A 57671-nucleotide genomic window follows, 5' to 3' on the forward strand; every position below is an offset into this window, starting at 1 on the left:
CTGAGCCGGATAGCTGGTCATAGCGTACCAAACGGACTATCTGCTCTTCGGAATGCGTTCGTTGCGAGAAGTCGTAATAACTAAGACGGAAAGGGTCTTTGATCGCCGCAAAAATCTTGCTGGCAACTTGCGCGTAGTCGGACGCTTCTTGTCCCGGATAGGCTTCATTGAGGTGCCCAACCAGACATAGCTCCGCTTCTTTACGCGTCATACCTGGCTGGCGCTCGCGGTCAGCATAATAAAGCATGGCGTCAAAGAGATACATAATTGCCGCCAGTGCATCAAGCTCGAAGCCATCAAACGGATTGCGCTGTAGGGCGCTGTATATTGAATCCAGCGTCCGCACTACCAGCAACGCGTGAGATTGAATCGTCAGCTCGCGGCGTGCCATAGATTCATTACGAGCCTGCTCCAAAAAACCTAGTGACATAACATTCTCCCTCTGAGACGGAAGTCACTATAGTACTCCCTGCACAATTAGACAAAGAAACTTTGCTTAATTTTCTTTGATAACAATGTTATTTGTTTTGATGCCATTCGCCTTCTATACTTAATCCGTATATCAAACCGCAATTGATTAACCTGCAAATAAGAATAAAACTGATATGTACTACTCAATGTTTCTTGATAAACACAAATCCCCCCTCAGCCACGCACAATGGTTGCGCTTGCGCTATATTGAGCGCCAGCTACTGTGGGAACGAAAAGTCACTTCGCGCATGATTGCTGAAGAGTTTGGCGTCTCGGCGCAACAAGCTCGTACTGATGTAAGAACCTATATGGAGGTCGCTCCAGGCAATGCTATTGAGAAGGGGGCCGGCCGAAAAGGGTATTTCCCCAGTACGACGTTTTCGCCTGTTTTGCTGGGAGACAACGATCTGGTCTGGCGTGCGACGGTAGAATTTCAACCGCCGCAAGCGGCCCACGCGCAGGAAATCCCACTCATCCATCGCGCAGTGCATAGCCACACGCTGGCAATTTTTTTGTCAGCAATCGAACAGAAGGGGCAAGTAAAAGTGACTTATGCGTCAATGGAAAACCCGGAAGGCATATCCCGTACACTAAGCCCTACGGTAATTATCACCGTTAACGGGCGCCAGCATGTGCGAGCCTATGACTGGGGTAGTTCGGCGTTTAAGGACTTTGTTTTGGCGCGATTTCTGGACTCGCCGGAACTGATTATTCCCGCCGCCCCCCCTCCGCGCAAAGATACCGCATGGGAGGTCGTAATCCCCGTGCGTTTTATAGCCAATCCAACACTAAACAAAGCGCAACAAGAGGTAATTAAGCGGGACTACATACTTGAACCATCTGAATTCAGCATTCGTGCACCAATGATTTTTTATTTATGCCCTGAAAACAATCTGCCTAAAACAGATGATGAATATGCACAAGCTACTGACGCCAGCAGCCACGGCCCCTTTGTCTATCCTGTTCTAGCTGTGCACGCCCAAACAGGTGAGCCTATTCATAAGTACCGCCATGCAGGTGAGAGATAGATATTCTGTTTACTAATAATTTATAGCCATTCACTGTGACTGTTCCTGTATCAGAGATATGATGCAGGAATATAAAAACCTGCCACCTATAAATTATGATTTTTAATTTCTGATTCAGTTGAATCCCCCATCCGTTCCATACGTGAAAATTTTTTTGATTTTCAAGCCCTAAACCCATTTCAGTATAGAGTTTTAAATTTACTGAAGTTCAGTATGTAAACATCCCGCATAATCGTACCATTCACATTTAGAGCTCATCCGGCATAATCAATCTGCCAACGAAGGAGATCGCTATGCGTAAAGCCCGTTTTACTGAGCATCAGATCATCGCTGTGATTAAGTCGGTTGAAGCTGGACGAACCGTTAAAGATGTCTGCCGGCAGGCCGGTATCTCTGAAGCCACCTACTATAACTGGAAGTCCAGATACGGCGGCATGGGGGCTTCTGATATTAAAAAGATCAAGGATCTTGAGGACGAGAATCGGCGTCTCAAACAGATGTTTGCCGACCTGAGCCTTGAGAACCGGGCGCTGAAAGACGTTATCGAAAAAAAGCTTTAAAACCAGCCTTTAAGCGTGAGCTGGTCACCCATCTGATAACGACATTTGGACTCAGTATCCGTCAGGCCTGCCGGAGTCTTAACCTGAGCAGAACGGTTTACCATTACCGTCCGGATACCACGCGTGACGAACCCGTTATTGTCGCGTTGCAGGCAGTGGCAGAGCGATACCCACGATACGGTTTTCCGAAACTTTTTCAGGTTTTGCGGCGGCAGGGATACCCGTGGAATCACAAAAGGATCCACCGTATTTACTGTCTGCTGAAACTGAATTTTCGCCGTAAGGGCAAACAGCGCTTGCCGGTGCGTAATCCCTCGCCACTGGCAACACCGGCAGCGCTGAACCAGAGCTGGTCTGTCGACTTTATGCATGATGCCCTGATCTGTGGCCGTCGTTTTCGCACGTTCAATGTCGTTGATGACTTTAACCGTGAGGCGTTGTCGATTGAAATCGATCTGAATCTGCCAGCTCAGCGAGTGGTCCGTGTACTCGACAGGATTGCGACAAATCGCGGGTATCCGGTCATGCTGCGCATGGATAATGGCCCGGAATTTATCTCTCTGACACTGGCTGAATGGGCAGAGAAACATGCAGTAAAACTGGAATTTATCCAGCCAGGTAAGCCGACGCAGAACGCTTTCATTGAGCGCTTTAACCGGACATACCGTACAGAAATACTCGATTTTTATCTGTTCAGAACGCTGAATGAAGTGCGGGAAATCACGGAGAAATGGTTGTCAGAATATAACTGTGAACGCCCGCATGAATCACTGAACAATATGACACCGGAGGAATACCGACAGCACCATTATTTGGCCGGGATCTCAAAAAATGCATGGAACTAAAACGGGTCTATTTACAGTCTCGACCTGTCTGGCGTTGAGCTTCATTTGGGGGCACATTTCTAATCGAAGTTAAGATGCCCCCAATTATGCCCCCAATGGCATCCGGATTTCAACGGACAACCTCGGACGACTCAGGACGTAAAAATCACTGCAATCATTGATTTTTAAGGGATAATTGGACTTTCTCGGATGGTCTTGGAAGTACTAATGGTGCCGAAGGCCGGACTCGAACCGGCACGTATTTCTACGGTTGATTTTGAATCAACTGCGTCTACCGATTTCGCCACTCCGGCACGGAAGGGATGCGGAAAACGTTGTGGATTATACCTGTCATGCGCCACCATGCAAGCACCAGCGTGTGCCTGACTCGCTAAGTGTTGAAAATTTCAGCATTCCCTTTCTCACCTGTAACCATCGTCACAGTTTGCCCCCTTATTAATCCCCCCTTCTGCGAAGCGTCCCGTTTCCCCATGCTCTACACTTCCAGTTCAACACCACACTGAGGGAAACACGATGTCGATGATAAAAAGCTACGCCGCAAAAGCGGCGGGCAGCGAACTCGAACTCTATGAATATGATGCGGGCGAGCTTAAGCCGGAAGATGTCGAAGTCCAGGTCGATTACTGCGGTATCTGCCATTCCGATTTGTCGATGATCGACAACGAATGGGGGTTCTCTCAGTATCCACTGGTTGCCGGGCATGAGGTGATTGGTCGCGTGGCGGCGCTCGGCAGCGCGGCGCAAGATAAAGGTCTGAAGGTTGGTCAGCGAGTCGGCATTGGCTGGACGGCGCGCAGCTGCGGGCATTGCGACGCCTGTATCAGCGGCAATCAGATTAACTGCCTGGAAGGTTCCGTTCCCACTATTCTCAATCGCGGTGGCTTTGCCGAGAAGCTGCGGGCCGACTGGCAATGGGTGATCCCGCTGCCGGAAAGCATCGATCTGGCGGCGGCGGGTCCCTTGCTGTGCGGCGGTATCACGGTGTTCAAACCGCTGCTGATGCACCATATCACCGCCACCAGCCGCGTTGGGGTGATCGGCATCGGCGGCCTGGGGCATATCGCCATTAAGCTGTTACATGCGATGGGTTGCGAAGTGACCGCGTTCAGCTCCAATCCGGCGAAAGAGCAGGAAGTGCTGGCGATGGGGGCGGATAAGGTGGTTAACAGCCGCGATCCGGATGCACTAAAAGCGCTGGCGGGCCAGTTCGATCTCATTATTAACACGGTTAACGTCGATCTCGACTGGCAGCCTTATTTTGAAGCACTGGCCTACGGCGGTAACTTCCATACCGTCGGCGCGGTGCTGAAGCCGCTGCCGGTGCCAGCGTTCACCTTAATTGCCGGCGATCGCAGCATCTCCGGTTCGGCAACCGGTACGCCGTTCGAACTGCGCAAGCTGATGAAGTTTGCCGGGCGCAGCAAGGTGTCGCCCACCACCGAACTGTACCCGATGTCGCGAATTAACGACGCTATCCAGCACGTGCGTGACGGCAAAGCCCGCTACCGCGTGGTGCTGAAAGCCGACTTCTGATGCAAGGCTCAGTCCCGCAAGGGGCTGAGCTTATTGCCCGTTACGAAACGCGAGCACCGCCTGGCGGCACTGTTCCGTCACATGCTCGATGTCATGGTTCACGTCGATGCGGGCAATATCACGTTCGTCCTCCTGCGGGCACTCCAGCGCGTCGAACTGGCTTTTGAGTAATCCCACCGGCATAAAGTGCCCTGCCCGACGCTGCATGCGCGCCAGAATGGTCTCGTAATCGCCGTCCAGCCACAAAAAATGCACATTCGGACTGCCCTGCCGCAATATATCGCGATACTGTTTTTTTAATGACGAGCAGACAATAAACCCGGTCTCATTCTTTTTATATAAACTGTATGAAGCGTCATTTAATCGCGCTAACCACGGTAGTCGGTCTTCATCGGTTAATGGAATACCTTCAGACATTTTATCAATATTTTTGGCCGGATGGAGATCGTCACCATCAATGAATTTGGCCGATAATACTGCAGCAATTTTGCTGCCAATTAAAGATTTACCGCTACCCGAAACGCCCATCAAAATATAACTTTCCCCGGCCATTGAAAAAACTCCAGATTCATATTCCATGGCGCGATACTACGCCTTCCACATTGCAGAATTCACCTTTTTTCGGCGTGGCTGAGCAGATTTACAAGGCGCATCACGTTATGCGTAACATTGTAGTGTAACAATTTTCCAGCGTGATCTTTATCACAAATAATAACAATCAAAACCGTTTAAATGCTGCCGAGGTTACTACCTGACCAGTGAGGCATTTATGCAAGTTAAAACCCAATCCTGCGTTGTCGCGGGTAAGAAAACTGTTGCCATTACCGACCAAAATATTGAATGGAATAATAAAGGAACGCTGGTGCAAATTACCCGCGGCGGAATTTGTGGTTCCGACTTACATTATTATCAGGAAGGAAAAGTCGGTAATTTTACCGTTAAAGCACCGATGATTTTAGGCCATGAAGTTATTGGTAAAGTGGTGCACAGCGACTCAAAAGAATTACATGAAGGTCAGTCGGTGGCTATTAATCCGTCGAAGCCCTGTGGCCACTGTAAATACTGTCTGCAGCACGAAGAAAACCAGTGCACGGAAATGCACTTTTTTGGCAGCGCCATGTATTTTCCCCACGTTGACGGCGGCTTTAGCCGATTTAAAACCGTCGATACCGCGCAGTGCATCCCCTACCCCCAGCACGCCGATGAAAAAGTCATGGCCTTTGCCGAACCGCTGGCAGTCGCAATACACGCCGCGCATGAAGCAGGAGACCTGCAGGGCAAACGCGTGTTTATCTCCGGCGTGGGGCCTATCGGCTGCCTGATCGTCAGCGCAGTGAAAACGCTCGGCGCAGCAGAAATTGTCTGTGCTGATATCAGCCCGCGCTCGCTGTCGCTTGCCCAGCAGATGGGTGCTGACACGCTGATCAACCCGCAGCAGGACTCGCTCGATGAGTGGAAAAAAGAAAAAGGCTACTTCGACGTCAGCTTCGAAGTCTCCGGTCATCCGTCCTCAATCACCACCTGCCTGGAGGTCACCCGCGCGAAAGGCGTGATGGTGCAGGTCGGCATGGGCGGTGCGGTACCGGACTTCCCGATGATGATGCTGATCGGCAAAGAGATCGCGCTCAAAGGCTCGTTCCGCTTTACCACCGAGTTCAACACCGCGGTGTCGTGGCTGGCGAATAACGTTATCGATCCACTGCCGTTACTCAGCGCTGAATATCCGTTTACCGAGCTTGAACAGGCGCTGATCTTTGCCGGGGATAAAACCCAGGCGGCGAAAGTCCAGCTCGTTTTTGCTGAAACAAAATAAGGAAGAGCATAATGAACGATCTTTTTTCACTGGATGGCAAAAATATTCTGATCACCGGTTCGGCCCAGGGTATTGGTTATTTACTGGCGACCGGGCTGGGTAAATATGGCGCGCAGATTATCGTCAATGATATTACGCCGGAGCGCGCGGAGGCCGCCGTCGCCAAACTGCAACAGGAAGGGATCCGCGCCGTTGCCGCGCCCTTCAATGTTACGCAGAAACAGGACATTGATGCCGCCATCGACCATATCGAAAAAGACATTGGCCCAATCGATGTGCTGGTGAATAACGCCGGTATTCAGCGCCGCCATCCGTTTACCGAGTTCCCGGAGCAGGACTGGAACGATGTGATTGCCGTTAACCAGACGGCGGTGTTCCTGGTCTCGCAGGCAGTAACGCGTCGGATGGTGGAACGTCAGGCCGGGAAGGTCATCAACATCTGCTCCATGCAGAGCGAACTGGGCCGCGACACCATCACGCCGTATGCCGCCTCGAAAGGCGCGGTGAAAATGCTCACCCGCGGTATGTGCGTTGAGCTGGCGCGCCACAATATCCAGGTCAACGGTATCGCACCGGGCTACTTCAAAACCGAGATGACCAAAGCGCTGGTCGAGGATGAAGCCTTCACCGCCTGGCTGTGCAAACGTACGCCAGCCGCGCGCTGGGGCGATCCGCAGGAGCTGATTGGCGCAGCGGTCTTCCTCTCTTCCAAAGCATCCGATTTTGTTAACGGGCACCTGTTGTTTGTCGATGGCGGCATGCTGGTCGCCGTCTGATGCAACACAACGCAACATCACGCAGCGCCCAGGCGCTGCATTTTTGGCCACCCCTAAATAATTCGAGTTGCGGGACGGCGGCAAGTGAATGAACCCGATGAGCTTACTTGAGTAAGTGATTCGGGTGAGTGAGCGCAGCCAACACACCTGCAACTTGAAGTATGACGGGGATATAAGAGAAACGATTATGCCATTAATAATAATTGCGGCAGGCGTCGCGCTGCTCCTGGTCCTGATGATTGGTTTTAAAGTTAACGGCTTTATTGCTCTGGTCCTGGTTGCGGCGGTCGTCGGTTTTGCCGAAGGGATGGATGCCCAGGCCGTTTTGCACTCAATACAAAATGGGATCGGCGGGACGCTCGGCGGTCTGGCGATGATCCTTGGCTTCGGCGCAATGCTCGGTAAGCTGATTTCCGATACCGGCGCGGCTCAGCGCATCGCCACCACGTTAATTGGCACGTTTGGTAAGAAACGCGTGCAGTGGGCGCTGGTGATCACCGGACTGGTGGTAGGTCTGGCGATGTTTTTCGAAGTCGGCTTTGTTCTGCTGCTGCCGCTGGTGTTTACGGTGGTGGCCTCTTCCGGCCTGCCGCTGCTGTATGTTGGCGTCCCGATGGTAGCTGCGCTGTCCGTGACCCACTGTTTTCTGCCGCCGCATCCGGGGCCGACCGCGATTGCCACCATTTTCGAGGCTAATCTCGGCACCACCCTGCTGTACGGCTTTATTATTACTATCCCGACGGTGATTGTTGCCGGGCCGCTGTTTTCTAAGCTGCTGACCCGCTTTGAGAAAGCGCCGCCGGAAGGGTTATTCAACCCGCATCTGTTCACCGAAGAAGAGATGCCGTCGTTCTGGAACAGTATCTTTGCCGCAGTAATCCCGGTCATACTGATGGCGGTCGCCGCAGTGTGCGAAATCACGCTGCCGAAAACCAACAGCGTACGGGTGTTCTTTGAGTTTATCGGTAACCCTGCGGTCGCGTTGTTTATCGCTATCGTGCTCGCTATTTTTACCCTTGGTCGGCGTAACGGACGTACGATCGAGCAAATTATGGATATCATTGGCGACTCTATCGGTGCGATTGCGATGATTGTGTTTATCATCGCCGGGGGCGGCGCGTTTAAGCAGGTTCTGGTCGACAGCGGCGTGGGGCAATATATCTCGCACCTGATGACCGGCACGTCGCTTTCTCCGCTGCTGATGTGCTGGACGGTCGCCGCCTTGCTGCGTATCGCGCTCGGTTCAGCCACCGTGGCGGCGATCACCACCGCAGGCGTGGTGCTGCCGATTATCAACGTCACTCATGCCGACCCGGCGCTGATGGTGCTGGCTACCGGCGCGGGCAGCGTGATTGCCTCCCACGTTAACGATCCGGGATTCTGGCTGTTTAAAGGCTATTTTAATCTCAGCGTCGGGGAAACGTTGCGTACCTGGACGGTAATGGAGACGCTGATTTCCATTATGGGGCTGCTGGGGGTTCTGGCGCTGAACGCCATTCTGCATTAAGACGGTCATCACCGGGGAGCACAGATCCGCGCTCCCCGGCACTGGAGAGAAAATGAGGAACCACAGAATTTCTTTGCAAGACATCGCCACGCTGGCGGGCGTGACCAAAATGACGGTGAGCCGCTACATTCGCTCGCCAAAAAAGGTCGCAAAAGAAACCGGCGAACGCATCGCGCAGATTATGGAGGAGATTAATTACATCCCCAACCGCGCGCCCGCGATGCTGCTGAATGCGCAAAGCTATACGCTTGGTGTGCTGATCCCCTCGTTTCAAAACCAGCTGTTCGCTGACATTCTGGCCGGCATTGAGTCGGTCACCTCGGACCATAACTATCAGACGCTGATCGCCAACTACAATTACGACCGGGAATCCGAGGAAGAGTCGGTGATCAATCTGCTGTCATACAATATCGACGGCATTATCCTGTCCGAAAAATATCACACCCTGCGCACGGTGAAGTTTTTGCGTTCAGCCAACATTCCGGTGGTGGAGCTGATGGATATTCAGGGCGATCGTCTGGACATGGAAGTAGGCTTCGATAACCGTCAGGCGGCGTTTGATATGGTCAGCACCATGCTGGATAAACGCCAGCGGCGCAAAATCCTCTATCTCGGTTCGAAAGACGACGTCCGCGATGAACAGCGCTATCGCGGCTATTGCGATGCCATGACGCGCAGGGGTCTGGCGCCGCTGCGCGTCAATCCGCGTTCTATTTCGTCCATCCATCTCGGCACCCAGATGATGCGGGACGCGCTCGCCGCGCATCCGGATTTAGACGGCGTTTTTTGCACCAACGACGATATTGCGATGGGCGCGCTGCTGCTGTGCCGCGAGCGCGATCTGGCCGTTCCGGAACAGATCTCGATTGCCGGTTTCCACGGGCTGGAAATGGGCAGGCAGATGATCCCAAGCCTCGCCAGCGTGATCACCCCGCGTTTTGACATTGGCCGCATGGCAGCGCAGATGTTGCTGAGCAAAATCAAGAACAACGACCATAACCACAACACCGTGGATTTGGGGTACCAGATTTATCACGGCAATACGCTTTAAGTCATTTTCTCCGGCCATCGCATACTCTCTTTGATGGACATTGCCTATACTCCAGGCAAGATAAATGGAGGAAATCTCAATGAGCACACCCCTGCTAATTGCCCGCACGCCGGACACCGAACTGTTTTTACTGCCAGGCATGGCCAACCGTCACGGACTGATTACCGGCGCGACCGGGACCGGTAAAACCGTCACGCTACAAAAGCTGGCCGAATCGCTGTCTGAAATTGGCGTACCGGTATTTATGGCCGATGTGAAAGGCGACTTAACCGGCGTGGCCGAGGAAGGGCAGGCCTCTGAAAAGCTGCTCGCCCGCCTGAAAAATATCGGCATTACCGACTGGCAACCGCATGCTAATCCGGTCACGGTGTGGGATATCTTCGGCGAAAAAGGTCACCCCGTGCGGGCCACGGTATCTGACCTCGGCCCGCTGCTGCTGGCCCGTTTGCTGAACCTCAACGACGTACAGTCCGGCGTGCTGGATATTATCTTCCGCATTGCTGATGACCAGGGTCTGCTGCTGCTCGATTTCAAAGACCTGCGAGCCATTACCCAGTACATCGGCGATAACGCCAAATCCTTCCAGAATCAATATGGCAATATCAGCAGCGCCTCGGTCGGGGCAATTCAGCGTGGACTGCTGTCGCTGGAGCAACAGGGGGCGGCGCACTTCTTTGGCGAACCGATGCTGGACATCAAAGACTGGATGCGAACTGACGCCAGCGGCAAAGGGATGATCAACATCCTCAGCGCAGAGAAGCTCTACCAGATGCCCAAACTGTACGCCGCCAGCCTGCTGTGGATGCTCTCCGAACTGTACGAACAGTTGCCGGAAGCAGGCGATCTGGAGAAGCCAAAACTGGTGTTCTTCTTCGATGAAGCTCACCTGCTGTTCAACGACGCCCCGCAGGTGCTGCTGGATAAAATCGAACAGGTGATCCGCCTGATCCGCTCGAAAGGGGTCGGCGTGTGGTTCGTCTCGCAAAACCCGTCAGATATTCCAGACAACGTGCTCGGTCAGTTGGGGAACCGCGTGCAGCACGCCCTGCGCGCGTTTACACCGAAGGATCAGAAAGCGGTGAAAACCGCCGCGCAAACCATGCGCGCCAACCCGGCATTTGATACCGAAAAAGCCATTCAGGAACTGGGAACCGGCGAGGCGCTGGTGTCGTTTCTGGACGCTAAAGGCAGCCCGTCTGTGGTTGAACGAGCAATGGTGATTGCGCCGTGCTCGCGGATGGGACCGGTGATGGATGACGAGCGTAACGGGCTGATTAATCACTCCTCGCTGTACGGTAAATATGAAGAACAGGTCGACCGCGAGTCCGCCTATGAGCGTTTACAGCAAGGCGTGCAGGCCAGCACCGAGCAGCAAAATACACCTCCCGCCAACGGTAAAGCGATCGATGTGGACGGCGGTATTCTCGGTGGATTGAAGGATATTCTGTTTGGCAGCACCGGACCGCGCGGCGGCAAGCGCGATGGCGTGGTACAAAGCGTGGCGAAAAGCGCGGCGCGACAGGTCACCAATCAGATAATCCGCGGCATGTTGGGGAGTTTGATGGGCGGGAGAAAACGCTAGCAGGAAGGCGCCCCTCCCGCACAGCGGGAGGGGCGAATATCAGGACTTACGCAGCATCAGCCACAGGCTTATCAGGAAGAAGCTGGCGCTTGGCAGCAACGCGCCGATAATCGGCGGAATGCCGTACACCAGCGTCAGCGGGCCAAAGATTTGGTCCAGCACATAGAACACAAAGCCGAAGCTAATCCCTGTCACCACGCGCACGCCCATCGGGACGCTACGCAGCGGACCAAAGATAAACGACAGCGCCATCAGCATCATTACCGCCACAGACAGCGGCTGGAAGACTTTGCTCCACATATTGAGCTGGTAGCGTCCGGCGTCCTGGCCGCTCGACTTCAGGTACTTCACGTAGTTATGCAGACCACTAATCGAGAGCGCATCAGGATCCAACGCCACGACGCCGAGCTTGTCGGGTGTAAGGTTGGTTTTCCAGGTACCGCTCACCGTCTGCGAGCCGGTGATTTGCTTCGGATCGGTCAGGTTGGATTCATCCACCTGCGACAAACGCCAGACCTTCTGCTCCGGGTCAAACGTCGCACTTGCGGCATAGCGGACGGACTGCAAACGGCGCTTGTCGTTAAAGGAGTAGATGCTAATTCCGCCTAACTCGGCGTCACCTTTCACCCGCTCAATGTAGACAAAGCTGTCGCCATCTTTCGCCCACAAACCTTGCTGGGTAGAGAGCAGCGAGCCGCCGTACATCTGCTGCGCACGGTAGTTACGCGCCATCTGTTCGCCCTGCGGCGCCACCCATTCGCCGATGGCCATCGTCAGCAGCACCAGCGGAATCGCGGTTTTCATCACCGACAACGCCACCTGCATACGGGTAAAGCCAGAAGCCTGCATGACCACCAGTTCACTGCGCTGCGCCAGCATGCCCAGCCCCAGCAAAGCACCCAGCAGCGCCGCCATCGGGAAGAAGATCTGGATATCTTTCGGCGCGCTGAGCAGGGTATACAGCCCGGCGCCCATCGCATCGTAGCTCCCCTGCCCGGCTTTTTTCAGCTGGTCGACAAACTTGATGATCCCGGAGAGCGACACCAGCATGAACAACGTCATCATGATGGTGGTGAAAATGGTTTTACCGATATAGCGGTCAAGTACACCAAAAGGCTGCATTATACCGCTCCTTTACGCATAAAACGGGCACGTAAGCGGCGCATCGGCACCGTATCCCAGAGGTTAAGCACAATCGCCAGCGCCAGATACGCCAGGTTAACCGTCCACATCCAGAACACCGGATCCAGCTTACCTTTGCCGCCGTTCGACTTCAGCGATGTCTGAACCAGGAAGAACAGCAAATAAAGCAGCATTGCTGGCAGCATGGACAGTACGCGACCCTGACGCGGGTTAACCACGCTCAGCGGTACAACCATCAGCGCCATCATAAATACGGTGAATACTAACGTGATACGCCAGGTCAGCTCCGCACGGGCGCGATCGGTGTCGGTCGTCCATAGCGTACGCATGGTCATCTGGTCGGTATCGTTTGGATCCAGCGCCACGGCCTGATGACCGATAATCGCCTGATAATTCTGGAAGTCGGTAATGCGGAAATCGCGCAGCAGCGCGGTCCCTTCAAAACGCGTCCCCTGGTTCAGCGTCACGACCTGAGAGCCATCGCGCAATTGGGTAAGATGACCGGAGTCCGCTACCACCACCGAAGGCCGGGCGTTACCTTTCGGGCGGATTTGCGCGAGGAACACATCGTTGAAGTTACTGCCGTCAACGCTTTCGATGAACAGCACCGAGCCGCCGTTAGTCGCCTGCTGGAATTGCCCCTGAGCAAGCGCCGCCATACCGGGGTTCGCTTTCGCCTCCGCCAGGACTTCGTCCTGATGTCTGGAGGACCACGGTCCGGCCCACATCACGTTGACCGCCGCAATAATACTGGTAAACAGCGCCAGCACCATCGCCGCTTTTACTAAGACAGCCTTGCTCAGCCCGCAGGCGTGCATGACCGTAATTTCACTTTCGGTATACAGTTTGCCCAGCGTCATCAGCAGCCCGAGGAACAGGCTTAATGGCAAGATAAGTTGCGCCATTTCTGGCACGCCCAGCCCCAGCAGCGAGAGCACCAGATTCGCCGGGATATCACCGTCAACCGCCGCACCAAGGATCCTGACTAACTTTTGACAAAAGAAGATCAAAAGCAGGATGAATAGGATCGCAAGTTGGCTTTTGAGCGTTTCCCGAACCAGATATCTTATGATTATCACTTTAAATACGCCCGTAAAAACCCGTCTTTTGCCGGAATTTAGCTTGTTTCATGGCTTAAACGTCATTTATTCTCTTGAGTCGTCGAAATCGTCGCTAAGATCATTATACTCAACGGATCCACCTCTCAGAAATTGTTCTGACGTGCCAATGCCGTAATAACGTTAAGATTAACACGAAGTCACCGCAACAGCGGGTATGAGTTACGAAAGCTTGCAATTCTATCCGTAGCCACCGCCGTTGTCTTTAAGATTCAGGAGCGTAGTGCATGGAGTTCAGTGTAAAAAGCGGTAGCCCGGAGAAACAGCGGAGTGCGTGCATCGTCGTGGGTGTCTTTGAACCACGCCGTCTCTCTCCGATTGCAGAGCAGCTCGACAAGATCAGCGACGGGTACATCAGCGCACTGCTGCGTCGTGGCGAACTGGAAGGCAAACCAGGTCAAACCCTGTTGCTGCACCATGTTCCTAACGTTCTGTCTGAGCGAATTCTCCTCATTGGTTGTGGCAAAGAGCGCGAGCTTGATGAGCGCCAGTACAAGCAGGTCATTCAGAAAACCATCAATACGCTGAATGATACTGGCTCAATGGAAGCCGTCTGCTTCCTGACTGAGCTGCACGTCAAAGGGCGCAATAACTACTGGAAAGTGCGTCAGGCCGTTGAGACAGCACAGGAAACGCTGTACAGCTTTGATCAATTGAAGACCAACAAAAGCGAGCCGCGTCGTCCGCTGCGTAAAATGGTCTTCAACGTACCGACCCGCCGGGAACTGACCAGCGGTGAGCGTGCGATCCAGCACGGTCTGGCGATCGCCGCCGGCATTAAAGCAGCAAAAGATCTCGGCAACATGCCGCCGAACATCTGTAACGCCGCCTACCTCGCCTCTCAGGCGCGCCAGCTGGCAGACAGCTACAGCAAAAATGTTGTAACCCGCGTGATCGGCGAGCAGCAGATGAAAGAGCTGGGCATGCACTCTTATCTGGCCGTCGGTCACGGCTCGCAGAATGAGTCGCTGATGTCGGTCATCGAGTACAAAGGCAATCCGTCCGAAGACGCACGTCCGATCGTGCTGGTCGGTAAAGGGTTAACCTTTGACTCTGGCGGTATCTCCATCAAACCAGCCGAAGGCATGGATGAGATGAAATACGACATGTGCGGCGCGGCAGCGGTATATGGCGTGATGCGCATGGTGGCCGAGCTTCAGCTGCCAATCAATGTCGTCGGCGTGCTGGCAGGCTGCGAAAACATGCCGGGTGGCCGTGCGTATCGTCCAGGCGACGTGCTGACCACCATGTCTGGTCAGACCGTTGAAGTTCTCAATACCGATGCCGAAGGCCGTCTGGTCCTGTGCGACGTATTAACCTACGTCGAGCGCTTTGAGCCAGAAGCGGTGATTGACGTCGCAACCCTGACCGGCGCGTGCGTGATTGCGCTGGGCCATCACATCACCGGACTGATGTCGAACCACAACCCGCTGGCGCATGAGCTGATCGGTGCGTCCGAACAGGCTGGCGACCGCGCGTGGCGTTTACCGCTGGGTGATGAATACCAGGAGCAGCTAGAGTCCAACTTTGCGGATATGGCGAACATCGGCGGACGTCCTGGCGGCGCCATTACCGCGGGCTGCTTCCTGTCACGCTTTACCCGTAAGTACAACTGGGCGCACCTCGATATCGCCGGTACCGCATGGCGTTCAGGGAAAGCCAAAGGCGCAACCGGTCGTCCGGTGGCGCTGCTGTCGCAGTTCCTGCTCAACCGTGCCGGTTTTAACGGCGAAGAGTAAGGCGGTAAGCACAAGCAATAAGACCCGTAGGCCGGATAAGCGCAACGCCATCCGGCCTACGGTTGTGCATCATGGCAACGCATTTAAATTCACCAGAAGAAGCCCCATATATGAGAAACGCAACTTTCTATCTTCTGGACAATGACACGCAACACGATGGCTTAAGCGCCGTCGAGCAGTTGGTGTGTGAAATTGCCGCAGAACGTTGGCGTACTGGCAAGCGCGTGCTGATCGCCTGCGAAAACGAAAAGCAGGCTCTTCGACTGGATGAAGCCCTGTGGGCAAGACCGGCAGAAAGCTTTGTTCCGCATAATCTGGCAGGTGAAGGCCCCAGAGGCGGCGCACCGGTAGAAATTGCCTGGCCGGAGAAACGCAACAGCAGCCCGCGCGACCTGCTTATCAGTTTGCGCGTTGGCTTTGCAGATTTTGCCACCGCTTTCACAGAAGTGATAGACTTCGTCCCTTACGAAGATTCTTTGAAACAATCGGCACGCGATCGCTACAAAGCTTACCGCGTGGCTGGTTTTAACCTGAATACGGCAACCTGGAAATAATGGAAAAGACATACAACCCACAAGATATCGAACAGCCGCTTTACGAGCACTGGGAAAAGCAGGGCTATTTCAAACCTAACGGCGATGAAAGCAAAGAGTCCTTCTGCATCATGATCCCGCCGCCGAACGTCACCGGCAGTTTGCATATGGGTCATGCTTTCCAGCAAACCATCATGGATACCATGATCCGCTACCAGCGCATGCAGGGTAAAAACACTCTGTGGCAGGCAGGTACCGATCACGCGGGTATCGCAACCCAGATGGTGGTTGAGCGTAAGATTGCCGCTGAAGAAGGTAAAACCCGCCACGACTACGGTCGCGAAGCGTTTATCGACAAAATCTGGCAGTGGAAAGCGGAATCCGGCGGCACCATCACCCGCCAGATGCGCCGTCTCGGCAACTCCGTTGACTGGGAGCGCGAGCGCTTCACTATGGACGAAGGTCTTTCCAATGCCGTGAAAGAAGTCTTCGTTCGCCTGTACAAAGAAGACCTGATTTACCGTGGCAAGCGCCTGGTGAACTGGGACCCGAAACTGCGCACCGCGATTTCCGACCTGGAAGTGGAAAACCGCGAGTCGAAAGGCTCAATGTGGCACATCCGCTATCCGCTGGCCGACGGCGCGAAAACCGCTGATGGTAAAGATTACCTGGTCGTCGCCACCACCCGTCCGGAAACCGTACTGGGCGATACCGGCGTGGCCGTCAACCCGGAAGATCCGCGTTATAAAGATCTGATTGGCAAGTTTGTTGTTCTGCCGCTGGTTAACCGCCGCATTCCCATCGTCGGCGATGAACACGCTGATATGGAAAAAGGCACCGGCTGCGTGAAGATCACCCCGGCGCACGACTTTAACGACTACGAAGTCGGGAAACGTCACGGCCTGCCGATGATCAATATTCTGACCTTTGACGGCGACATCCGTGAAACCGCGGAAGTGTACGACACCAAAGGCGAAGAGTCTGACGTTTATTCCAATGAAATCCCGGCTGAGTTCCAGAAGCTGGAGCGCTTTGCCGCGCGTAAAGCGGTGGTTGCCGCTGTTGATGCGCTGGGCCTGCTGGAAGAAATTAAACCGCACGACCTGACCGTACCTTACGGCGACCGTGGCGGCGTGGTTATTGAACCGATGCTGACCGACCAGTGGTACGTCCGTGCCGACGTGCTGGCGAAACCGGCGGTTGAAGCGGTTGAAAACGGCGACATTCAGTTCGTACCGAAGCAGTACGAAAACATGTACTTCTCCTGGATGCGCGATATTCAGGACTGGTGTATTTCCCGTCAGCTGTGGTGGGGTCACCGTATCCCGGCATGGTATGACAACGACGGCAACGTCTACGTTGGCCGTACCGAAGACGAAGTGCGTCAGGAAAACAACCTCGGTGCCGACATTCAGCTTCGCCAGGACGAAGACGTACTCGATACCTGGTTCTCCTCCGCACTGTGGACCTTCTCTACCCTGGGCTGGCCGGAAAACACCGACGCGCTGCGTCAGTTCCACCCAACCAGCGTGATGGTTTCCGGTTTCGACATCATCTTCTTCTGGATTGCCCGCATGATCATGATGACCATGCACTTCATCAAAGATGAAAACGGCAAGCCGCAAGTGCCGTTTAAGACCGTCTACATGACCGGTCTGATCCGCGACGACGAAGGCCAGAAGATGTCCAAATCCAAGGGCAACGTCATTGACCCGCTGGATATGGTCGACGGAATCTCCCTGGCAGAACTGCTGGAGAAACGTACCGGCAACATGATGCAGCCGCAACTGGCCGAGAAGATTGCCAAGCGTACCGAGAAGCAGTTCCCGGACGGCATCGAGCCGCACGGCACCGACGCACTGCGCTTCACCCTGGCGGCGCTGGCCTCTACCGGTCGCGACATCAACTGGGATATGAAGCGTCTGGAAGGTTACCGTAACTTCTGTAACAAGCTGTGGAACGCCAGCCGCTTCGTGCTGATGAACACCGAAGACCAGGATTGCGGCTTCAACGGCGGCGAAATGACCCTGTCGCTGGCGGATCGCTGGATCCTTGCTGAATTCAACCAGACCATCAAAGCGTACCGCGAAGCGCTGGACAACTTCCGCTTCGACATCGCCGCGGGCATTCTGTACGAATTCACCTGGAACCAGTTCTGCGACTGGTATCTGGAGCTGACCAAGCCGGTAATGAACGGCGGTTCCGAGTCTGAACTGCGCGGCACCCGCAATACGCTGGTCACCGTTCTGGAAGGTCTGCTGCGCCTGGCGCATCCGATCATCCCGTTCATCACCGAGACCATCTGGCAGCGCGTGAAGGTGATTTCCGGTATTACCGCCGACACCATCATGCTGCAGCCGTTCCCGGAATATAACGCCGCACAGGTTGATGTAGCCGCGCTGGCTGATACCGAATGGCTGAAGCAGGCGATCGTTGCCGTACGTAACATCCGTGCGGAAATGAACATCGCCCCAGGTAAACCGCTCGAACTGTTGCTGCGCGGTTGCAGCGCTGATGCGATGCGCCGTGTGAACGATAACCGCAGCTTCCTGCTGACCCTGGCGCGTCTGGAAAGCATCACCGTACTGCCAGCCGATGACAAAGGTCCGGTCTCCGTGACCAAAATCATCGACGGCGCCGAGCTGCTGATCCCGATGGCTGGCCTCATCAATAAAGAAGATGAGCTGGCGCGTCTGGCGAAAGAAGTGGCGAAAATCGAAGGTGAGATTGCCCGTATCGAAGGCAAACTTTCCAACGAAGGTTTCGTTGCTCGCGCACCGGAAGCAGTTATCGCCAAAGAGCGTGAGAAGCTGGACGGTTATGCGGAAGCGAAAGCGAAACTGATTGAGCAGCAGGCGGTCATCGCCGCGCTGTAAAGCTGTTTATCGGATAAGCGTATCGCATCCAACACCGCAGACGATAAAAGCCTCTGACGCATATGCTCAGAGGCTTTTTGTTGAATTATCCTCGCTTGCGCTTCCCCTTACCGCAGTGGTATTAACTGCATATGTCTCACTTTTATGTCATGAGTTCGCTATGAGTGCCATTACCTCCGTCGCGGCGACGCTGCGCCGAATCACCGCAGCAGATAATGCCGCTATCGCTGCGGTGATCCGCAATGTTTCCGCTGAATACGGGCTTACTGCCGATAAGGGCTATACCGTTGCCGACCCTAATCTGGATGAACTATTCCAGGTTTACAGCCAGCCGGGCGCGGCCTACTGGGTGGTTGAGCAAAACGGTGAAGTCGTGGGCGGCGGCGGCGTTGCGCCGTTAGGATGTAGCGAACCGGACATTTGCGAACTGCAAAAGATGTACTTCCTGTCGAGCGCACGCGGTCAGGGGCTGGCGAAAAAGCTGGCGCTGATGGCCCTCGAACATGCCCGTGAACAGGGTTTCAAACAGTGCTATCTGGAGACCACGGCGTTTCTGACCGAGGCAATCCGCCTGTATGAACATTTAGGGTTTGAGCATATCAGCGAAGCGCTGGGCTGTACCGGGCACGTGGATTGCGAAGTGCGGATGTTAAAACCCCTCTGACTTCAGCCGGAGGGGCAATGGTTGTGTTACTGCATTTCGGCGGAGAGCATCAGCCGAATGACGCCAGCCGCGCGAGCGGTTGGCAGCGTCAGCACCTGTGACCATAAATCCTGCACCATTTCACAAGCGACTTTCTCTTTGCCCACACCTTTACTCGGATCAGCCATAATCTGGATATCCGGTCCAAAGCGCTGTACCAATCCCGGGCCGATGGATTGCAGATCCTGAAGCGCCAGCTGTTTCTCTTGCGCCGTAACCGTATGTTTGTTCGGGCCATAAGCCGCGTGCATCATACTCATGTCGCTGGCCATACGACGATTCATCAGCTCCCGCGGAATAATACGCACCGGGTTAATCCCGCCTTTCACCGCCGGGAACAGAAAGCGAAAACACTCGTCATCGCCCACTTTTGCCACCGCAGCAATCTGCTCGAGGTTAATTTTCATATACTCAATCACATTGGCATCGGGTGCCTGCTGCAAACGCGCCATCTGTACCTGCAGGATTTGCGGCTGAATAGCGTCGATAATCTGTTGCTCGCTTTTCCCAGCTTCTTTCAGTTGCGTTGCCTGGTTGAGGATATTCTGCCATAACGCGGGTTCCTGCTCTTTAAGTACCTGATAAACAGGCATTGCCAGCATCGCATTTTCAAATTTCTGCGCGTCCGTCAGCCCATAATCAGGGCTTTCGTGCGGGATCAGGTAGTGCACATCAAACAGATTCCACGCGACAATCGCTACCACAAAAACCACCGCGCCGGAGATCTTTCCCAGCCAGCCTTTTTTGCGAAACATGCCAACGACGATAGCAATCACCGCCCCGATATAACCCGCCAACAATACGTGTGCCCAGTTCATTAACCATCCTTATGCAAAACAGTCTCTGTTGCGGGGATATATTTCCCCTTCGTGTGTTTTGATTATTACGGCAGCAGCGAGCGATTTCCAGCCACCAGATTTTGCTAATGGAAACAGGAAAGGTAAAACCGCGCGACGATTAGCGCCGCGCGTCAGAGAAGAGAGTCAGGCTGGCACGCCGCTGTGGAAGCGGAATTCATCGTCGGGAGAAGTAATCAATGCGGCTTCTACTTCGCCAAAGAACCGCACCCGACTACTGATATCGTCGGCAGAAACCTGCTGTGCCAGAGCCAGATAGTCCTGATAGTGCCGCGCCTCGGATCGCAGCAGAGAAAGATAAAATGCCTGTAAATCGTCATCCAAATACGGCGCCAGCGCGGCGAACCGTTCACAAGAACGCGCCTCAATGTAAGCCCCGCAAATCAGTTTGTCGATTAGCGTTAATGGCTCGTGGGTTCGCACCTCTTTGAGCATGCCTTTGGCATAACGGCTGGCGGTAATTTTGACATAGGGAATGTTGCGGCTCATCATCGCCTCACGCACCTGCCAGAAGTGGTGCAGCTCTTCTTTGATCAGCAAAACCATGCTGTCGATCAGCTTGCGCCCCCACGGGTCGTCAGTTTGCGGCATTACGCTTTTGCTTATCTGTTTATTCAGCGCGATAAAATCCGGTTCATCCCCTTCTCTGAAAGCATACGCTTCATAGGGTTTCAGCCAGTCCAGTAGCGCCTGCGATCCCTGTTTATCTGCAACATACTTACGCACCAGCAGCATGGCCGTTTGCGCCGCTTTTAGCTCGCAGACGAGATGATCCGTCAGTAACAGAGGGAGATTCGCCGGGGCTCGCGCTTTATCAAGCCAGGCCTGGGGCGTTTTACAGTGCAGGAAGTTGTGGATCGGGGAGAGTATTTGCAGGTAATCCATACGTTATCCTTGGCCTACGGCAGCAGACGCTACCGTAGGTCAGCAGATGACTTAGTGACGCACGCCGTCATCATCTTCGTCGACGAGGTCTTCATCGTCGCCGTCTTCACCTTCTTCGCCGTTCGGGTCTTCAAAATAGGTGCCCCAACCGTCGTATTCCACATCAAATTTTTCAGCCAGGTTCATCAGTTGCTCAACCTGAGCGTCGATCAACTCGGCATTCAGAGCACATTCGCTCAGGATGTCACAGCAAATAACCGTGTCGCCCTCTTCCACCTCCAGCTCTTCCGGCTCGGTCACTTCATAACCCAGCTTGAAGGCTTCTACTGCCGCTTTTTCCAGGGTTTCAAAGTCGTCCGCGGAAAGGTGATGCTCGATGGTGTACAGCGCGTCTGGATCGCTGCCATCTTCGAGTAACTCTTCAATAATCAAGCGCGTTTCTTCACGCTGTTCTTCCAGTAGTTCCGGGTTTGCCATGGCTCATTCCTCATAATGTCCTGCCGATACTCTTATTGTCACATACCGCTGTCATTGCCTCCACCTTTCCAGGAAAGATTTGTTAAACAAGGTTGCAAATGAATAAACATCCATATAAATTGAATTTTAATTCAATAAATGGCCTAAGCCATGTGAGGGAACTATGTCTGCGTTTTATCAGAAACATTTTTTGAAACTGCTTGATTTCACCTCTGCTGAACTCACGTCACTGCTCCAGCTCGCCGCGCAGCTCAAGACGGATAAGAAAAACGGTACCGAGGTCGCTAAACTCACCGGTAAAAACATCGCGCTCATCTTCGAAAAAGACTCAACCCGCACCCGTTGCTCTTTCGAAGTTGCCGCATACGATCAGGGCGCGCGCGTGACGTATCTCGGGCCGAGCGGCAGCCAGATTGGTCATAAAGAGTCGATCAAAGACACCGCCCGCGTACTCGGTCGTATGTACGACGGTATTCAGTATCGGGGCCACGGTCAGGAAATTGTCGAGACGCTGGCGGAATATGCCGGAGTTCCGGTTTGGAACGGATTAACCAACGAATTTCACCCCACCCAGTTGCTGGCGGATTTACTCACGATGCAGGAACACCTGCCGGGTAAAGCGTTTAATGAGATGGTGCTGGTCTACACCGGCGATGCCCGCAACAATATGGGCAATTCCATGCTGGAAGCCGCTGCGTTAACCGGACTGGATCTGCGTCTGGTCGCGCCCCAGGCCTGCTGGCCGGAGGAAAGCCTCGTTGCGGAGTGCAAAGCGCTGGCACAGAAAAACGGCGGCAATATAACGCTAACCGAAGATGTCGCCACGGGCGTGAAAGGCGCGGACTTCATCTATACCGACGTCTGGGTATCGATGGGCGAAGCGAAAGAGAAATGGGCCGAACGTATTGCACAACTGCGTAAGTACCAGGTTAATAGCGCGATGATGGCGTTGACCGGCAATCCACAGGTGAAATTCCTGCACTGCCTGCCTGCGTTCCATGACGATCAAACCACGCTTGGCAAACAAATGGCGCAGGAATATGGTCTGCACGGCGGCATGGAAGTGACCGACGAGGTGTTTGAGTCACCCGCCAGTATCGTATTTGATCAGGCGGAAAACCGAATGCACACCATCAAAGCGGTGATGGTCGCGACGCTTTCCAAATCATAGCATTGCGTGATTGAATTGCCGGATGGCGATGCTGACGCACCCTATCCGGCCTACCATCGTACTTCCGTAGGCCGGGTAAGTCGCACCCGGCAAACTGGTTTATGCTACCCGCATTTTCACCACGGCTTTGCGTACCAGCGCAGGAGCGCCGACCGCGCACAGCGGTTTATGCACTTCGCCCGGATAAAAGACGACGAAGTCACCTTCGTTCAGCACCACCGTTTTCTCCTGTTCGCCTTCCGGCAGGAAGGCGATATCTTTATCCGCCAACCAGTCAGTTTCCGGTGCGCCCGCAGGCTGCGTGCTGAAAGTCATGCCTTCCTGACCTTTGAGCAGGATCTGAATATCCAGATAGCGAGCGTGATATTCGGCGCGGCGCTGCGCAAACGGCTCCGTCATATCTTCAGCAATCAGATAGAACAGACGTTCGCCGTCGATGTCGTGCTTACCCTTCTCCGTCGCATCCGTCACGTGCGCTTTAATGTGCTCAATCGCCTGACGCAGCTCTTCCGGCAGCCAGGCATCCAGGTTGTGAATATTGCCGACAATCATTTCAAACCCCTTAATTAAAACATCGTTTCATTTTAGTTGTTATACGAAAAAACGGTCTGCCATACCACTGCTATTTGCCGATATTTTGCGTCAACGCATGTTTATCGCTGATGATGTTAAATAATTGCTAATAGCCAGCAACAGGTTATGCATAAACTCTGCATAACTTTCGTCTCATACTTTTCAAGTCAGTCACTAACTCACTGTTATAGAAAGCTTTGTTATAAAAACCAGCAATCGATCACAGTTTACGTCTCCTTCGTTATCTTTCTTCATCGTCATATTTATTTTGAAATAAACCTTACAGCACAAATAATAAAATAATAGATTCGCATAAAAATTCATTAAATATAGAAAAACATATAAAAATCAAAGCACTATTTAATTTATTAAATATTTAGATATGTACATAAAATTAACACAGCTAAATAACAAGACATATTCCTGCGTAGTAATTCAATTATTCATGTTTTTATTTTTTAAATTCTCAGAGCCATCTCATAAATTAAACAACAAATGCCAAACATCGACCCGACTGTGAAATGAATCACGTTTCTATATCAGATAAGATCTAAATATAGATTCTGAAATCAGCTGAAAAATCATGACTGCAATAAACATTATTTGCAGGCACCTCCTCTTTATTTTTTAAAATCGTATTAAAGGAATAATGATGGAAAAGCATTATGTCGGGTCTGAAATCGGTCAATTACGTAGCGTAATGCTACATCGCCCTAACCTCAGCCTAAAAAGGCTGACGCCGTCAAATTGCCAGGAACTGCTTTTTGATGATGTTCTTTCGGTAGAACGTGCAGGAGAAGAGCATGACATTTTCGCCAACACGTTACGTCAACAGGGAATTGAGGTTCTGTTACTCACTGATTTATTGACACAAACTCTGGATATCCCCGATGCCAAAATCTGGCTACTGGATACACAAATTTCTGATTATCGGCTTGGCCCCGCTTTCGCCACGGATATTCGCGCCTGGCTTGCAGATATGCAGCACCGGGAGCTCGCCCGACATTTAAGCGGTGGGCTGACATACGGAGAAATTCCTGCCTCAATCAAAAATATGGTGGTCGATACTCACGATATTAATGACTTTATTATGAAGCCATTACCAAACCACTTATTTACCCGCGACACCTCATGCTGGATATATAACGGCGTATCCATTAATCCGATGGCAAAAACTGCACGTCAACGAGAAACTAATAACTTGCGGGCGATTTACCGTTGGCATCCACAATTTGCCGATGGTGATTTTATTAAATATTTCGGCGATGAAAATATTAATTACGACCACGCCACATTAGAAGGTGGAGATGTACTGGTCATTGGTCGCGGCGCAGTTCTCATCGGTATGTCGGAACGTACCACGCCGCAGGGCATTGAGTTCCTTGCCCAGTCGCTATTTAAGCATCGCCAGGCAGAACGCGTCATCGCAGTCGAACTGCCGAAACATCGCTCCTGTATGCACCTCGATACCGTCATGACCCACATCGATATCGATACCTTCTCCGTCTACCCGGAAGTGGTGCGCCCGGATGTCCAGTGCTGGACCCTGACACCAGACGGGCGCGGCGGCCTGAAACGCACCCAGGAAAGTACGCTGGTACATGCCCTCGAAAAAGCTCTTGGCCTCGACCAGATCAATCTGATCACCACCGGTGGCGACGCCTTCGAAGCTGAACGCGAACAGTGGAATGACGCGAACAATGTTCTGACGCTGCGCCCCGGGGTCGTGGTGGGCTACGAACGCAACATCTGGACCAACGAAAAATACGACAAAGCTGGCATCACTGTTTTACCCATTCCTGGCGACGAACTGGGACGTGGGCGCGGCGGTGCGCGCTGCATGAGTTGTCCGCTGGAACGCGACGGTATTTAAGGAGACGTTATGGAAAACAAACCTACCCTGGTTGTGGCGCTGGGCGGCAATGCGCTACTCAAACGCGGCGAACCGCTGGAAGCCGACATCCAACGCAAGAATATTGAGCTGGCGGCAAGAACTCTCGCTCAACTCACGCAGCAGTGGCGCGTAATTCTGGTACACGGCAATGGCCCGCAGGTTGGACTTTTGGCGTTACAAAACAGTGCTTATGCCAACGTCACCCCCTATCCGCTCGATATTCTCGGCGCAGAAAGTCAGGGAATGATTGGCTATATGCTGCAACAGGCCCTGAAAAACCAGCTCCCACAGCGTGAAATTAGTGTCCTGCTGACTCAGGTTGAAGTCGATGCCCACGATCCGGCCTTCAGCAATCCCACCAAATATATCGGGCCGATTTATGACGAACCCCAGGCCCACGCGTTACAGGCGGAAAAAGGCTGGGTTTTCAAAGCCGATGGTAAAGCGTTCCGCCGTGTTGTGCCCTCTCCACAACCCAAACGAATCGTGGAAAGTGACGCCATTCGCACACTGATCGCCCGCGATCATCTGGTTATCTGCAACGGCGGTGGCGGCGTACCGGTGGTGGAAAAAGCCGATGGCTACCACGGTATTGAAGCGGTGATCGACAAAGATCTCTCCGCCGCCCTGCTCGCCAAACAAATCCACGCCGATGCGCTGCTGATCCTGACCGATGCCGATGCGGTGTATCTCGATTGGGGCAAACCTACCCAGCGCCCGCTGGCCCAGGTTACGCCGGAAAGGCTCAGCGAAATGCAATTCGACGCCGGTTCAATGGGCCCCAAAGTCACCGCCTGCGCGGAATTTGTCTCTCACTGTCACGGGATTGCTGGCATCGGCTCGTTGGCTGACGGTTCGGCCATTCTCGCTGGTGACAAAGGCACGCTAATTCGGCGCGAAGCCACTGATGTTAACGCTTAAGGCTTTTTTTGCTGGGTAAAGCGAAGCCTTATCCAGCCTACATAAGGATATTTTCATGACTGTTAACCTGAAAAATCGCAATTTTCTCAAATTGCTGGACTACACCCCAACGGAAATCCAGTACCTGATCGATCTGGCTATCGAGTTAAAAACGGCGAAAAAAGCCGGGCGCGAAAGGCAAACGCTGGTCGGTAAAAATATCGCGCTAATCTTCGAAAAAACGTCAACTCGCACCCGCTGCGCCTTTGAAGTCGGCGCTTTCGATCAGGGCGCACAGGTGACCTACCTTGGCCCAAGCGGCTCGCAGATTGGTCATAAAGAGTCGATGAAAGATACCGCCCGCGTGTTAGGTCGCATGTATGACGGTATTGAATACCGCGGCTACGGCCAGGAGATCGTGGAAGAACTGGGGCAGTTCGCTGGTGTGCCGGTCTGGAACGGGCTGACGAATGAATTCCACCCTACGCAGATCCTCGCGGATCTGATGACCATGCTGGAACACGCCCCGGGTAAAACCTTACCCGAACTGAGCTTCGCTTACCTCGGTGACGCCCGCAATAACATGGGCAATTCGCTGATGGTCGGCGCGGCGAAAATGGGGATGGATATTCGTCTGGTCGCACCGAAATCCTTCTGGCCGGACGAGGCGCTGGTTGCCGAATGCCGTGAAATCGCCAGCGTGACGGGCGCGCGCATTACGCTCACAGAGGATGTTGAGGAAGGCGTTTACGACGTGAACTTTCTCTACACCGATGTCTGGGTTTCGATGGGAGAACCCAAAGAGGCGTGGGCAGAACGCGTCAGCCTGATGACGCCTTATCAAATTAACCAGCAGGTCATCGATGCGACCGGCAATCCCAATGTGAAATTCATGCACTGCCTGCCCGCCTTCCATAACGAGCACACCAAAGTGGGCCGTGAAATCGAAGCGGCTTACGGCCTGAAAGGGCTTGAAGTCACGGAGGAGGTATTTGAGTCAGCGCATTCCATCGTCTTCGACGAAGCAGAAAACCGGATGCATACCATTAAAGCGGTCATGGTAGCGACACTCGGCGACTAACCCCAGCGGGCATGTGTCGCCTGGCGGCATATGCCCAAGCTATCCGGAGAACATCATGGGCAAATTCAAATTTCCCAGCGCGTATACCATCCTGTTTATTCTTATTGCGCTCGTCGCCGTTATGACCTGGATTGTCCCTGCCGGGAAATACCAGATGGCGATGAATGCTACCCTGGGCAAAGAAGTGCCGGTTGCCGGTACCTATGCCCCAACAGAGGCGCATCCACAAGGTTTAACGGCTGTACTGCTGGCTCCGATTGACGGGCTTTATAACCACGAAACCTACACCGCAGGCGCGATTGATGTGGCGTTGTTTGTCCTGATTATTGGCGGGTTTCTCGGCGTGGTAAACAAAACGGGCGCCATCGACGCCGGCATCGAACGCGTGACGGTCAGGCTGAACGGCAAAGAAGAGTGGATGATCCCCATCCTGATGGGACTTTTCGCCGCCGGAGGCACGATTTACGGCATGGCGGAAGAATCACTTCCTTTCTACACCTTATTGGTTCCGGTCATGATGGCTGCGCGCTTTGATCCACTGGTTGCTGCTGCAACCGTTTTGCTTGGCGCAGGCATCGGCACCCTCGGTTCAACAATCAACCCTTTCGCAACGGTTATTGCCGCTAACGCCGCCGGGATCCCCTTCACCCAGGGAATGCTGATGCGCATTCTGCTGCTGGTCGTCGGCTATGTTATCTGTGTGGTATGGGTCATGCGCTATGCACGGAAAGTTCGCAGCCATCCTGAGCTTTCCATCGTGGCCGATAAAATGGAGGAAAACCGTGCCCATTTTCTCGGTAGTCGCGCCAATACCAATCTTGAATTCACGGCTACGCGTAAGTGGATCCTGCTGATATTCGCCGCCGCCTTTGCAGTGATGATTTATGGCGTCGCGGTGCTCGGCTGGTGGATGGCGGAAATATCTGGGGTTTTTCTGGCATCTGCGATTATCGTCGGCGTGATTGCCCGCATGAGTGAAGAAGCATTCACCAGTACCTTCATTGACGGGGCACGGGATCTGCTCGGCGTGGCGCTGATTATCGGCATTGCGCGCGGTATCGTCGTGGTGATGGACAACGGCATGATCACCCACACCATTTTGCACAGCGCCGAAAATTTAGTCTCCGGTCTGTCCACCACCATTTTCATCAATGTGACTTACTGGCTGGAAGTCTTGCTCTCCTTCCTGGTCCCTTCCTCGTCTGGCCTGGCGGTGCTCACGATGCCCATTATGGCCCCGCTGGCTGACTTCGCCCATGTGCAAAGGGATCTGGTCGTCACCGCGTATCAATCCGCTTCCGGCATTGTGAATCTGATTACCCCCACCTCAGCGGTTGTAATGGGTGGATTGGCCATCGCTCGTGTTCCTTATGTGCGCTACCTGAAATGGGTCGCACCACTGCTGCTAATTCTGACGGTGCTGAACATGGTTGTTCTGAGTATCGGCGCGATGCTGTAGTCCTGTTGGCCGTCGGATCCCGACGGCTTTTTTGAGCGCGCTCTCGTTTTTCTGCACAACCGCCCGTTTGAGCCGTTATTGATACTGCAAATGTGGTGAATTTCGCCATCGCATTGATACAAATGATAAATTTAGGGTGTTTTTATGAAGGAATTCGATGATTACTCGACCAAAGAGCAGAAACAGTTGGCGATTTGTCAGCGCCTGATTAGCGAAAAAAGCTACCTGTCTCAGGAAGCGCTTCGCCGCGATCTACAACACCATGGTTTCACCGGGATTAGCCAGTCAACGGTATCTCGTCTGCTGAAACTACTCGGTGCTATAAAAATAAGAAATACAAAAGGGCAAAAAATTTATTCTGTAAATCCGCAATCACGACCCGCGCCTGATGCTGCCCGATCGATTGCTGAAATGGTGGTCAGCGTGGAACACAATAGCGAGTTTATCCTCATCCACACGGCGGCTGGCTATGGTCGCGCCGTAGCCAGAATCCTCGATTATCACGCGTTGCCAGAAATTCTCGGCGTCATTGCCGGTAGCAGTATTGTCTGGGTCGCGCCGCGGGTGGTACAGCGAACGGGCCTGGTCCACAAGCAGATTAATTATCTATTCAAAATGAATTAAAATTCATAAGAACCGTTTGCGATGAATAAATAGTGCATTTTTCGCTTGATCCCATAACGGAGCTGAGTATAATCGCGGACAATTTGCCGGGAGGATGTATGGTTCAGTGTGTACGACATTTTGTCTTACCGCGTCTGAAAAAGGACGCTGGCCTGCCGTTTTTCTTTCCGTTGATCACCCATTCCGAGCCCCTCAATTGAGGGGCTTTTTTTTTGCCCAGGCGTCAGGAGATAAACATGGCTAACCCGCTCTATCAAAAACACATCATTTCCATAAACGACCTCAGCCGCGATGACCTTAATCTGGTCCTCGCGACGGCGGCGAAATTAAAAGCTAACCCGCAGCCAGAGCTGTTAAAACATAAGGTCATCGCCAGCTGCTTCTTTGAAGCGTCAACCCGCACCCGTTTATCTTTTGAAACCTCCATGCACCGTCTGGGCGCCAGCGTGGTGGGTTTCTCTGACAGCAGCAACACGTCGCTTGGCAAAAAAGGCGAAACTCTGGCCGACACCATTTCCGTCATTAGCACCTATGTCGACGCCATCGTGATGCGTCATCCGCAGGAAGGTGCCGCGCGTCTGGCAACAGAGTTCTCCGGTAACGTGCCGGTACTGAACGCCGGCGACGGTTCCAACCAGCATCCCACCCAAACGCTGCTGGATCTGTTTACCATTCAGGAAACGCAGGGTCGCCTGGACAATCTGCAAATCGCCATGGTGGGTGACCTGAAATATGGCCGCACCGTCCACTCCCTGACCCAGGCGCTGGCAAAGTTCGAAGGTAACCGCTTCTACTTCATCGCCCCGGACGCGCTGGCCATGCCGCAATACATTCTGGATATGCTGAATGAAAAAGGTATCGCCTGGAGCCTGCATGGCACTATCGAAGAGGTAATGGCGGAGGTCGATATCCTCTACATGACCCGCGTACAAAAAGAGCGTCTGGACCCGTCCGAATACGCCAATGTGAAAGCACAGTTTGTTCTGCGTGCCAGCGATCTGAACGGTGCCAGAGCGAACATGAAGGTGCTGCATCCGCTGCCGCGCATCGATGAAATCACCACCGACGTCGACAAGACGCCGCACGCCTGGTATTTCCAGCAGGCTGGCAACGGCATCTTCGCCCGCCAGGCGTTACTGGCACTGGTACTGAATAGCGAACTGGCACTGTAAGGGAGAAAAAGAGATGACACACGATAACAAACTGCAGGTTGAAGCCATCAAACGTGGCACCGTAATTGACCACATTCCCGCACAGGTTGGTTTTAAGCTGCTGACGTTGTTCAAACTGACTGAAACCGACCAGCGTATCACCATCGGGCTGAACCTGCCGTCTGGCGAGATGGGCCGTAAAGACCTGATTAAAATCGAAAATACGTTCCTGACCGACGAGCAGGTAAACCAGCTCTCCCTGTACGCTCCGCAGGCAACGGTAAACCGCATTGACGATTATGACGTGGTGGGTAAATCACGTCCGAGCTTGCCTGAACGTATCGATAACGTGCTGGTTTGCCCGAACAGCAACTGCATCAGCCATGCTGAACCAGTATCGTCCAGTTTTTCAGTGAAAAAGCGCGCTGACGACATCGCACTCAAATGCAAATACTGTGAAAAAGAGTTTTCGCATTATGTGGTGCTGGCCAACTAATTGGTGTTGGTAATGATTTCCCGGCTCCCTATAATGGCCGGGAACATTCTATTACCGCTGTAATTCAGGAGAAATCATGAGCAAGACTATCGCGACGGAAAATGCACCAGCAGCAATCGGCCCATACGTTCAGGGCGTTGACCTGGGTAGCATGGTAATCACTTCCGGTCAGATCCCGGTCGATCCGAAAACCGGTGCCGTATCGGAAGACGTGTCCGCTCAGGCACGTCAGTCGCTGGAAAACGTGCAAGCTATCGTTGAAGCAGCAGGCCTGAAAGTGGGCGACATCGTAAAAACTACCGTCTTCGTTAAAGACCTGAACGATTTCGCAACCGTAAACGCGACCTACGAAGCGTTCTTCACCGAGCACAACGCCACTTTCCCGGCGCGTTCTTGCGTGGAAGTTGCCCGTCTGCCGAAAGACGTGAAAATCGAGATTGAAGCGATCGCCGTTCGTCGCTAAGTCTTTTTGTGCCGGATGGCGGCTTCGCCTTGTCCGGCCTACGCAAGCATAGTTTGCAGGCCCGGTAAGCGCGAGCGCCACCGGGCATTTATCACATCACACCAAACAGTCTCGGCAGGAACAGCGAAATCGCCGGAATGTACGTGACGATCATCAGCACCAGGAACAGCACGAAGTAGAACGGCAGCATCGCCTTCACCACCTGCTCAATTTTCTGCTTACTCACCGCACTGGCCACAAACAGCACCGACCCTACCGGTGGCGTTATCAGGCCGATCCCTAAATTCACCAGCATGATCATCCCAAAATGGACCGGATCAATGCCGAGCGCGTTGGTTACCGGTAGCAAAACCGGCGTCAAAATCAGGATCAGCGGCGCCATATCCATCAGCGTACCGATCAGCAACAGCATGATGTTAATGCACATCAGGATGACGTATTTGTTGTCCGAGATGCTGGTGAAAGCTTCGGTGATACGCATCGGCAACTGCATATAGGTCATGACGGCACCGAACGCGGCGGCAAAACCTATCAGGATCATGACGATAGTGACCGTTTTCACCGTACGGAACATCAGCTTCGGCAGTTCAGACCATTTATAGTCACGATAGATAAACATGGTGACAAAGAAGGCCCACAGACAGGCAATCGCCGCAGATTCCGTCGCGGTAAAGATACCTGACAAGATACCGCCCATGATGATCACAACGGTCATTAAGCCCCACAGCGTATCGACGAATATCTTCAGCGCCTGGCGAAACGGTACGCGCTCCCCTTTTGGATAACCGCGTTTGTGCGCAAAAGCGACGCACATCACCATCAGGCTGAAGCTTAACAGCAGGCCCGGTAGGATCCCGGCGATGAACAGCGCGGCAATCGACACCGTCCCGCCCGTTGCCAGCGAGTAGATAACCGAGTTATGGCTCGGCGGCGTGAGGATCGCCTGCACCGAGCCGCTGGCAGTGACCGCTGCAGCAAAGTCGCGCGGATAACCTTTTTTATCCATCTCCGGGATCATTACCGAACCGATAGACGCGGTATCGGCCACCGACGATCCAGAAATTGCGCCAAAAAAGGTCGAGGCCACAATGTTGACCAGCGACAGACCGCCGCGAATAAAGCCAACGAAAATATAGGCAAAGTTTACCAGCCGCCGCGCAATGCCCCCTTCGGCCATAATAGCCCCGGCCAAAATAAAGAACGGGATCGCCAGTAGCGAAAACTTGTTCACCCCACTGGTCAGTTGGATCATCACCGCTTCCAGCGGAATATCAATGTACCAGGCCCCAATGATGGCGCTAATACCAACCGCGTACGCTACCGGTACCCCAATCGCCAGCATAATGCCGAGCGTAAAGACGAGAATAAATGCATCCATCTGCTTTCCTTTCTGAAATGGGGGCGGTAACTAGCTGGTCGATCCCAGCATGACAACAGGACGTTGGTACTGCGAGCCACGGCAGATCTTCTCAACGATAAACAGCAGCGTAATAGCAGAGCCAATCGGCAACGGGAGATAGTTTTGCCCGGCGCTTAAAATTGGGAATTCCGCCACGGGCTGTTCCCACAGTTCGAGGCATAGCATGGAGCCGTACCACAGAATGAACAGGCTTATCGCCATTAACATAACGTCTGCGACTACCGAGCAGTAACGGCGGGAAGATTCCCCCAGACGGTCAATCACCATGCTTACCGCGATATGCGAACCTGCGCGATAGCTCACCGCCGCGCCAATAAAGGTGAATGTCACCATACAAAGAATGGCGACTGGCTCAGGCCATGACAGGGCGTTATTCAGGACATAACGCGCGAATATGCCAATGGGGATAATGGCGACCATAACCAATAATGCGATACCGGCAATCCACATTGACACTCGATAAAGAAAATCCATTACCGATGAATAGCATTCACCCATAATCATCACCTCGAATTAATCAAAAGACTCAGGCGGAGGATTGATATCCTCCACCCGATGAATTACTTCACATCCTGAATACGTTTGATCAAATCCTGGTGGTCTTTACCGTAATTATCCCGTACTGACTGCGTGGCTTTATAGAAATAGTCCGTATCAATATCGTGGAACTGAACACCGTTGGCTTTCATGGTCTCCAGCGATTTCGCATTATAATCCTGCCAAAGTTTACGTTGCTCTACCTGGGCCTCTTTAGCGAGTTTAATAATGAGTTCCTGGTCTTCTTTTTTTAACTTATCCCATTTGGCTTTCGAGAACAGAAAAAGCTCAGGAATAATAAAGTGTTTACTCCAGGTATAGTTTTTCACGACCGGCAAATAGTTATGCGCAACAAACGTTGGCGGGTTATTTTCCGTACCATCAATAACGCCGGTCTGCATGCCGCTAAATACTTCACTGACGCCCATCACAATGGAGTTAGCGCCCATCGCTTTTAGGGTATCCAGCGCTATCGGGCTGGCCTGAACGCGGATTTTCATGCCGTGCAAATCTTCCGGTTTCACTACCGGATTCTTGGTGATCAGGTTGCGCGTTCCCGCATCCATCCAGCCAAGGAACACCAGTCGTGATTTGGTATTGGCTGTCAGACGGTCGCCAATCTCCTGACCAATCATGCCGTCGAGAACCTTATGCATATGGTCCTCATCGCGGAAAATATATGGCAGGGTAAACACGTTTATTTCAGGGAGAATTGCGGCAACTGGCGTCATTGAGACGCGAATAATATCAATGGCGCCTAATTGCGCCTGTTCAATCATCTGTTTTTCATCGCCTAACACACCACCAGGAAATGTTTTGATCTCCAGACGACCTTCGGTCGCGGCGCTAAGTTTCTCCCCCATATGTTTCACTGCAACAACGTTCGGGTAATCAGCCGGATGCACATCTGCGGCGCGAAAGGTTTGTGCCAGCGTTGCATGACTCGCCAGTAATACAGACGCGCCAATACACAGACTTAACAGGTTTTTTGTCAGTTTCATTTGTCCTTCTCCAGAAGTTCATAATATCCATTAACAGGAATAGCTTGCAGAGCAAATGACTGCCGGAATTAAAAACGGGCAGCGAGAAACTTTCTTAACGACGTTACCTGCGCAGACTAACTGGTGTAACAATTTATTTCGATGACTGCGTTCACAAAAAATCGCAGATGCTTATAATTTTTAGCACACTGTTTCATTTTTGCAACGCAGATCGTTTTATTGATAAAAAAACAACGCAAAGAAGGCAATTTGATACTAATTACCCGCGTTAGCATTTCAATAAAAATAAAACACCAATATTTCGGGAGAATATCTTTCGAATGAAAAAGAGAAATGCAGGAGAGTATTAACACCCTCCTGCAAAGAAGTTGAGGATTACTGCCAGCCGTAGCGGCGGCTATAAAAACCTTTCACGAGCTGGGTTAATGTCATGTAGCCCGCCAGAATCGCAATCAGCCACGGGAAGTAGCTCAGCGGCAGCGCCTGCAATTGCAGATAGTTGGCCAGCGGCGAGAACGGTAATGCAATGCCTACCACCATGACCACCAGCGTCATCAGCATCAGCGGCCATGCGGCGCGGCTTTGGATGAACGGCACGCGGCGGGTACGGATCATATGCACAATCAGCGTTTGCGACAACAGGCCTACCACGAACCAGCCAGACTGGAACAACGTCTGATGTTCTGGCGTATTCGCATGAAAGACGAACCACATCAGGCAAAATGTCAGAATGTCGAAGATCGAGCTGATTGGTCCAAAGAAGATCATAAAGCGCCCCAACTCGCTGGGATTCCAGCGCTGCGGCTTTTTGATCTGCTCTTCGTCGACGTTATCAAACGGAATCGCCACCTGGGATACATCGTACAGCAGGTTCTGAATCAGTAAGTGCAGCGGCAACATCGGCAGGAACGGTAAGAAGGCGCTCGCCACCAGCACGCTAAACACGTTACCGAAGTTAGAACTGGCCGTCATTTTGATATACTTCAGCATGTTAGAAAAAGTACGGCGTCCTTCGATCACCCCTTCTTCCAGCACCATCAGACTCTTTTCCAGCAGGATGATATCAGCCGCTTCACGCGCAATATCAACCGCGCCGTCAACGGAGATACCAATGTCCGCCGCGCGCAGCGCCGGGGCATCGTTAATACCATCCCCCATAAAGCCAACCACATGACCTTCGCGCTTGAGCAGCGTGACAATGCGCTCTTTGTGCATCGGCGTCAGACGAGCAAACAGCGTGGTGCGCTGGGCCAGCGTTGCCAGCTCATCGTCGCTTAACCCTTCAATGTTGCTACCGATAACCACATCGCCCGCATCCAGCCCCACTTCGTGACACACTTTCGCCGCCACCAGCTCGCTATCGCCAGTCAGGATTTTCACCGTAATACCGCTGGCTTTCAGCGCTTTGAGCGCTGGCGCGGTGGTCTCTTTCGGCGGATCGAGGAACGCAATATAGCCTTCGAGGATCAGATCTGATTCATCAATACGCTGGTAATCGCCCTCACGCGCAGGCAGGTATTTCGTCGCCACCGCCACCACGCGCAGCCCCTGGCGATTCAGCGTATCCGTGACGCGCTTCACCCGACGCAGCATGTTGTCATCTAACGGGACAACCTCACCGCTGTAGCGCACCTGGGTGCAGACGCTGAGGATCTCCTGCAGCGCGCCTTTGCACACCAGCTGATGCACATCGGTTTCTTCAGCGACCACCACCGACATGCGGCGGCGTTCGAAGTCAAACGGGATCTCATCAATTTTCTGCCAGCGGGTAGAGAGCTGGCGGGCTGATTCTTCGTCCACGCCTTCCAGCACTGCCGTATCCAGCAGATTCTTCAGCCCGGTCTGGTAATGACTGTTCAACCACGCAGAATGCAGGACGTGCTCGCTGGGTTTACCAGATATATCTGTATGATTCTCAAGTACAATTTTGTCTTGTGTCAGGGTGCCCGTTTTATCGGTACACAGGATATCCATCGCGCCAAAGTTCTGAATGGCGTCGAGGTGTTTGACGATGACCTTTTGTTTTGACAGCTTCACCGCCCCGCGCGCCAGCGTCGAGGTGACGATCATCGGCAACATTTCCGGGGTCAGCCCCACCGCGACAGACAGGGCAAACAGCGCCGCTTCCCACCAGTCGCCTTTGGTATAGCCGTTGATGATGAGCACAATCGGCGCCATCACCAGCATAAAACGGATCAGCAGCATGCTGACGCGGCTGATCCCTTTCTGGAAAGCATTCTGCTCGCTTTCCTGCTCGCTGACGCGCCCCGCCAGTTGCCCGAACCAGGTATTGGCTCCGGTCGCAATCACGATGGCCTGCGCCGTGCCGCTCACCACGTTGGTGCCCATAAAGCACAGGGTATCGCATTCGAGCGGGTTGCTTTGCTGCGGGTCGCGGCTGATTGCGACTTTCTCCACCGGCAGCGATTCACCGGTCAGCGAAGCCTGGGCCACGAACAGGTCACGAGCCTGCACCACACGCAGATCGGCCGGGATCATATCCCCTGCCGCCAGCTTAATAATATCGCCGGGAACTAACTGGTCGATCGGCAGTTCAACCCAGCCGTTCTCTCCTTTCTCGTTGATAACGCGCAGCACCGTAGCGGTGTTACTGACCATCGCTTTCAGCGCATCTGCCGCTTTGGTGGAACGCGCCTCCTGCACAAAATTCAGCAGCGTAGAGATGACGACCATCAGAGCAATGACGCCAGCAGCAAACAGATCTTCGGTGGCATAGGAAATCGCACCGAGGATGGTCAACAAAATATTAAACGGGTTGCGGTAGCAGACCCACAGATGCACCCACCACGGCGACGGCTTCTGCGCCGGCAGTTGGTTCTCGCCATGTAATTCGCGAGCGTTTTCCACTTCTGCGGCGTTTAATCCTTCCGGGTGCGCGCCAAACGTTTTCCACAGCGCGGCTTCGTCCATCAGCGCCATTTTCAGACAATGTTCGCTCAGCGATGGCGGGATCGGCGTGCTGGCAACGGTCTGGGCATTAGGCAACGGATCGCGATGCACCAGACGGTGTGGTAAATGGCGGTTTAGCCGGGCAAATAGCTGGCGAGTAATATTTTTGAACATAGGCAGTCCCTCTGCGCCAGTCTCAACAGGCGCAGTAAATCCTTCAGGCGTGGCAAAGCCTTACCTGATGGCAATATTAAAATCACAACAGGGACGTCAGAACGTCACTGTCTTACTGCTCCGGTAAGACAGTGAAAGACAGGCTTACCGGAAAGGGGGGTTTCTCCATCTCGGGAGAGGGGTGGGATCGGGATCCATATAGCCTCCGGTAAGTGAATGATTTGCGCTGCGGATTATACGCAGAAAACCATAAGGTTTGTGGCAATTATGGCAGTATGATAAACCATGGAAACTAAACCAAACGTATACCAGACTTTGCCCATTGCGCTGCGCTTGAGTAAAGTTATTCTCTATTTGGCATAACTTCACACGCAACACGGGAAAACAGGATGCAAAACCGGCTGACAATTAAAGACATCGCCCGCTTAAGCGGTGTGGGAAAATCAACCGTTTCCCGTGTGCTTAACAATGAAAGCGGCGTGAGCGAACGCACCCGCGAACGCGTTGAAGCGGTGATGAATCAGCACGGTTTTTCCCCTTCCCGCTCCGCTCGCGCCATGCGTGGACAAAGTGACAAGGTGGTGGCGATCATCGTCACGCGTCTGGACTCGCTTTCGGAAAATCTCGCCGTGCAAACCATGCTGCCCGCCTTTTATGAGCAGGGTTACGACCCGATCATGATGGAAAGCCAGTTCTCGCCCGAGCTGGTTGAAGAGCATCTCGGCATGCTCAGACGCCGCAATATTGACGGCGTGGTGCTGTTTGGTTTTACCGGCATAAGTGAATCCATGCTCGCCTCCTGGCAGGATTCGCTGGTGCTGCTGGCAAGAGATGCCAAAGGCTTTGCCTCCGTCTGCTATGACGATGAAGGCGCCATTCGCACCCTGATGCAGCGTTTATACGATCGCGAGCATCGCCATATCAGCTTTCTTGGCGTTCCCCATAGCGACGTGACCACCGGTAAGCGTCGCCATGAAGCCTACCTGGCGTTCTGTAAGAAACACAAACTGCATCCTGTAGCCGCGCTACCGGGTCTTGCCATGAAGCAGGGTTATGAGCAGGCCGCCAACGTCATCACCCCGGAAACCACTGCCTTAGTCTGCGCGACGGACACCCTCGCCCTTGGTGTCAGCAAATATCTGCAAGAGCAGCGAATTGAGAATCTACAGCTGGCGAGCGTGGGCAGTACGCCGCTGATGAAATTCCTCCATCCGGAAATTATCACCGTCGATCCAGGATATGCCGAAGCCGGACGACAAGCGGCCTCGCAGCTGATCGAGCAGATCAACGGCCGTAGCGAACTACGACAAATCGTTATTCCTTCCACCCTCTCCTGATCGCTTTCTGAGCGTTAATTTGTGATCTTCGCTACGTTTCGGGAACGTTCCCATTTTTAAAAAATCATCGACGATATACTCTGGCCACAGCAACGAGAGAGTTGCCAGATGGCGATGCTAAAACGTCTTATCCGGCCTACGGGGAACACACATCATCATGAGCAAAATAAAACAAGCAGACATCGACCGGCTGATTGAGCTGGTAGGCGGGCGCGACAATATCGCCACGGTAAGTCACTGCATTACTCGCCTGCGTTTTGTGCTGAATCAGCCTGCGAATGCCAGGCCAAAAGAGATCGAACAGTTGCCGATGGTCAAAGGCTGCTTCACCAACGCCGGGCAGTTTCAGGTAGTGATTGGCACCGAAGTGGGCGATTACTACAAAGCGCTGCTGGCGACAACCGGTCAGGCCAGCGCCGACAAAGAGCAGGCGAAAAAAGCCGCGCGGCAGAATATGAAATGGCACGAACAGCTGATTTCTCATTTTGCGGAGATCTTCTTCCCGCTGCTGCCAGCGCTGATTAGCGGCGGCTTGATCTTGGGGTTCCGTAATGTGATTGGCGATCTGCCCATGAGCAACGGGCAGACGCTGGCGCAGATGTACCCTTCGCTGAAAACCCTTTACGACTTCCTGTGGCTAATTGGCGAAGCGATCTTCTTCTATCTGCCGGTCGGGATCTGCTGGTCAGCAGTGAAGAAAATGGGCGGTACGCCGATCCTCGGTATTGTGCTGGGCGTGACCCTGGTTTCACCGCAGCTAATGAACGCCTATCTACTCGGTCAACAGGTACCGGAAGTGTGGAACTTCGGCCTGTTCAGCATTGAAAAAGTGGGCTATCAGGCGCAGGTTATTCCGGCACTGCTGGCCGGTCTGGCGCTCGGGTTTATTGAAACACGCATGAAACGCATCGTCCCGGATTATCTGTATCTGGTGATCGTCCCGGTGTGCTCGTTGATCCTTGCGGTGTTCCTCGCGCACGCCTTTATCGGTCCGTTTGGCCGCATGATCGGCGACGGTGTCGCGTTTGCGGTCCGTCACCTGCTGACCGGCAGCTTTGCCCCGATTGGCGCGGCGCTGTTCGGCTTCCTGTATGCCCCGCTGGTGATAACCGGCGTGCATCAGACCACGCTGGCTATCGACATGCAGATGATTCAGAGCATGGGCGGTACGCCGGTATGGCCGCTGATCGCATTGTCGAATATCGCTCAGGCCTCTGCGGTAGTCGGGATCATCATCTCCAGTCGCAAACACAATGAACGTGAAATCTCCGTTCCTGCCGCGATCTCCGCCTATCTCGGGGTCACTGAACCGGCCATGTACGGGATCAACCTGAAATACCGCTTCCCGATGCTGTGCGCGATGATCGGTTCCGGTCTCGCCGGACTGCTGTGCGGCCTGAACGGTGTGTTGGCGAACGGAATTGGCGTCGGCGGTTTGCCGGGCATCCTCTCCATCCAGCCGACTTACTGGCAGGTATTTGGCATGGCAATGGTCATTGCGATTGTTATCCCCATGGTACTGACCTCATTCGTTTATCAGCGTAAACACCGTATGGGCACACTACAAATTGTCTAACTTTTCTTCGGGGCGCAGTTGCGCCCCATCGTATTTCCAGGAAACAACCATGAATATTCCCCACTGGTGGCAAAACGGCGTCATCTATCAGGTTTACCCCAAGAGTTTTCAGGACACCACCGGCAGCGGCACCGGCGATTTACGCGGCGTGACGCAGCGTCTCGGCTATCTGCAAACGCTGGGGGTTGATGCCATCTGGCTAACGCCGTTCTATATTTCGCCGCAGGTTGATAACGGCTACGACGTCGCGGATTACATGTCTGTCGATCCGGCCTACGGAACGCTTGCAGACTTTGACGAACTGGTGGCGCAGGCGAAAGCGCGCGGCATCCGTATTATTCTCGATATGGTGTTTAACCACACTTCAACCCAGCACCCCTGGTTTCGTGAGGCGCTGGATAAAGACAGCCCGTATCGTCAGTTTTACCTCTGGCGCGACGGCACGCCAGACAGTCTCCCGAATAACTGGCGCTCCAAATTTGGCGGCAGCGCCTGGGGCTGGCACGCCGAAAGCGAGCAGTACTATCTGCACCTCTTTGCTCCGGAGCAGGCAGACCTGAACTGGGAGAACCCGGCGGTCCGCGCCGAGCTAAAAAAAGTGTGCGAGTTCTGGGCCGATCGCGGCGTGGACGGGCTGCGTCTCGACGTGGTGAATCTTATCTCTAAAGATCAGGACTTCCCGAGCGATCCCGACGGCGATGGGCGGCGTTTTTATACCGACGGCCCGCGCGCGCATGCGTTTTTACGTGAAATGAACCGCGACGTCTTCACGCCCCGCGACCTGATGACGGTCGGAGAAATGTCCTCCACCACGCTGGAAAACTGCCAGCAGTACGCCGCACTCGATGGCAGCGAACTGTCAATGACCTTCAACTTCCACCACCTGAAAGTGGATTACCCCAACGGTGAGAAGTGGACGTTAGCCAAACCCGACTATGTGGCGCTCAAAACCCTGTTTCACCGCTGGCAACAAGGCATGCACAATCAGGCCTGGAACGCGCTGTTCTGGTGTAACCACGACCAGCCACGCATCGTGTCGCGTTTTGGCGATGAAGGTAAATACCGCGTTCCGGCCGCAAAAATGCTGGCGATGGTGCTGCACGGTATGCAGGGCACGCCCTACATCTACCAGGGTGAAGAGATCGGCATGACCAATCCGCACTTCCGCCAGATTACCGATTACCGCGATGTGGAAAGCCATAACATGTTTGCCGCCCTGAACGGCCAGGGGCGCGATGCGCAAGAGCTGCTGGCGATCCTCGCCAGTAAATCGCGCGATAACAGCCGCACGCCGATGCAGTGGGATGCCAGCAAACACGCGGGCTTCACCGCGGGTGAACCGTGGATCAATCTGTGCGACAACGCAGCGGATATCAACGTGGCGGCAGCGCTGCGCGATACCGACTCGGTGTTCTATACCTATCAGAAGCTGATCGCATTGCGTAAAGCAGAGCCGGTTATCACCTGGGGCGACTATCAGGATCTGCTACCGGGCAGCCCGCATCTGTGGTGCTATCAACGTGAATGGCAAGGACAGCGGTTGCTGGTCATTGCTAATCTGAGCGATACCTTCCAGAGCTGGCAGCCGACCCAGACCGACGGCAACTGGCAGGTGCTGATGCACAACTATGCCGAGGTCGCCAGCCAACCCACAGACATGACGCTGCGTCCTTTTGAAGCCGTCTGGTGGTTGCAAAAATAGCTTGCAATTATGTTCAGGCCCGGTACGCATAACGCTGCCGGGCTTTGATGCATACGCTCAGCTTACCTTTCTGTTTTTGTTGAATAATTAATCAGAATTTTCTGCCCACAATTTACAATCGGCTGTAGTGCCCGTCATCTGTACGCTCCGATTTTTACTTTGCGCTACATCAAATAAATCGTAAACATCCTTGATGCAAATCACTACATATAGAACTTAAAATGCACGCCGACCCAATATGTTGTATTAATCGACTACAATTGCTACAACTACAGTGCACCGCTTCACGGTGGAATTGTGGATAAAGTGGGTCAGGATTGCGGGAAGTCATTGGCAATAGAGATGAATAAAGCCCTGATGGCCTCCCCAACCTCTGTGGATAACCTGTTCTTATAAATATGGAGTGATCATGACACCGCATGTGATGAAACGAGATGGCTGTAAAGTGCCGTTTAAATCAGAGCGCATCAAAGAAGCCATTCTGCGTGCAGCTAAAGCAGCGGGAGTCGATGACGCAGATTACTGTGCCACCGTCGCAGAAGTCGTTAGTAGCCAGATGAATGAGCGCAGCAAGGTCGATATCAACGAGATCCAGACAGCGGTAGAAAACCAGTTAATGTCTGGCCCGTACAAACAACTCGCCCGTGCGTACATCGAATATCGCCACGACCGTGATATCCAGCGTGAAAAACGTGGCCGTCTGAACCAGGAAATTCGTGGTCTGGTTGAGCAAACCAACTCTGCTCTGCTGAATGAAAATGCCAACAAAGACAGCAAAGTGATCCCAACCCAGCGCGACCTGCTGGCCGGTATCGTTGCCAAACACTATGCGCGTCAGCACCTGCTGCCGCGTGATGTCGTCCAGGCGCACGAGCGTGGTGATATTCACTATCACGATCTCGACTACTCTCCGTTCTTCCCAATGTTTAACTGCATGCTGATCGACCTGAAAGGCATGCTGACGCAGGGCTTTAAGATGGGTAACGCGGAGATTGAACCGCCAAAATCCATCTCTACCGCGACCGCCGTCACCGCGCAAATTATCGCGCAGGTCGCCAGCCATATTTATGGCGGCACCACCATTAACCGTATTGATGAAGTTCTCGCGCCGTTCGTTACCGAGAGCTTTAATAAACATCGTAAAACCGCTGAAGAGTGGCAGATCCCGGACGCCGACGGTTATGCCCATTCCCGTACCGAGAAAGAGTGCTACGACGCATTCCAGTCTCTCGAGTATGAAGTGAACACCCTGCATACCGCCAACGGTCAGACGCCGTTCGTGACCTTTGGTTTTGGCTTGGGAACCAGCTGGGAATCGCGTTTGATCCAGCAGTCCATTCTGCGTAACCGTATTGCCGGCTTGGGTAAAAACCGTAAAACCGCAGTGTTCCCGAAACTGGTGTTCGCGATTCGTGACGGTCTGAACCACAAGTTTGGCGATCCGAACTACGACATCAAACAGCTGGCACTGGAGTGCGCGAGCAAGCGTATGTATCCGGACATCCTGAACTACGATCAGGTGGTCAAAGTGACCGGCTCGTTCAAAACGCCAATGGGCTGTCGCAGCTTCCTCGGCGTGTGGGAAAACGAGAACGGCGAACAGATTCACGACGGGCGTAACAACCTCGGCGTTATCAGCCTTAACCTGCCGCGTATCGCGCTGGAAGCACATGGCGATGAAGCCACCTTCTGGAAACTGCTCGACGATCGTCTGGTGCTGGCGCGTAAAGCGCTGATGACCCGCATTGCGCGCCTGGAAGGCGTGAAGGCCCGCGTGGCGCCCATTCTGTATATGGAAGGGGCCTGCGGCGTGCGTCTGAAAGCGGACGATGACGTGTCAGAAATCTTTAAAAATGGTCGCGCATCCATCTCTCTGGGCTACATCGGTATTCACGAAACCATCAATGCGCTGTTTGGCGACAAGCATGTGTATGACAGTGAGCAGCTGCGCGCCAAAGGTATCGCCATTGTGGAACGCCTGCGCCAAGCGGTCGATCAGTGGAAAGACGAAACTGGCTACGGCTTTAGCCTGTACAGCACGCCAAGTGAAAACCTGTGCGACCGTTTCTGCCGTCTGGATACCGCCGAATTTGGCGTGGTCCCAGGCGTGACCGACAAAGGCTACTACACCAACAGCTTCCACCTCGACGTGGAGAAGAAGGTTAACCCGTACGACAAGATCGATTTCGAAGCGCCGTACCCGCCGCTGGCAAGCGGGGGCTTCATTTGCTACGGCGAATACCCGAATATTCAGCACAACCTGAAAGCGCTGGAAGACGTCTGGGATTACAGCTATCAGCACGTGCCGTATTACGGGACCAACACGCCAATCGATGAATGCTACGAGTGCGGCTTTACTGGTGAGTTTGAGTGCACCAGCAAAGGCTTTACCTGCCCGAAATGTGGTAACCACGACGCCGCGCGCGTATCGGTCACCCGCCGCGTCTGCGGTTACTTAGGCAGCCCGGACGCTCGTCCGTTTAACGCCGGTAAGCAGGAAGAAGTGAAGCGCCGCGTTAAGCATTTAGGGAACGGGCAGATCGGTTAATTTAGACGATTTTATTGCCCGGCGATGCGACGCTTTTCGGGCCATTATTTCCGCAACGCAATTCACGTCATAGCAAGGCAGCAAATGAGTAAGTCCCGGGGAGCTTACATAAGTAAGTGACTCGGGCGCACGAACGCAGCTATGGCGCGAATTGATAAACGGATGAGAAGCGCAAATGAATTACCATCAGTATTACCCTGTCGACATCGTTAACGGTCCCGGAACCCGCTGCACGCTGTTTGTTTCCGGATGCGTGCATGAATGCCCCGGTTGCTATAACAAAAGCACCTGGCGGCTCAATTCCGGCCAGCCGTTTAGCAAAGAGATGGAAGACAAGATCATTGCCGATCTGAACGACACGCGTATTCACCGTCAGGGGATCTCGCTCTCCGGCGGCGATCCGCTGCATCCACAAAACGTGCCGGATATTCTGCAACTGGTGCAGCGCATTCGCGCTGAGTGTCCGGGAAAAGACATCTGGGTGTGGACCGGCTACAAGCTCGATGAACTCGATGCCGCGCAAATGCAGGTTGTCGATCTCATCAACGTGCTGGTCGATGGCAAATACGTGCAGGATCTTAAAGACCCGGCGCTAATCTGGCGCGGCAGCAGTAATCAGGTTGTACATCACTTGCGTTAATTTCCGGCAGTAGAGGTTCTGTTTTCCGCCCCTCAAAAACGGCTCACACACTCCATTGCAACCGTTTTGAACTCGCTGAAATTCCGGCACGCGCAGAGCCGCGTCATCGCGCGCTCGCGCAGGAAGGTGACGAAAATATCGTAGATCGCCATCGCTTCTTCGTATTCGCTTTTGCTGATGGCGAGCAGGAAGATCACATGCGCCGTTTCATCCCCCCAGGCGATACCCCGCGGGGCGAGGATGGTGTAGACCACCGTTTTCTTTGCCAGCAGACCGAGGGCGTGCGGCAGGGCAATGCTGTCACCCAGCATGGTGCTGACGATGGCCTCACGTTCAACCACCGAATCAAGAAACTCCGCATCGACAAAGCCTTCATCCTGCAACTGGCGACATAAAACGTTGAACAACGTTTGTTGATCCATTGGCTCGTCGATCACACGAAAATGGGCAGCATCGAAGAATTTGTTCAACATCCACGGACGGGTTCTGTCGACCAGCACCAATTTGCCAATTTGCTCCAGTTGATAATCGGTAGGGAACGGTGCAATCATCACCACAGGCTTATCTTTTTCACCAATCCGCGCGGTAGAGATTACGAAATCTTCGCTGATGCTTTCCCGCTGTTCGTAGTCGCGTAGCGTCACGGTATCGACGATTTCTATCTGCGGATACTTACGCGCCAGCACCGCCTCAATCATCCGCACCATCGCATTTCCAGCATCGCATACCAGCAGAACTTTCGGTTGCCTCTGGTAACCGATGTTGTAACTACGCTCCAGCCCGACGCCAATATGCAGCACAAGGAAGCCAATCTCATTTTCACTGATGGTGTACGGCGTATATTTTCCCCATCCCGAGATGGCGGCCAGCGTCATGTCCCACGCCATCGGGTAGTGCTGTTTAATATTTTCCAGTAGCGGATTGGGGATCATTATCTGGTAACGCACCCGGGTGATCATCGTCTTAATATGCGTCAGCAGGTCAGCATGTAACTGTTTGTCATTCAACAGGTTGTAGTTGTACTGACTGTTGATAAATCGCAGGATGTAATTGACCAGCGCTTCGTCATCATCCGCATTGATGGCGCTGGGGGCGATCTCTTGTACCTGGCGGGCGGCGATATGCACCTGCAGCCAGTTCTCTTCGGAAACGGTAAGCGGTTTATCCGCCAGTCGGTGCAATACCGCTGCGATTTCCCGCGTGGCCAGGCACACCGATTGCTCGGCTTCTTCTGCGGCAAACTCCGGGAGGGGATACCCTTCGCTAATCCGCCGTACCGCCACCGCGCAGTACAACCGCAAAAACAGCTCACCCTCATCGGTCAGGCGAATGTGAAAACGGGCAAAAATATCCTGCAAAACAGGTTGTAGCTGTTCAGGGATCCCGGCATTTAGTGCCTCTTGCGTCACTAGCGGGTGCTGTGGATCCTGCTGTGCCAGCGTCCATAGCAGATCGGTCAAACAGGCGCGGATCGCCATCTCGCTGCCAAACAGCTTCATACCGTGACGGGGGCGCGTTTCCAGCGTCAGATGATAACGTTGCAGATGCTCGCGCACCTCAGCCATATCGTTTTGCAGCGTCGCGCGGCTGATAAACCATTCATCAGCCAAATCCTCCAGCTTCAGCGAAAAGGCCGACGTCAGAAAACGAACCACCAGCCAGTGCACCCGCTCCTGGCTGGTGCGAGGGATGCGCAGCAACGCGTCTGGTCGCTGCGTTTGCAGGGCATGATAACGTACCGGGTCGTCAACTTTGAGTTGATAACCGTTACCCCGGCTGAGGACAAACTGCGCGCCGTACTGGCTGAGCAGCGCGTTTAGCGCGGTGATATCCGCTCGTACGGTGCGTGTGGAAACCGACAACCGCTGCGCCAGCTCGTCCTGTGGAAGCGCTTCGTTTTGCAGCATGCCAAACAGCTGCGCTAAACGTTGGTTGGGGAATCGCACGTCAGTTTCCTCATCAGTCAGTTAGCCTACGCAGGCCCGGGTCATCGCCATCAGCTGGCGCACGTCGTCCGGTCGGGTGTTACCACTCACCTTATCAATAATCGAACTATAGATGTGAGGAATGATTTTGCTCACTCCGGCATCCAGGGCGATCTGCAAAATTTCAGTGAAATTATCCAGATCGATACCGCCAGTTGGCTCCAGCCAGAAGTCATGGCGGGCGCAGGCCTGGGCAACTGCAATGTATTCCTCACGGCACTTCAGGCCGCCCATTGGGAAGTATTTAATCGAGCTCCCCCCCATGTCTTTGAGCAACGCAATCGCGGTTTCTACCGGCACAATGCCGTCCGGCATCTGGCTGCTCAGCGGACCGGTGGAGATTTTCACCCTGCCCGGTGTGCCAGTTGGCGAGACCAGACCGTTGACCACCGTCTCCTGCTGACCCAGCAGCGCGCGGCTGGTCGCCACGCCGGTAAAGACCTGATTAACATGCTGTGGCTGCACCTGACGGGAGATTTCACTGACCATCGCCGACTGGTTGGGATCGCCCGCCCCCAGCCCCACGGAGAGGGCATTGTCGATAAGCGCTGCGTATTCACGCATATCCGCGACCGCGCTTGCGACATCCGGGTAATTTTTTGACAACACACCGACCAGCACGTGTCCTTCCGCCGCCGCGTAAATATCCCGGGCATTTTCTTTGGAGCCCGCCAGCACGTTCAGGCAGACGCGGTCGCGATAAAAGTTAGGGGTCAGTTTCATGCTTTTTTCTCCTGCAAAATCACTTCACCAATTCGACGGGCCACAATCTCCAGTTGCGCGCGATCCACGCTGCGCACATCGGCTTCGATAATGCCTTCGTTAGCTTTGTAACCACGGAAGTAAATCGCGTACTCTCCCTGTTTGAGCGCGTCGACCAGTTCACCTGTGGCGATGCCGGTTGCCGCTTCGTCAAACTTAATTTCCGTGCGCGCGATGTCGCGCCCTGCACTGTCCCACACCACGCGGGCGCTTACGCCGTGAAGCTGGTTTAACGCATTAATGAACGGCGTCATTTTCTCGACCATCTCCGCGCCGCTCTCTTTCTGCGCGTTCAGATACAGTTCGATGGCGCAGGTCAGGCCAAGAATCCCCTCTTTGCCCACCTTCATCGCCCGGCCAATCCCCGCGGTCTGGCGCTTCACCCACTCAACGTATTGGGTTTTGCCAATCACCAGGCCGCTGGTTGGCCCTTCAATCGCCTTCGCACCGCTATAAATCACCAGATCCGCACCAACCCGGTAGTAGCACTGCAAATCCTCTTCCGCTGCCGCATCCACGATTAGCGACAGATTATGCGTACGCGCCACCACCGCAGCCTGTTCCACGTTGAGCATGCTTTTCTGGACGCAGTGGTGAGATTTGATATACAGAATGGCCGCCGTGCGTGGCGTAATGGCCGCCGCCAGCTGAGCGGCGGAACATTCGTTGGCATAACCCGCTTCCACTAGCTTGCCGCCGCCGAGCGCCACCATGGTGCCAACCGGAGCGCCAAAGTTGACGTTGTGGCCTCTGGGCAGCACGATTTCGTTGTTCTCGATCGGCGCGACGTGCAGGTTCTCCAGCAGCCAGTCGCTGTCCTTAACCAGCACTCCAGCCACTGACAGGGCGATTCCGGCCGAAGCGCAGGAGACGACGGTTGCCCCTTCCACCTCCAGCAATTTCGCAATGTAGTCACCGGTCTTATTGACAAGGTCTTTCATCTCAAAATATTGATTCATCCCCGCCATTGCGGCCTGAACCACTTCTGGTCGTGGCGTAGAAACGCCGAGCGCCGTCATGCGGCCTGAGGTGTTAATCACCTGTTTTAAATTGTATTTCTCAAAAATCGAAGGCATGTTCCGCGCTCCCTTGTTCGGTCATATAGCCCTTGCCCGCACGTATTGCGGCAAGCGGCACCAGCAGTTGTTCAGCCTGCAGGCTGTCGTTTTCTGCATCTACCAGCACGGTTGGCTGGCGCTTAAGCGTAAAGAGGGTTAAATCGGCATCCAGACCAACCTGCAGCCGCCCTTTCTGTTTCAGGCGCAGACCATCGGCGGCATTGGCAGTAACGCACTCAATGACCTGCGGGAGCGACATCCCAATGGCGAGAAATTTCGACATCACATTCGCCAGGGAATACACCGGGCCGCTGATACGGTTGCGACAATAAATATCGGAGCTGATGGTGTGCGGCAAAATCCCCAGACCGATAGCGCGTTTTGCCACCGCAAAGCTCAGGCTGGCGGTGCCATGCCCAACGTCCAGACGCACACCGCGTGAAATCGCCCGCGTCACTGACGCCCGCAGCTCGCCTTGCGGCGTCAGAATGCGGTTCGGCTTACCGTTGTAGCAGTGGGTAATGATGTCGCCCGCGGTCAGGCGTTCGGCGATCTCATCCAGATCCGGCGGATTGTTGCCGATGTGCACCATCAGCGGCAGGTCTCCGTTCTGCGCTTGCATCGCTTTGGCGCGCTCCAGCGGCGTAATGCCGTTTTCACCGACCACGCTGCTGCTCATGCGCGCCTTCAGGCCGACGATAAAATCAGGATGGCGCTTCACCGCCTGTCGCACCGCATCAGCGTCAATGTTGGCCATATTAGCCAGCTCGTTCTGGGCGATAAGCCCAACGCGGGAAATATTCAGCAGCGCATACACTTCGGTGGTCGCTTCCCGGGTCAGGGTATAAAAATCATCGATATCATCCGCCCCGGTACTGCCCGCATCCACCACCGTAGTAACGCCGGTAGCTATACCGACGCTGTCCGGCTGGTCGTGATAAATCGGGGATTTCGGGTAGCAGTGAACGTGGGAATCAATCCAACCTGCGCTGACGTAGTACTCGCCGCCCAGTTCGATGGTTTTCAGCGCCGGGCCAGCAACGTCGCCCAACGCTGCAATTTTGCCGTCTTTGAGCGCAATATCGCTCACCGTATCGTCAACGAGGCGCGCACGGCGCAGGTGTAAATCAAACATCGCTCTCTCCTTTGCCGGATGGCGGCGCAACCGCCTCATCCGGCCTACAAATCAACAGTTAGCTAATGGCAATCGGGAAGATGGACCCGAGGATCATCGCCCCAAGGATCGCCCCGCCGGTGATCGGTTTCTGCCACAGGTAAAACAGCAGCGCGCCCGCCAGTGAACCGATGCCGATAGGGATAGACGCCGTCATCGCGCTGAGGATAATCAATGGTCCGAGGAAGCGGCCGGAGGCGTTACCGGCCCCCATCATGACATCCGCACCGTAGGTCGAGTCGCTCTGATTGATGGTGAACTTACGCGCCAGAATAATGATGTAGCCAATCGCCAGACCAATCACCAGACCGGTGACCAGCGACGCTGCGAAGTTGGCAACCGGGAAGATAATACCTGCGCCCAGCAGCAGCGCCGGAACACCTAACCCGACCCCGGTCTGAATAGCCCCGCCAATATCCAGAATCCCCACCAGCGAACCTTCAATGATGCGGGCAAACAGGAAGCTTGCACCAAATGCCGCCACCGCCCCGTAGGAGCCGGTGTCCATTCCCGCCTTCAGCATCGCCACAAAAGCGACTTCGTTAAATGCGCCAATACCGTACAGGTAGTACATGTGCGTTCCGGCAAATACGCCAGAGGAGAGCAGGCCAACGAAGATCGGGAACGACCAGTCAGCGAACCAAAAACCTTTATTCTGTTCCATGATGGCCTCCGTTATTTGCCGCTGAGCGAGTTGTGGATAAGTTCGAGCCAGTTAGGCACGGTCAGATGGAAGGATTCGATCATCTTCATGTCGAAGCCGCGGAAGAAGCCGCTCAGGACAAACAGCGCGACGATAGCCACCATCATCACTTTAGTGACGTGGTTCCAGCCGCTCTCTTCCACGCCTTTACCGATCAGAATGCCAAGGACCAGACCCGGAACGGCGTTGCCCATAATCAGCTGCGCCGCGCCGCCAAAGACGGTGGCCCAGAAGCCTGATTTTTTACCGGCATCGATCGCGGCCAGCCAGAAGATCACTGGCATCACGGTGTTAACCAGCAGGTTAGCCGCAGGCACCAGCACCTTGACGGCGGTCACCTGCAACGCTTCCGGTACGGATGACGCCGTGAGGTTCAGGAAGGTCACGACGATCATCCCGATAACGCCGCAGGCAATCGCCATGCGCTTGGGATCGTGCAGCGTTTCACCGACGTTGCGGTTTTTTACCATCAGCGCAGCAGCGCCCCAGTTGGGGATGATGCGATGGTCGACGTCCTGAGTGAACGCCCCCGCCGCAACGGAGGAAGCCCAGGCGTTAAAGAAGAAGCCCAGGCCGAACGAGAAGTGAGAAGCCGGATCCCCTTCGCAGGAATTCAGTTCTCCCAGAGTACGAAACGCGCCCATCCCTTGAGTGGTAGGCGCATGAAACATGCGTGCAGCCCCAGCGCCGACACCGACGCCAACCAGGCCGCCGATGATGAGCGATTTTATTAATATTATCAGGAACATAATTATGCCTTTTAATAAAGAATCAGCGTTGCGTAACGAAATCCACCTTGTCGAGATTGATGGCAGTCACGTTGACGGTCACGTCCAGCTCCACGCTGAAGGTGCGTCTTTCCCGGCGCAAAAAGAGGAATAAAAATGCCTCTTTGCGCACCGATTCACGCGCTTGAACAACCTGCACATCCTGTGGCTCAATACGCAGTAAGATATGCGGCGACGCTTTCATCACCGCTGCCTGAACGTGGTTCAGGGCATCGGCAAAGGCGCGCGCTTTGGCCTCGCCCTTGCCAGTGACTCTCACCGTGGTGGTGAATTGTTCTTTCATGCTTAAGCGCCGTGTTTCTTTTGCCACGCCTGTACCAGGCGCTCACCGAGTTCTTCTTTGTCCATAAAACCGAACCCCAGCACGTTGCAACCTTCGTTGATGGCAGTGACCCCTTCATCAACCGAGCGCATGCCGTATTTCGCCTTGTAGCCGTATTTGGTCTGCGCGGTAATCGCACCCGCGCCGCCACTGCCGCAAAACGAGATGCCAAAGGTGGCGTTTTCCGCTTTCATCACGTCACCCAGCTTCATATCAGCCGCAACGCCCGGCACCACAACCGCACGGCCGCCCGCTTTCTCAACGCCTGCCGCCACCTTCTGGCCTTTACCCAGACGATCGCCAATCACTACGGTAATCTGTTCCATCTTTTGCTCCTTAAAGGTTGTCTTTCGCGACTTCGAAGTGCACCGACAGCAGCCAGGCCTCTTCCTCAGGAAGATTGCCAAACTCAGCGACCACGTCACGGGCAAGCGCCATTGATTCGGCAGAAATTTCATCAAACAAGCTGGCATCGACTTCTGGTAAGGGTTCACCCGTTACCGAGCGGTGCGCCATGGCGCGAACATGCGACGTCAGCATCTGTTCCTGTACAGCGTTGGGAATAATGTGGCGTTCACGCAGCAAGGCATACACCTGCGCCAGCATGCGGTCGGCCAGTTCCACCGATTCCCCCATGTCATTCATTACAGCTCCGTTATTCACTCGTCTTACCCCACTAGTGGCTCTGAGGTTAACTTAGCGGCGGGGGTTAAAAGTTTGTAGCGAGTTGTTTTCCACTTCGAAGTGGAAAGGGGCGCAGCGATAGTGATCTGTGCCGCAAAAAGGGCCGGGACCACGATTAATCACTGGAAGAATGTGATTGAGATCGCAAGAGTGAGCAGCAAAATGGAAGGAAATGCGAACAATGAATGGACGATAAAAATGAAAAAATGTGATGGGGATAGCGTTTACTTATGGGATGCAGGGGCGCAGCGTCTTATCCGGCCTACGGTTATGCAGGCCGGAAAGAGTAGATTAGCGGAACTTCTTGTGGTTTTCGTTGCGCGTTTTTTTCAGGTCTTCCGCAACGGCTTTCGCCTCTTTGACTTTACCTTCGTTCGCCAGTTTAAGCGCGCCGTCAATCTGACCGATCAGCGTGTCAAAGCCGTGGCGGAAATCTTTCATCTCCGCACTGTCCGGGGATTTGCTCTCCAGCTTCGGTGGCGTTCCCTTTTGAGCATCCAGCGCGGCTGCACGCATTTTGGTCAACGCGTCTTTCAGTTCAGTCGCATTGTCCGTTTTTTCGACGATCTTCAGGTTGTCGTTGAGGATCCCCATGTCATCTTCGAGATCGGCTGCAAACGCAGAAGAACCAAGAACCAGCGTTGAAGCCGCGACGATCGCTAACAGGTGTTTACGCATTGCTCACTTCCTTTTTTATTATTAAAAAATTAACGCCTTAACGAGTATCATTGCCCGGCGATTTTCATCTCCGGTAACAATACCGAACCACACTGAATATTACTGCGCGTTTCAATATCGTTGCCTACGGTCACAATATTGCGCCACATCTCTTTTAAGTTCCCGGCGATGGTAATTTCACTCACCGGATACTGAATTTCGCCGTTTTCGACCCAAAAACCCGCCGCGCCGCGCGAGTAATCGCCGGTAATGCCGCTTACGCCCTGCCCCATCAGCTCGGTAACCACAAGACCTGTGCCCATCTCTTTGAGCAACTGCTCGAAGCTTAGACCCTGTCCCGGAATTCGCCAGTTGTGGATCCCGCCCGCATGACCGGTGCTCTTCAGTCCCAGCTTACGTGCGGAATAGTTGGTCAGCAGCCATTGGGTCAGCACGCCGTCTTTAATAATGTCACGGCGTTCGGTCCGTACGCCTTCGCTGTCGAACGGCGACGACGCCAGCCCTTTCAGCAGGTGCGGATGTTCTTCAATAGTCAGCCATTCCGGCAGAATTTGTTTGCCCAGCGAGTCGAGCAGGAAGGTGGATTTACGGTACACCGAACCACCGGCAATCGCACCGACCAGATGTCCGAACAGCCCAGTCGCCACTTCGTTGGCAAAAATCACCGGCGCTTTCATGGTGGAAAGTTTACGCGGAGAGAGGCGAGATAAGGTGCGGCGAGCACAATCTGCCCCCACCCATTCCGGCGTTTGCAGATCGCCCATCGCCCGGCCAATGGTGTAGGCGTAATCACGCTCCATATCGCCATTTTCTTCCGCGATGACGCAGCTGGAAAGAGAATGACGCGTGGAGCAGTAGCCCTGCAGCATCCCGTGACTGTTACCAAACACTTTGATGCCGTAGTGGCTGTTAAAACTGCCACCCTCGGTATTGGTGATACGCTTATCGGCCTGTAGCGCCGCCTGTTCAGCGCGGGCTGCCAGTTCGATAGCTTCGTCAGGGGAAACTTCCGCCGGGTGGAACAGATCCAAATCGGGCGCATCAAAGGCCAGCAGTTCTTTATCTGCCACGCCCGCGCACGGGTCCGGTGAGGTGTAACGTGCAATATCCAGCGCGGCCTGCACGGTACGTGCAATCGCCTGCGGGCTTAAATCGGTGGACGATGCGCTGCCCTTACGGTTTTGGTGATAAACCGTAATCCCCAGCGCGCCATCGCTATTGAATTCTACGTTCTCCACTTCACCATAACGGGTGCTGACGCTAATACCCGTGGTCTTGCTCACAGCGACTTCCGCGCCATCCGACTTACCTGACGCTAATTCCAGTGCCGTCGAGACCGCTTCTTCCAGAATCTTACGCTGCGCTTCAACTTGTGAGATTACTTTCATCGCAAATGCCATAATGTAGAGAGAGTTTCTCTGAAGTCTAACAGAGAACCGTTTTTCAGTGCGCATCTTAACTGGTAACATTAGCCTCTTTTTTTAAGGAGCCTGACATGACTAAGCAGCCCGAAGACTGGCTCGACGACGTTCCCGGTGATGACATCGAAGACGAAGACGATGAAATTATCTGGGTTAGTAAAAGTGAAATAAAACGTGACGCCGAGGAGTTAAAACACCTGGGTGTGGAACTGGTAAAACTGGGGAAAAACGCGCTGGATAAAATCCCGCTCGACGCGGATTTACGTGCCGCGATTGAGTTGGCCCAGCGTATTAAGATGGAAGGTCGCCGCCGCCAGCTGCAGCTGATTGGCAAAATGTTGCGCCAGCGCGATGTTGATCCTATCCGTCAGGCGCTGGACAAGCTGAAAAACCGTCACAACCAACAGGTTGTACTGTTTCACAAGCTTGAGCAACTGCGCGATCGCCTGATCGCCGAAGGTGATGATGCGGTAGCGGAAGTGCTGAATCTGTGGCCAAACGCCGATCGCCAGCAGCTTCGTTCTCTGGTTCGCAATGCGAAGAAAGAGCAAGAAGGCAACAAGCCGCCGAAATCAGCACGTCAGATTTTCCAGTATCTGCGTGAACTGGCGGAAAACGAAATCTAATCTCTTCGTCTGCAGAAAGTGCCGGATGATGTAAATACTTCATCCGGCCTGGATTCTGTGCTCTTACTGCTGGGGCTGCATTTCGCCCATAGCGTTCTCTGACAGGCTCTCTTCATGCAGATACTGCTTATCTAAAATCTTCACGAACGGTGTATAAATCGCGGTGGCGATAACCAGATTCACGGCCTGTAAAACAATGCCTGAAATCCCGGTGGTGAGGAAACCAGAAATAAAGATCGGCGTTGTCCAGGGAATGGAGATACCAGAGGTGGGGGGAACCCAGCCGAATGCGATAACCACATAAGTAACCGTACACAGCACCATTGGGGTAATGATAAACGGGATAAGCATCAGCGGATTAAGCACGATTGGCAAACCAAAAATAACCGGCTCATTAATGTTAAAAATTGCCGCCGGTGCCGCCAGCCGTGAGAGCTGCTTTAATCGCGTACTTTTGGCAACCATAAAGATGCTAATCAACAGTGCCCCGGTAAAACCCGTACCGCCGGCAATCAAATAGACATCCCTGAACTGCTGAGTAATGATGTTGGTCGCTACCAGCCCGGCCTGAGTTTGCGCCAGGTTCTGCGCACTGAGCGTTTGCCAGATAGGCCCCATTACGGATGTCATGATAGAGTCGCCATGGATCCCAAAGAACCAGAAGAAACTGATCATCATCTCAGCAATCAGTTGCGATAAGAGGGAATTCCCCAGATACAGCAACGGCTGTTGCGATAAGAGGGAATTCCCCAGATACAGCAACGGCTGTTGCAGCATGACGCTGATAAATTTCCCCGGCGTACCAAAAGGCGTGTTCTCAAACAGCACCTTGACGATAATCCAGAACAGTAGCACCAAGAAGATAGGTACCAGCGATTTAAACGACCTGGCAATCTCTGGCGGGACACTCGCAGGCATCTTGATGGTAAAAGCCCTGTTTTCCAGAAACTGAACCACCTTGATGGTGACCACAGTAACGATAATCCCTAAGAACATCGATTCAGAGCTAAAGTCGAGCAGCGCGTAAGCATCGGCGACGATTTCTCCCGATCCTGTCGTAATATGACCAGGCGACATTAAGAAGAAGATCGCCACCGGTAAAATAGCGGAACTTTGGCTGAGATTAAGCTTTTCAACTAACTCCTTTGAGAAGGTGATAATCACCATCAGCGTCATTAATCCGTAGCTGGCGTTAATCCCGTAATTGAGCTTATCCAGCACGCCTTCCCCTAACAGCGAACTCATAAACTCGTGATAGCCGTTAACAGGAAAGTTGGTTAACAATACGAAAAATGAACCGACAATCAAAAAGGGAATCAGGGCAATAAACGCATTTTTTAGTGCGGTCAGGTAGATGTTTGACGAGATTTTCTCGGCCAGTGGCAACATCTTTTGTTCGAGTAAAGAGGTTATGCTCATGCCCGCTTACCCTATAAGGTTTTTTGTCACGTAATAATTAACCTGCGGGAACTGCTTGATATAGATGGCAGGAACCTGAGTGTGGTGCGCATCGCCGTTAACAATCTCCTGATAAATATCTTTTTTCGTATCGTGGTTGATGATGACAATCACCTTTCCAGCTTTGATGATTTTATTCAGCCCGACGGTAATACCCTCGGTGAGGGTGACATCTCCGGAGAAGTATTTATGGCTGGCGACGTTAATTGTTACGTCATCCAGTTGAGTTTGTAGATAATCCTCATCAAACGGCACGCCCGGCTCGTTTAAGCCGATATGCCCGTTCATTCCCACGCCCAGAATTATATAGTCAAACTCTTCACCGTTGAGCGCAGTTTGGTAATGGGCAATATTTTGTGCCGTAGAGGCAAACGGATTGAAATGGACTAACCGCACCGGATAGGCACATTTGTGCACAAAGTCCTGATTAATCATGTTCAGGCAGCTGCCATCTGATTCGCTGGGCACGTTGACCCACTCATCCAGCGCAAAGAAGGTAAGGCGTTCGGCAAACGGTGTCGCTGCCAGTGCTTCGTAAATCCAGTGAGGCGTGCTACCGGAGGGGATCAGCACGCGAGAATGTGGTTTGAGCGCGGATAGCTCACTAACGACCTGTTCAGCCAGCGCGGCATTGGTATCAAACGTTGTACATTTCATCCGTTTCTTCTCGCTATTAAAGTGATTCAATCTTTTTGGCGAATAAAGGAAGATACTTTTTATTGGCCAGCAGCATCTCTTTGACTAACGCCACACCCGAAGTGTCGCTTGAGCATAATGGGTTGAAAATAAAGCCAGAAATAAGCGCTTGATAATCGCCGGTGGCGGCGGCTTTGACGATCTGCGATTCATAGTCTTTCA

Annotated in this window: 58 protein-coding genes and 1 tRNA gene (2 of these 59 cut by a window edge); 29 read left to right on the forward strand and 30 right to left on the reverse strand. The window is 53.6% G+C overall.

Annotated features, from left to right (window positions below; translation table 11 throughout):
* Positions 1–430, reverse strand: the start of a protein-coding gene (locus HV314_RS21875) for a hypothetical protein (RefSeq protein ID WP_181546714.1). It extends 1037 nt beyond the left edge of the window; only the first 430 of its 1467 coding nucleotides appear in the window; it begins with the start codon at positions 428–430; the stop codon falls past the left edge of the window.
* 175 nt (positions 431–605) lie between these two features.
* Between HV314_RS21875 and HV314_RS21880 the strand changes: the two genes are divergently transcribed.
* Positions 606–1499, forward strand: a complete 894-nt coding sequence (locus HV314_RS21880; RefSeq protein WP_181546716.1) for a WYL domain-containing protein — start codon at positions 606–608, stop codon at positions 1497–1499.
* A 293-nt stretch (positions 1500–1792) separates the two neighbouring features.
* Positions 1793–2904 (forward strand): IS3 family transposase gene (locus HV314_RS21885; RefSeq protein WP_181546233.1). Its coding sequence is split into 2 segments (ribosomal slippage): positions 1793–2054 and positions 2054–2904, totalling 1113 coding nucleotides; the frame shifts between segments, so codons are not numbered across the junction.
* A gap of 208 nt (positions 2905–3112) precedes the next feature.
* On the opposite strand, the gene HV314_RS21890 is transcribed toward HV314_RS21885, so the two are convergent.
* Positions 3113–3197 (reverse strand) — tRNA-Leu (locus HV314_RS21890).
* A gap of 220 nt (positions 3198–3417) precedes the next feature.
* Here HV314_RS21890 and ahr point away from each other — a divergent pair.
* On the forward strand, positions 3418–4437 hold the full coding sequence (ahr, locus tag HV314_RS21895; RefSeq protein ID WP_103283431.1) for an NADPH-dependent aldehyde reductase Ahr: 1020 nt from the start codon (positions 3418–3420) through the stop codon (positions 4435–4437).
* Between the two features lie 30 nt (positions 4438–4467).
* On the opposite strand, the gene idnK is transcribed toward ahr, so the two are convergent.
* Positions 4468–4989 (reverse strand): gluconokinase, encoded by a 522-nt coding sequence (gene idnK / locus HV314_RS21900; RefSeq protein ID WP_047358547.1) that lies wholly within the window; start codon positions 4987–4989, stop codon positions 4468–4470.
* Positions 4990–5206: 217 nt separating this feature from the next.
* Here idnK and idnD point away from each other — a divergent pair, with 217 nt between their 5' ends.
* The 5 genes from idnD to HV314_RS21925 all read left to right on the forward strand — a co-directional run bounded on the left by idnD (position 5207) and on the right by HV314_RS21925 (position 11166).
* A complete protein-coding gene (gene idnD, locus HV314_RS21905) occupies positions 5207–6250 on the forward strand; it encodes an L-idonate 5-dehydrogenase (protein WP_181546718.1) in 1044 nt (347 codons plus the stop codon).
* Positions 6251–6261: 11 nt separating this feature from the next.
* Complete coding sequence (gene idnO, locus HV314_RS21910; protein ID WP_016151510.1) at positions 6262–7026, forward strand: gluconate 5-dehydrogenase; 765 nt, start codon at positions 6262–6264, stop codon at positions 7024–7026.
* 187 nt (positions 7027–7213) lie between these two features.
* The gene (gene idnT, locus HV314_RS21915) at positions 7214–8533 is read left to right on the forward strand and encodes a gnt-II system L-idonate transporter (protein WP_016155581.1); all 1320 of its coding nucleotides are present in this window, start codon (positions 7214–7216) and stop codon (positions 8531–8533) included.
* A 52-nt stretch (positions 8534–8585) separates the two neighbouring features.
* Positions 8586–9584 carry a DNA-binding transcriptional regulator IdnR gene (gene idnR / locus HV314_RS21920; RefSeq protein ID WP_094761000.1) on the forward strand — a complete coding sequence of 333 codons (999 nt, stop codon included), beginning with the start codon at positions 8586–8588 and terminating at the stop codon, positions 9582–9584.
* Between the two features lie 79 nt (positions 9585–9663).
* On the forward strand, positions 9664–11166 hold the full coding sequence (locus HV314_RS21925) for a helicase HerA-like C-terminal domain-containing protein (protein WP_181546721.1): 1503 nt from the start codon (positions 9664–9666) through the stop codon (positions 11164–11166).
* A 39-nt stretch (positions 11167–11205) separates the two neighbouring features.
* Here the strand turns inward: HV314_RS21925 and lptG are convergent, their stop codons facing one another.
* The 3 genes from lptG to HV314_RS27210 form a co-directional block, all read right to left on the reverse strand.
* Complete coding sequence (gene lptG / locus HV314_RS21930; protein ID WP_008786067.1) at positions 11206–12288, reverse strand: LPS export ABC transporter permease LptG; 1083 nt, start codon at positions 12286–12288, stop codon at positions 11206–11208.
* Positions 12288–13388: an LPS export ABC transporter permease LptF gene (gene lptF, locus HV314_RS21935; protein ID WP_016151506.1), complete on the reverse strand. Its 1101-nt coding sequence runs from the start codon at positions 13386–13388 to the stop codon at positions 12288–12290. The genes lptG and lptF overlap by 1 nt, the downstream gene beginning before the upstream one ends.
* Before the next feature lie 62 nt (positions 13389–13450).
* Positions 13451–13501, reverse strand: a complete 51-nt coding sequence (locus HV314_RS27210) for a hypothetical protein (RefSeq protein WP_212723231.1) — start codon at positions 13499–13501, stop codon at positions 13451–13453.
* A gap of 153 nt (positions 13502–13654) precedes the next feature.
* On the opposite strand from HV314_RS27210, the gene pepA reads away from it, so the two are divergent.
* The 4 genes from pepA to HV314_RS21955 all read left to right on the forward strand — a co-directional run bounded on the left by pepA (position 13655) and on the right by HV314_RS21955 (position 19239).
* The gene (gene pepA / locus HV314_RS21940; RefSeq protein ID WP_003025870.1) at positions 13655–15166 is read left to right on the forward strand and encodes a leucyl aminopeptidase; all 1512 of its coding nucleotides are present in this window, start codon (positions 13655–13657) and stop codon (positions 15164–15166) included.
* Between the two features lie 110 nt (positions 15167–15276).
* Positions 15277–15720, forward strand: coding sequence for a DNA polymerase III subunit chi (gene holC, locus HV314_RS21945; RefSeq protein WP_181546723.1), 444 nt, complete (start codon positions 15277–15279; stop codon positions 15718–15720).
* Positions 15720–18575, forward strand: coding sequence for a valine--tRNA ligase (gene valS, locus HV314_RS21950; RefSeq protein WP_181546725.1), 2856 nt, complete (start codon positions 15720–15722; stop codon positions 18573–18575). The genes holC and valS overlap by 1 nt, the downstream gene beginning before the upstream one ends.
* A gap of 160 nt (positions 18576–18735) precedes the next feature.
* A complete protein-coding gene (locus tag HV314_RS21955) occupies positions 18736–19239 on the forward strand; it encodes a GNAT family N-acetyltransferase (protein ID WP_181546727.1) in 504 nt (167 codons plus the stop codon).
* Between the two features lie 26 nt (positions 19240–19265).
* Here the strand turns inward: HV314_RS21955 and HV314_RS21960 are convergent, their stop codons facing one another.
* From HV314_RS21960 to rraB, 3 genes are all read right to left on the reverse strand, one after another.
* Complete coding sequence (locus HV314_RS21960) at positions 19266–20096, reverse strand: topoisomerase II (RefSeq protein ID WP_181546728.1); 831 nt, start codon at positions 20094–20096, stop codon at positions 19266–19268.
* A 165-nt stretch (positions 20097–20261) separates the two neighbouring features.
* Positions 20262–21020, reverse strand: a complete 759-nt coding sequence (gene miaE, locus HV314_RS21965; protein WP_019078254.1) for a tRNA isopentenyl-2-thiomethyl-A-37 hydroxylase MiaE — start codon at positions 21018–21020, stop codon at positions 20262–20264.
* A gap of 51 nt (positions 21021–21071) precedes the next feature.
* On the reverse strand, positions 21072–21497 hold the full coding sequence (rraB, locus tag HV314_RS21970; protein WP_016151501.1) for a ribonuclease E inhibitor RraB: 426 nt from the start codon (positions 21495–21497) through the stop codon (positions 21072–21074).
* A 98-nt stretch (positions 21498–21595) separates the two neighbouring features.
* Here rraB and argL point away from each other — a divergent pair, with 98 nt between their 5' ends.
* Together argL and argF (HV314_RS21975) are read left to right on the forward strand one after the other, a co-directional pair.
* The gene (gene argL, locus HV314_RS27690; RefSeq protein WP_370916541.1) at positions 21596–21691 is read left to right on the forward strand and encodes a putative translational regulatory protein ArgL; all 96 of its coding nucleotides are present in this window, start codon (positions 21596–21598) and stop codon (positions 21689–21691) included.
* Complete coding sequence (argF, locus tag HV314_RS21975) at positions 21661–22668, forward strand: ornithine carbamoyltransferase (protein ID WP_016155574.1); 1008 nt, start codon at positions 21661–21663, stop codon at positions 22666–22668. The genes argL and argF (HV314_RS21975) overlap by 31 nt, the downstream gene beginning before the upstream one ends.
* 99 nt (positions 22669–22767) lie before the next feature.
* On the opposite strand, the gene HV314_RS21980 is transcribed toward argF (HV314_RS21975), so the two are convergent.
* Entirely contained in the window at positions 22768–23220 is a 453-nt protein-coding gene (locus tag HV314_RS21980) for a YhcH/YjgK/YiaL family protein (protein WP_016151499.1), read from the reverse strand.
* A gap of 673 nt (positions 23221–23893) precedes the next feature.
* On the opposite strand from HV314_RS21980, the gene arcA reads away from it, so the two are divergent.
* From arcA to HV314_RS22005, 5 genes are all read left to right on the forward strand, one after another.
* Entirely contained in the window at positions 23894–25114 is a 1221-nt protein-coding gene (gene arcA, locus HV314_RS21985) for an arginine deiminase (RefSeq protein WP_181548121.1), read from the forward strand.
* 9 nt (positions 25115–25123) lie between these two features.
* On the forward strand, positions 25124–26056 hold the full coding sequence (arcC, locus tag HV314_RS21990; RefSeq protein ID WP_019078251.1) for a carbamate kinase: 933 nt from the start codon (positions 25124–25126) through the stop codon (positions 26054–26056).
* A 55-nt stretch (positions 26057–26111) separates the two neighbouring features.
* The gene (gene argF / locus HV314_RS21995; RefSeq protein WP_053388739.1) at positions 26112–27116 is read left to right on the forward strand and encodes an ornithine carbamoyltransferase; all 1005 of its coding nucleotides are present in this window, start codon (positions 26112–26114) and stop codon (positions 27114–27116) included.
* Between the two features lie 55 nt (positions 27117–27171).
* Entirely contained in the window at positions 27172–28575 is a 1404-nt protein-coding gene (locus HV314_RS22000; protein WP_047499900.1) for a YfcC family protein, read from the forward strand.
* A 144-nt stretch (positions 28576–28719) separates the two neighbouring features.
* Positions 28720–29199, forward strand: a complete 480-nt coding sequence (locus HV314_RS22005; protein ID WP_003839609.1) for an arginine repressor — start codon at positions 28720–28722, stop codon at positions 29197–29199.
* On the opposite strand, the gene HV314_RS22010 is transcribed toward HV314_RS22005, so the two are convergent.
* Complete coding sequence (locus tag HV314_RS22010) at positions 29196–29318, reverse strand: hypothetical protein (RefSeq protein WP_085951096.1); 123 nt, start codon at positions 29316–29318, stop codon at positions 29196–29198. The genes HV314_RS22005 and HV314_RS22010 overlap by 4 nt on opposite strands.
* Between HV314_RS22010 and pyrL the strand changes: the two genes are divergently transcribed.
* The 4 genes from pyrL to ridA all read left to right on the forward strand — a co-directional run bounded on the left by pyrL (position 29298) and on the right by ridA (position 31309).
* Positions 29298–29399 carry a pyr operon leader peptide gene (gene pyrL / locus HV314_RS22015; protein ID WP_003025819.1) on the forward strand — a complete coding sequence of 34 codons (102 nt, stop codon included), beginning with the start codon at positions 29298–29300 and terminating at the stop codon, positions 29397–29399. The two genes, HV314_RS22010 and pyrL, sit on opposite strands and share 21 nt — an antisense overlap.
* 36 nt (positions 29400–29435) lie before the next feature.
* The gene (gene pyrB / locus HV314_RS22025) at positions 29436–30371 is read left to right on the forward strand and encodes an aspartate carbamoyltransferase (RefSeq protein ID WP_016151493.1); all 936 of its coding nucleotides are present in this window, start codon (positions 29436–29438) and stop codon (positions 30369–30371) included.
* Positions 30372–30384: 13 nt separating this feature from the next.
* A complete protein-coding gene (pyrI, locus tag HV314_RS22030; protein ID WP_016151492.1) occupies positions 30385–30846 on the forward strand; it encodes an aspartate carbamoyltransferase regulatory subunit in 462 nt (153 codons plus the stop codon).
* A gap of 76 nt (positions 30847–30922) precedes the next feature.
* Positions 30923–31309: a 2-iminobutanoate/2-iminopropanoate deaminase gene (gene ridA, locus HV314_RS22035; protein WP_016151491.1), complete on the forward strand. Its 387-nt coding sequence runs from the start codon at positions 30923–30925 to the stop codon at positions 31307–31309.
* Positions 31310–31400: 91 nt separating this feature from the next.
* Here the strand turns inward: ridA and HV314_RS22040 are convergent, their stop codons facing one another.
* The 5 genes from HV314_RS22040 to mgtL form a co-directional block, all read right to left on the reverse strand.
* Positions 31401–32687, reverse strand: coding sequence for a TRAP transporter large permease (locus HV314_RS22040; RefSeq protein ID WP_016151490.1), 1287 nt, complete (start codon positions 32685–32687; stop codon positions 31401–31403).
* 30 nt (positions 32688–32717) lie between these two features.
* On the reverse strand, positions 32718–33227 hold the full coding sequence (locus HV314_RS22045) for a TRAP transporter small permease (RefSeq protein ID WP_046275813.1): 510 nt from the start codon (positions 33225–33227) through the stop codon (positions 32718–32720).
* A gap of 62 nt (positions 33228–33289) precedes the next feature.
* A complete protein-coding gene (locus HV314_RS22050; RefSeq protein ID WP_016151488.1) occupies positions 33290–34267 on the reverse strand; it encodes a TRAP transporter substrate-binding protein in 978 nt (325 codons plus the stop codon).
* A gap of 375 nt (positions 34268–34642) precedes the next feature.
* Positions 34643–37351, reverse strand: coding sequence for a magnesium-translocating P-type ATPase (mgtA, locus tag HV314_RS22055; RefSeq protein WP_181546730.1), 2709 nt, complete (start codon positions 37349–37351; stop codon positions 34643–34645).
* A 144-nt stretch (positions 37352–37495) separates the two neighbouring features.
* Positions 37496–37549 carry a mgtA regulatory leader peptide MgtL gene (gene mgtL / locus HV314_RS27695; RefSeq protein ID WP_350186061.1) on the reverse strand — a complete coding sequence of 18 codons (54 nt, stop codon included), beginning with the start codon at positions 37547–37549 and terminating at the stop codon, positions 37496–37498.
* A gap of 191 nt (positions 37550–37740) precedes the next feature.
* On the opposite strand from mgtL, the gene treR reads away from it, so the two are divergent.
* The 5 genes from treR (at position 37741) to nrdG (ending at position 45154) form a co-directional block, all read left to right on the forward strand.
* Complete coding sequence (gene treR, locus HV314_RS22060) at positions 37741–38688, forward strand: trehalose operon repressor TreR (RefSeq protein ID WP_016155565.1); 948 nt, start codon at positions 37741–37743, stop codon at positions 38686–38688.
* Positions 38689–38845: 157 nt separating this feature from the next.
* On the forward strand, positions 38846–40264 hold the full coding sequence (gene treB, locus HV314_RS22065) for a PTS trehalose transporter subunit IIBC (protein ID WP_049283018.1): 1419 nt from the start codon (positions 38846–38848) through the stop codon (positions 40262–40264).
* Between the two features lie 49 nt (positions 40265–40313).
* Positions 40314–41966: an alpha,alpha-phosphotrehalase gene (gene treC, locus HV314_RS22070; RefSeq protein ID WP_181546733.1), complete on the forward strand. Its 1653-nt coding sequence runs from the start codon at positions 40314–40316 to the stop codon at positions 41964–41966.
* Positions 41967–42375: 409 nt separating this feature from the next.
* Complete coding sequence (gene nrdD, locus HV314_RS22075) at positions 42376–44514, forward strand: anaerobic ribonucleoside-triphosphate reductase (RefSeq protein WP_016151477.1); 2139 nt, start codon at positions 42376–42378, stop codon at positions 44512–44514.
* A 175-nt stretch (positions 44515–44689) separates the two neighbouring features.
* Complete coding sequence (gene nrdG / locus HV314_RS22080; RefSeq protein ID WP_016151476.1) at positions 44690–45154, forward strand: anaerobic ribonucleoside-triphosphate reductase-activating protein; 465 nt, start codon at positions 44690–44692, stop codon at positions 45152–45154.
* A gap of 32 nt (positions 45155–45186) precedes the next feature.
* Here the strand turns inward: nrdG and HV314_RS22085 are convergent, their stop codons facing one another.
* The 11 genes from HV314_RS22085 to pmbA all read right to left on the reverse strand — a co-directional run bounded on the left by HV314_RS22085 (position 45187) and on the right by pmbA (position 54708).
* A complete protein-coding gene (locus HV314_RS22085) occupies positions 45187–47100 on the reverse strand; it encodes a BglG family transcription antiterminator (protein WP_181546735.1) in 1914 nt (637 codons plus the stop codon).
* A 21-nt stretch (positions 47101–47121) separates the two neighbouring features.
* Positions 47122–47862: a 2-dehydro-3-deoxy-phosphogluconate aldolase gene (dagF, locus tag HV314_RS22090; protein ID WP_181546737.1), complete on the reverse strand. Its 741-nt coding sequence runs from the start codon at positions 47860–47862 to the stop codon at positions 47122–47124.
* On the reverse strand, positions 47859–48977 hold the full coding sequence (locus tag HV314_RS22095; RefSeq protein ID WP_181546739.1) for a DgaE family pyridoxal phosphate-dependent ammonia lyase: 1119 nt from the start codon (positions 48975–48977) through the stop codon (positions 47859–47861). The genes dagF and HV314_RS22095 overlap by 4 nt, the downstream gene beginning before the upstream one ends.
* A complete protein-coding gene (locus tag HV314_RS22100) occupies positions 48961–50094 on the reverse strand; it encodes an amidohydrolase/deacetylase family metallohydrolase (RefSeq protein WP_181546740.1) in 1134 nt (377 codons plus the stop codon). Before HV314_RS22100 ends, HV314_RS22095 begins: the two co-directional genes overlap by 17 nt.
* A 58-nt stretch (positions 50095–50152) precedes the next feature.
* Positions 50153–50797: a DUF4310 family protein gene (locus tag HV314_RS22105; RefSeq protein ID WP_003830379.1), complete on the reverse strand. Its 645-nt coding sequence runs from the start codon at positions 50795–50797 to the stop codon at positions 50153–50155.
* A gap of 11 nt (positions 50798–50808) precedes the next feature.
* Positions 50809–51585, reverse strand: coding sequence for a DUF4311 domain-containing protein (locus tag HV314_RS22110; RefSeq protein ID WP_005134210.1), 777 nt, complete (start codon positions 51583–51585; stop codon positions 50809–50811).
* 22 nt (positions 51586–51607) lie between these two features.
* A complete protein-coding gene (locus tag HV314_RS22115; protein WP_016151468.1) occupies positions 51608–51907 on the reverse strand; it encodes a DUF4312 family protein in 300 nt (99 codons plus the stop codon).
* Positions 51908–51909: 2 nt separating this feature from the next.
* Entirely contained in the window at positions 51910–52272 is a 363-nt protein-coding gene (locus HV314_RS22120; RefSeq protein WP_003830384.1) for an SFCGS family glycine-rich protein, read from the reverse strand.
* Positions 52273–52282: 10 nt separating this feature from the next.
* Positions 52283–52591 (reverse strand): PRD domain-containing protein, encoded by a 309-nt coding sequence (locus tag HV314_RS22125; RefSeq protein WP_016151467.1) that lies wholly within the window; start codon positions 52589–52591, stop codon positions 52283–52285.
* A gap of 330 nt (positions 52592–52921) precedes the next feature.
* Positions 52922–53308, reverse strand: a complete 387-nt coding sequence (gene cybC, locus HV314_RS22130) for a cytochrome b562 (protein ID WP_016155540.1) — start codon at positions 53306–53308, stop codon at positions 52922–52924.
* A 47-nt stretch (positions 53309–53355) separates the two neighbouring features.
* Positions 53356–54708: a metalloprotease PmbA gene (pmbA, locus tag HV314_RS22135; RefSeq protein WP_003830385.1), complete on the reverse strand. Its 1353-nt coding sequence runs from the start codon at positions 54706–54708 to the stop codon at positions 53356–53358.
* A gap of 95 nt (positions 54709–54803) precedes the next feature.
* Here pmbA and yjgA point away from each other — a divergent pair, with 95 nt between their 5' ends.
* Complete coding sequence (gene yjgA, locus HV314_RS22140) at positions 54804–55355, forward strand: ribosome biogenesis factor YjgA (RefSeq protein ID WP_016151465.1); 552 nt, start codon at positions 54804–54806, stop codon at positions 55353–55355.
* A 63-nt stretch (positions 55356–55418) separates the two neighbouring features.
* On the opposite strand, the gene HV314_RS22145 is transcribed toward yjgA, so the two are convergent.
* The 3 genes in view from HV314_RS22145 to HV314_RS22155 are tightly spaced (at most 16 nt apart) and all read right to left on the reverse strand, a layout consistent with a single transcriptional unit that may run on beyond the window.
* Positions 55419–56774: a PTS sugar transporter subunit IIC gene (locus HV314_RS22145; protein WP_181546743.1), complete on the reverse strand. Its 1356-nt coding sequence runs from the start codon at positions 56772–56774 to the stop codon at positions 55419–55421.
* A gap of 6 nt (positions 56775–56780) precedes the next feature.
* Positions 56781–57470: a 6-phosphogluconolactonase gene (locus HV314_RS22150; RefSeq protein WP_181546744.1), complete on the reverse strand. Its 690-nt coding sequence runs from the start codon at positions 57468–57470 to the stop codon at positions 56781–56783.
* A 16-nt stretch (positions 57471–57486) separates the two neighbouring features.
* A protein-coding gene (locus HV314_RS22155) for a hypothetical protein (protein WP_326928857.1) crosses the window boundary here: on the reverse strand, positions 57487–57671 show its final stretch. The gene runs 367 nt beyond the window's last position; only the last 185 of its 552 coding nucleotides appear in the window; the start codon falls outside the window, past its right edge; it ends in the stop codon at positions 57487–57489.

This window comes from Citrobacter sp. RHBSTW-00887 (genome assembly GCF_013728095.1).
GTDB classification, from domain to species: Bacteria; Pseudomonadota; Gammaproteobacteria; order Enterobacterales; family Enterobacteriaceae; genus Citrobacter; species Citrobacter braakii.

Coding starts and splice junctions, on each gene's coding strand:
- HV314_RS21880 (WP_181546716.1), top strand. CDS start 606: ATGTACTACTCAATGTTTCTTGATAAACACAAATCCCCCCTCAGCCAC.
- ahr (WP_103283431.1), top strand. CDS start 3,418: ATGTCGATGATAAAAAGCTACGCCGCAAAAGCGGCGGGCAGCGAACTC.
- idnK (WP_047358547.1), bottom strand. CDS start 4,989: ATGGCCGGGGAAAGTTATATTTTGATGGGCGTTTCGGGTAGCGGTAAA.
- idnD (WP_181546718.1), top strand. CDS start 5,207: ATGCAAGTTAAAACCCAATCCTGCGTTGTCGCGGGTAAGAAAACTGTT.
- idnO (WP_016151510.1), top strand. CDS start 6,262: ATGAACGATCTTTTTTCACTGGATGGCAAAAATATTCTGATCACCGGT.
- idnT (WP_016155581.1), top strand. CDS start 7,214: ATGCCATTAATAATAATTGCGGCAGGCGTCGCGCTGCTCCTGGTCCTG.
- idnR (WP_094761000.1), top strand. CDS start 8,586: ATGAGGAACCACAGAATTTCTTTGCAAGACATCGCCACGCTGGCGGGC.
- HV314_RS21925 (WP_181546721.1), top strand. CDS start 9,664: ATGAGCACACCCCTGCTAATTGCCCGCACGCCGGACACCGAACTGTTT.
- lptG (WP_008786067.1), bottom strand. CDS start 12,288: ATGCAGCCTTTTGGTGTACTTGACCGCTATATCGGTAAAACCATTTTC.
- pepA (WP_003025870.1), top strand. CDS start 13,655: ATGGAGTTCAGTGTAAAAAGCGGTAGCCCGGAGAAACAGCGGAGTGCG.
- holC (WP_181546723.1), top strand. CDS start 15,277: ATGAGAAACGCAACTTTCTATCTTCTGGACAATGACACGCAACACGAT.
- valS (WP_181546725.1), top strand. CDS start 15,720: ATGGAAAAGACATACAACCCACAAGATATCGAACAGCCGCTTTACGAG.
- HV314_RS21955 (WP_181546727.1), top strand. CDS start 18,736: ATGAGTGCCATTACCTCCGTCGCGGCGACGCTGCGCCGAATCACCGCA.
- HV314_RS21960 (WP_181546728.1), bottom strand. CDS start 20,096: ATGAACTGGGCACACGTATTGTTGGCGGGTTATATCGGGGCGGTGATT.
- miaE (WP_019078254.1), bottom strand. CDS start 21,020: ATGGATTACCTGCAAATACTCTCCCCGATCCACAACTTCCTGCACTGT.
- rraB (WP_016151501.1), bottom strand. CDS start 21,497: ATGGCAAACCCGGAACTACTGGAAGAACAGCGTGAAGAAACGCGCTTG.
- argL (WP_370916541.1), top strand. CDS start 21,596: ATGAATAAACATCCATATAAATTGAATTTTAATTCAATAAATGGCCTA.
- argF (WP_016155574.1), top strand. CDS start 21,661: ATGTCTGCGTTTTATCAGAAACATTTTTTGAAACTGCTTGATTTCACC.
- HV314_RS21980 (WP_016151499.1), bottom strand. CDS start 23,220: ATGATTGTCGGCAATATTCACAACCTGGATGCCTGGCTGCCGGAAGAG.
- arcA (WP_181548121.1), top strand. CDS start 23,894: ATGGAAAAGCATTATGTCGGGTCTGAAATCGGTCAATTACGTAGCGTA.
- arcC (WP_019078251.1), top strand. CDS start 25,124: ATGGAAAACAAACCTACCCTGGTTGTGGCGCTGGGCGGCAATGCGCTA.
- argF (WP_053388739.1), top strand. CDS start 26,112: ATGACTGTTAACCTGAAAAATCGCAATTTTCTCAAATTGCTGGACTAC.
- HV314_RS22000 (WP_047499900.1), top strand. CDS start 27,172: ATGGGCAAATTCAAATTTCCCAGCGCGTATACCATCCTGTTTATTCTT.
- HV314_RS22005 (WP_003839609.1), top strand. CDS start 28,720: ATGAAGGAATTCGATGATTACTCGACCAAAGAGCAGAAACAGTTGGCG.
- pyrL (WP_003025819.1), top strand. CDS start 29,298: ATGGTTCAGTGTGTACGACATTTTGTCTTACCGCGTCTGAAAAAGGAC.
- HV314_RS22010 (WP_085951096.1), bottom strand. CDS start 29,318: ATGTCGTACACACTGAACCATACATCCTCCCGGCAAATTGTCCGCGAT.
- pyrB (WP_016151493.1), top strand. CDS start 29,436: ATGGCTAACCCGCTCTATCAAAAACACATCATTTCCATAAACGACCTC.
- pyrI (WP_016151492.1), top strand. CDS start 30,385: ATGACACACGATAACAAACTGCAGGTTGAAGCCATCAAACGTGGCACC.
- ridA (WP_016151491.1), top strand. CDS start 30,923: ATGAGCAAGACTATCGCGACGGAAAATGCACCAGCAGCAATCGGCCCA.
- HV314_RS22040 (WP_016151490.1), bottom strand. CDS start 32,687: ATGGATGCATTTATTCTCGTCTTTACGCTCGGCATTATGCTGGCGATT.
- HV314_RS22045 (WP_046275813.1), bottom strand. CDS start 33,227: ATGGGTGAATGCTATTCATCGGTAATGGATTTTCTTTATCGAGTGTCA.
- HV314_RS22050 (WP_016151488.1), bottom strand. CDS start 34,267: ATGAAACTGACAAAAAACCTGTTAAGTCTGTGTATTGGCGCGTCTGTA.
- mgtA (WP_181546730.1), bottom strand. CDS start 37,351: ATGTTCAAAAATATTACTCGCCAGCTATTTGCCCGGCTAAACCGCCAT.
- treR (WP_016155565.1), top strand. CDS start 37,741: ATGCAAAACCGGCTGACAATTAAAGACATCGCCCGCTTAAGCGGTGTG.
- treB (WP_049283018.1), top strand. CDS start 38,846: ATGAGCAAAATAAAACAAGCAGACATCGACCGGCTGATTGAGCTGGTA.
- treC (WP_181546733.1), top strand. CDS start 40,314: ATGAATATTCCCCACTGGTGGCAAAACGGCGTCATCTATCAGGTTTAC.
- nrdD (WP_016151477.1), top strand. CDS start 42,376: ATGACACCGCATGTGATGAAACGAGATGGCTGTAAAGTGCCGTTTAAA.
- nrdG (WP_016151476.1), top strand. CDS start 44,690: ATGAATTACCATCAGTATTACCCTGTCGACATCGTTAACGGTCCCGGA.
- dagF (WP_181546737.1), bottom strand. CDS start 47,862: ATGAAACTGACCCCTAACTTTTATCGCGACCGCGTCTGCCTGAACGTG.
- HV314_RS22095 (WP_181546739.1), bottom strand. CDS start 48,977: ATGCCTTCGATTTTTGAGAAATACAATTTAAAACAGGTGATTAACACC.
- HV314_RS22100 (WP_181546740.1), bottom strand. CDS start 50,094: ATGTTTGATTTACACCTGCGCCGTGCGCGCCTCGTTGACGATACGGTG.
- HV314_RS22105 (WP_003830379.1), bottom strand. CDS start 50,797: ATGGAACAGAATAAAGGTTTTTGGTTCGCTGACTGGTCGTTCCCGATC.
- HV314_RS22110 (WP_005134210.1), bottom strand. CDS start 51,585: ATGTTCCTGATAATATTAATAAAATCGCTCATCATCGGCGGCCTGGTT.
- HV314_RS22115 (WP_016151468.1), bottom strand. CDS start 51,907: ATGAAAGAACAATTCACCACCACGGTGAGAGTCACTGGCAAGGGCGAG.
- HV314_RS22120 (WP_003830384.1), bottom strand. CDS start 52,272: ATGGAACAGATTACCGTAGTGATTGGCGATCGTCTGGGTAAAGGCCAG.
- HV314_RS22125 (WP_016151467.1), bottom strand. CDS start 52,591: ATGAATGACATGGGGGAATCGGTGGAACTGGCCGACCGCATGCTGGCG.
- cybC (WP_016155540.1), bottom strand. CDS start 53,308: ATGCGTAAACACCTGTTAGCGATCGTCGCGGCTTCAACGCTGGTTCTT.
- pmbA (WP_003830385.1), bottom strand. CDS start 54,708: ATGGCATTTGCGATGAAAGTAATCTCACAAGTTGAAGCGCAGCGTAAG.
- yjgA (WP_016151465.1), top strand. CDS start 54,804: ATGACTAAGCAGCCCGAAGACTGGCTCGACGACGTTCCCGGTGATGAC.
- HV314_RS22145 (WP_181546743.1), bottom strand. CDS start 56,774: ATGAGCATAACCTCTTTACTCGAACAAAAGATGTTGCCACTGGCCGAG.
- HV314_RS22150 (WP_181546744.1), bottom strand. CDS start 57,470: ATGAAATGTACAACGTTTGATACCAATGCCGCGCTGGCTGAACAGGTC.